Source organism: Achromobacter sp. FW305-C-13 (genome assembly GCF_058783475.1).
On the sequence record NZ_JBYSYN010000004.1, the window covers coordinates 1 to 54,529 of the forward strand.

The window sequence follows — 54,529 nt, forward strand, 5'->3', positions numbered from 1 at the left end:
CGCTGGCGCTCATTTCTGAACTCTTCGCGGCAGGCTTGGCTGGGTTACCCCGGTTTCGCCTGTTGTGCTTGCTTGGCCTCGCGGTTCAAAAAACGTCTGAACTGCGAAGGAGCGAGACTATAGCACAGAATTTTCAGGGTACTGGCCAACATGACGCCTGATTTGCAGAAAGATGAATTTTTTGGGGACGCACTCACTCCAGCCTGGTTGCTGCCCTCTATATATAGACGCCGATGCCCCGCATACGGACGGGATCCTGCGGTAGACGCCCTCTCGTTGGCGCCCTCTATATAGAGGATCCCTCCCCGTTCACCCAACCAATCGGACGACACCCCTCCTCCCTCCCTCTATATATAGAGAGAGGCGGACCGCATCAGATCCGAAGCTCGGTGGTTTCCTTGATCTGCTGCAGGGCGAAGAAGGAGCGCATGTCGATCACGGCCGGGTGGCGCATCAGCGTGTCCATCGCAAAGCGGGAGAAGTGGGCCAGGTCTGCCACCTGGATCCGCAGCAGATAGTCCATGTCACCGGACATGGCATAGCACTCGACCACTTCCGGCCAAAGCTGCACGTCGCGCGCGAAGTCGCTCATTGGGGCATGACTGGACCCGCTGTGCTTGTTCAACCGAATGTTCACGTACGCCAGCAGCCCTAGCCCGACCTTTTCGGCGTCGATCAGCGCGACGTACTTTTTGATGAAGCCCTTTTCTTCCAGGCGACGGACGCGGCGCAGGCAGGGGCTGGGCGACAGGGACACGCGGTCGGCCAATTCCTGATTGCTCAGGCGCCCGTCCCGCTGCAATTCAGCCAGAATCCTTAGATCTGTCCTATCAAGCTCGATCTCAGACATTTTTTGCCCTTATATTTTTCAGTACGGCAATATTATTGCTCAGAAGGTCGGCTTTCGCGCCATGTTTGCAATTGTCTGCCCGGCGTTCCTTCCTACAATCTCCGTCTAGACTTGAACAACAAGTCGTCCTGAAAAATGATGCAAGGGAGCAGACACATGAGCAGCGCTTTCCAACCCTGGGACAACCCGATGGGCACCGCCGGGTTCGAATTCATCGAGTACGCCGCGCCGGACCCCGCTGCGCTGCGCAAGGTTTTCGAGCTGCTGGGCTTCAAAGCCATTGCGAAGCACCGTCACAAGGATGTGACCCTGTACCGCCAAGGCGGCGTCAACTTCCTGATCAACGCCGAACCCGATTCCTTCGCCCAACGCTTCGCGCGCCTGCATGGTCCGTCGATCTGTGCGATCGGCTTCCGCGTGCAAGACGCCAATGCCGCCTACAAGCGCGCGCTGGAGCTGGGCGCCTGGGGTTTCGACTCGCATAGCGGCCCGATGGAATTGAACATCCCGGCCATCAAGGGCATCGGCGATTCGCTGATCTACCTGGTTGACCGCTGGACGGGCAAGGAAGGCCACGGCGGCATCGGCGACATCAGCATCTATGACGTGGATTTCGTGCCGGTCGATCCGGACAACGCGCAAGCCGACCTGAATCACCGCGGCGCCGGCCTGACGCTGGTGGATCACCTGACGCACAACGTGCACAAGGGCCGCATGGCGGAGTGGTCGGAATTCTACGAGCGCCTCTTCAACTTCCGCGAAGTGCGCTACTTCGACATTGAAGGCAAGGTGACGGGCGTGAAGTCCAAGGCGATGACCTCGCCTTGCGGCAACATCCGCATTCCGATCAATGAGGAAGGCACGGAAGAAAAAGGCCAGATCCAGGAATACCTGGACCTGTACCGCGGCGAAGGTATCCAGCACATCGCCATGGCCACGGAAGACATCTACGGCACCATCGAAGCGCTGCGCGAGTCGGGCGTGGTGTTCCTGGATACGCCGGAAACGTATTACGAACTGCTGGACCGCCGTTTACCCAACCACGGCGAAGACGTCGCCCGCCTGCAGAAGAACCGCATCTTGCTTGACGGTGCCCCCGGCGGCGGCTTGCTCTTGCAGATCTTCACCGAAAACCAGATCGGTCCGATCTTCTTCGAGATCATCCAGCGCAAGGGCAACGACGGTTTCGGCGAGGGCAATTTCAAGGCCTTGTTCGAATCGATCGAACTGGACCAGATGCGCCGCGGCGTGGTGAAGAACGTCGACTAACTGCTTCCCCCGCCGGCGTGCGGTGCCCAGGCACTCGCGCCGGCTTTGAAACCTCACCTGGTGGTGAGGTTTTTTTTCGCCCAGATAAAAGGGAGTCAGCGCTGCAGGCGGTCCTGGAACTGCTTGCGGAACTTGGCGACCTTGGGTGCGATCACGAACTGGCAATAACCTTGTTCGGGATGCAGGGCGAAATAGTTGCTGTGGTAGTCCTCGGCTTGCCAGAACTTGACGGGCGCGAGCAGCTTGGTGACGATCGGCGCGTCGTAGACCTGCTGAGCCTCGACCTCGGCGATTACCGCTTCGGCCTGTTCGCGCTGCGCTTCGTTCTGCCAGAAAATCGCCGACTCGTACTGCGGGCCGATGTCATTGCCCTGGCGCCCCGGCGTGGTGGGGTCGTGCGTGGCGAAGAAGACGCGGAGCAGATCGCTGTAGGAGAGTTCAGCGGGATCGAATTCCACGCGGGCGACCTCGATGTGGCCGGTGTCCTTGCCGCAGACCTGCTCGTAGCTGGGATTGTCCACGTGCCCGCCGCTATAGCCGGGCAGCACGCTTTTGACGCCCTTCAATTCGGTGAAGACCGCTTCGACGCACCAGAAGCAGCCGCCGCCAAGAACGGCGACTTCATTGCCCGGGGATGCTTGTTCTGCCATGACGATTCCTTTCCTATAGACGGCCGCTGCCTGCGGCCGGCGCCCCCGGCTTCATGCGCGGGGCATAGAGAATAAGACTACTGCTTGGGCGGCGCCAGCGACAAGATCCATTCGGCCAGCAGGCGGGCATCTTCCTGGCTGACATGGGTTTGCGCGGGCATGGGCACGGCGCCCCAGGCGCCGCGGCCGCCGCCGCGGATCTTGCCCGCCAGGTAGTCCACCATGGCGTCACCCTGACCTGCATAACGTTCGGCCACGCTTTTCAGCGGTGGTCCGACGCGCTTGGCTTCCACTTGGTGGCAGGCCATACAGGCTTTGCTCTTGGCCAGGTCCAACCCGGTGGTTTGGGCCTGGACCGCGCCGGCGCCCAAGACGCCGGCCACGGCCATCCACAGACTAATCTTCAAATGCATCGGTTACTGCCCCACGGCTCGCGGTGCTGGCGAGCTTGCCGAACTTGGCGAGCACACCGCGTGTATAACGCGGCTTGGGCAGAACCCAGGCCTGTCGACGAGCCGCCAGGTCTTCGTCGCTGATATTGAGCTGCAACAGCAGCTTGTGGGCATCGATGGTAACCGAATCGCCTTCCTGGATCAGGGCGATCGGGCCGCCCACGAAAGCCTCGGGCGCGACATGGCCGACGACCATGCCCCAGGTGCCCCCGGAAAAGCGGCCGTCGGTGATCAAGCCCACGGTTTCGCCCAGGCCCTGCCCGACCAGCGCCGAAGTGGGCGCCAGCATTTCACGCATGCCGGGACCGCCCTTCGGGCCTTCGTAGCGGATGACGACAACATCGCCGTCCTTGATCTGGCGCGCCATGATCGCCGTCATGGCGTCGTCTTCGGAATCGAACACGCGTGCGGGACCGGTAATGACTGGGTTCTTCAGGCCCGTGATCTTCGCCACGCAGCCTTCGGGCGACAGGTTGCCCTTCAGGATGGCCAAATGCCCTTGCGGGTACAAGGCGCGGTCCATCGGCATGATGACGTCCTGGTCCGCGCGCGGTGCATCCGGCACATCGGCCAAGGTTTCCGCGATGGTCTTGCCGCTGATGGTGATGCAGTCGCCATGCAGGAGCCCGGCGTTGAGCAGCAGCTTCATGACCTGCGGAATGCCGCCTGCGCGATGCAGGTCGGTCGCGACATATTTGCCAGACGGCTTCAAGTCGCACAGCACGGGGACGCGCTTGCGGATGCGTTCGAAATCGTCAATGGTCCACGGCACTTCGGCGGCATGCGCGATGGCGAGGAAATGCAGCACGGCGTTGGTGGAACCGCCGGTGGCCATGATGACCGAAACGGCGTTTTCGATGGATTCGCGCGTGATGATGTCGCGCGGCCGCAGGTTGCGCCGGACCGCATCGACGAGCACCCGCGCCGACTCGGCGGCCGAGACCACCTTTTCATCGTCTTCATTGGCCATCGTGCTGGAATACGGCAGGCTCATGCCCATGGCTTCGAACGCGGAGCTCATCGTGTTGGCCGTGTACATGCCGCCACAGGAGCCTGAGCCGGGGATGGCGCATTTCTCGATCTGCTTGAAGTCCGCCTCGGGCATGCGGCCCATCGTGTATTCGCCCACGGCTTCGAACACCGACACGATCGTGAGGTCGTTGCCCTTGTAATGGCCCGGCTTGATCGTGCCGCCATAGACGTATATGCCGGGCACATTGGTCCGCGCCAAGGCGATCATGCCGCCTGGCATGTTCTTGTCGCAGCCCCCGATCACCACCACGCCATCCATCCACTGGCCTTGCGCGGCGGTTTCAATACAGTCCGCGATGACTTCGCGCGACACCAGTGAATACTTCATGCCTTCGGTGCCCATGGACATGCCGTCCGAGATGGTGGGCGTGCCGAACACCTGAGGGTTGGCGCGCGAGGCGCGGATGGCGTCGATGGCCGCATCCGCCAGGCGCTGCAGGCCGCTGTTGCATGGCGTGATGGTGGAATGGCCGTTGGCCACCCCGATCATGGGATTTTCGAAATCGGCTTCCTGATAACCCAGCGCGTAGTACATGGCGCGGTTGGGCGCGCGCGCGACGCCGTGGGTGATGTGGCGGGAACGTTCGTTGTTCGGCATGGTCTGTCTCTCCTGTCGGCCGTCGGGGCGCGGACATGGCGAACGCACCCTGGGAAGCTGGCTCGCTTGCATGCATGCGAATCTTCAGTGCTCGCCGGTTATTATCATTCAACTTTATTGTGTCGGGCAGAACATGCTGCAATATCCAAAATTCGACCCCATCGCCTTGCAGATCGGGCCGCTAGCCATCCACTGGTACGGCCTGATGTATCTGGCGGGCTTCGCCCTGGTGTACCTGCTTGGCCGCCGGCGCATCACCAGCGGCCAGACCACGTCGCTGAATGTGCGCGACCTGGAAGACCTGATCTTCTATAGCGTGCTGGGCGTGGTGCTGGGCGGCCGGCTGGGGTATGTGCTGTTCTATAAGCCGGGCTATTACCTGGCCCACCCGCTGGAAGTGGCGTACCTGTGGCAAGGCGGCATGTCGTTTCACGGCGGCCTGATCGGCGTGATCCTGGTGATGCTGCTGTTCGCGCGCAAGAAGAAGCTGCCCTTTTTCGCGGTCAGCGACTTCATCGCCCCGCTGATCCCGCTGGGCCTGGGTTTCGGCCGCTTGGGCAACTTCATCAATGGCGAGCTGTGGGGCCGGCCGACCGACGTGCCGTGGGCCATGGTGTTTCCCGACAGCGGCGACGGGCTGGCGCGCCACCCCTCCCAACTCTATGAGCTGGGCCTGGAAGGCATCGTGCTGTTTGCACTGCTGTGGTGGTTTTCGAGCAAGCCGCGTCCACTCGGACAGGTGAGCGGGCTTTTCCTGATGGGTTACGGAACGTTCCGCTTCCTGGTGGAATTCACCCGCGAGCCGGACAACTTCCTGGGCCTGCTCGCGGGTGGTTTGAGCATGGGACAGTGGCTGTCCCTGCCGATGGTCGCCCTGGGCGCCATCATGTTCAGCCTTACTGCAAAACGATCGTCCCGTTGACGGCGATGCTGACTGTGACGTCTCCCGCTTCCAGCGGGACGTCCGGGCTGTAGCCGCCAGAGGCGTCCTTGGCCATGGCTGCGGCGCCCAACATGCGGGGCATCGGCACCGGGCCGCCCGAGCCGCCCAATTCCAGCTTGGACAGGCGATAGCCCGAGAAACCGAACGCGTTGGCCGCAGCCAGCGCGCGGTCCTTGAAGGCCTGGGCCGCTTCTTTCAGCAGCTTGCGCTCTTCGGCCTCGCGCGCTTCGCGCGACAACGAGAAGCTGATGTTTGAAATGGCGGTCTTGTCCGAGAGCTTGGACGCCAACGCGGCGGCAGCTTCGAAGTCTTTCGATTCAAGCACCACTTCGCCCTGGCCGCGCCACGTGCCGATCTTGCCTTTGCTGTTGGTATTGGGCCAGACGTTATAGCCGCCCGTGCGCACTTCGACGCCCTTCGTGTCGCGTGCGCGCTTGATGACGTCGTCCAGTGCGGCCGTCAGTTTCTTGCCGGCAGCGGGCTGATCCGGCGCTTCAACTTCGGCAGACAGCGAAATACGGACGGTGTCCTGCTTGACCTCGGAAGACGCGGTGGCCTGCAACGTCATTTCCGGCGAACGATTCGTGGACGATTCCGTGGCGGCGGGCGCGGCGGGCGTCTGCGCTTGCGCATAAACGGGTTGGACGGCGGCGATGGCGGCCACGGCTGCGCACGCTGCGCCGAGTTTCGTCAGCGAAAAAACAGGGTGTTTAAACATGGACTGGTCCTAGGAGGGAGGACAAAGGGAGGGGCAAGGGGGGATGGTGAGGCGCCCGACGCGGACCTGCGCTTATGGCAGGCCCGCTGGGATAAATGCCCCGCCTGTGCCGTCAAGGCCGGCATCTCGAACCCTGAGGTAAGAGGTGGTCGCGTTCCGCAGAGCGTCGGGTTCGTCTACGAGAGACGATCACTCCAGCTCTACACTCCCGCAACCATATGCCGAAAGCATAGGTTCAGAGAATGTATGGCCTAGTCACGGACACGGCAGGGACAAACTGAAAATTCTTGAATACTGCTTATGAACGGTTAGAGCAGTTTTTCCTGACCCGACAAGGCGTCATCGAGTACTGCGTTCATGTCCTCAATTCTACGCTTGAAGTCGCCGACTGCCAAACCGCCCAGCGGACCATCCGGCGCCTTCATGGCAAGGAGCTCGCCCGCGACCTGCAAGGCCGCCATCACGGCGATGCGTTCGTTGCTGGAAATCTTGCCCGTTCCCTGGATGCGCAGCATCAGCTGGTCGACATGGCGCACGGCGGCCATGAGCGTAGGCTTCTCTTCAGCGGAGCAGGCCAGGGAGTAATCGCGTCCCAATATGGTGACATCTACGCGTTCCATCAGTGTTGCTCTCCAGACGGTGCACCCGGCAGGCGGGCCAGCACGGCGTCGATGCGCTCGCGGGCCGCGGCGGCGGCCACGCGCAAGCGCTGTAGTTCAGTGTCGCGAGATTGCAGGTTGCCCTGCAATTCGGTTTCCCGGGCAGAGAAACGCGATTCGAGCGACTGGCGTTCGGTGGATTCACGGGCGAGCTGTTCGCGCAAGGCGGCTTCGGCCTGCTGGGCCTGCTCGAGCATGGCGGTGACGGCGCCGTCGTGATCCTGAAGCTTGCTTTGCAGCGTGACGATGTCGGCTTCGCGCTCGGCGGCGCGCTGCTTCAGCACACGCTGGTCAGCTTCGAGTTCGTTCAGGCGGAGGCGCAACGCGTCACGCTCTGCGTGGAGTTGGCGGGTGCGTTGCACCAGTTGCCCGATTCGGGCGGCGAGTTGGTCTAGATCTTGCAGCATGGGCGCTATCGTAAACCATCCTGGGTTCAATCGGGCCTCTTCACGCAAGGTGAGAAACCCGGCAATATTCGGTAGGAAATAGGCGGGTGATTCCGGTGGTGCAACGCCAACCGGTAGCCTCCACAGAAAAAAGCCTCCCCCTCCTCCAAATTCCCCGCATCCGGCCGATCCGGCTTTCGCATTTCTTTCTATAAACTTTCACTTAGCTTTCAAAAAGCCCTCAATCTTCCTGCGCGGTTACATCTGGGGATCGGGAGTACCCGAATTCTAGGGAAAACCCCAGGCTTTCACCGAGCTTACAGGGTTTGCAGCGTGGCAGGCGTCCATTACCATTCGCCCTTTCAAGAAACCACGCCGTCGCTTTCAGAAGAACTAATGGCACCCCGAAGTGCCTTTTTTGTGCCTGTCACTCGCCTTTCGGCGAGTCCCCATCCGGCTACAAACTTTTTTATCTACATGCTGTAAACAGGAGCCAACCAATCATGCAGCTACGCAATCGACAGGACTTCTGGTCTGGGGTGATGTTCATCGCCCTTGGACTGGGATTCGCCTGGCAGGCCAGCAGCTACCAAATGGGTACTGCTGCCCGAATGGGCCCAGGGTACTTTCCTTTCTGGCTAGGCATTGTTCTGGCTTTGCTGGGCGCCATCGTGCTGCTTGGCTCGATGTCCAAGAAAGCCCATGAAACGCACGTCGACAAGTTCGACTGGCGCATCGTCTTCCTGGTGGTCGGATCCGTCGTCCTGTACGGCCTGGTCCTCAAGCTGTTGGGCATCTACATCTCGGTGTTCATCCTGGTTGTCGTCAGCAGCCTGGCCAGCCACGAGTTCAGCCTGAAGGTCGCCGTCGCCAACGCGATCTTCCTGGTGATCTTCTCGTATCTGGCATTCGTCAAGGGGCTGGGGCTGATCTTCCCGCTGTGGCCGTCCTTTCTGGGCATGAACTAAGGAGCAACCGGTCATGGAATTGTTTGACAACCTGATGTTGGGCTTCTCGGTGGCGTTTACGCCCGAGAACCTGCTTTACGCACTGCTGGGCTGCATCCTGGGTACGCTGATTGGCGTGCTGCCGGGCATCGGCCCCGTCCCGACCATCGCGATGCTGCTCCCGATCACGTACGTGCTGCCCCCGGTGGCCGGCCTGATCATGTTGGCGGGTATCTATTACGGCGCCCAATACGGCGGCTCCACGACGGCGATTCTTGTGGCTTTGCCAGGGGAAACGTCCGCGGTGGTGACCGTGCTGGACGGTCACCAGATGGCCCGCAACGGCCGTGCTGGCGCCGCGCTGGCAATCGCCGCGCTGGGTTCGTTCTTCGCCGGTTGCGTGGCCACGCTGCTGCTGGCCGCCTTTGCGCCCCCGCTGGCTGAAGTCGCCTTCAAGTTCGGTCCTGCCGAATACTTCTCGCTGATGTGCCTGGGCCTGGTCGGCGCCGTGGTGCTGGCCTCGGGCTCGCTGCCCAAGGCGATCGCGATGATCATCCTGGGCCTGTTGCTGGGCATGGTCGGTACCGACGTCAACTCGGGTGTCGCCCGCTTCGACTTCGGCGTGCCGGAACTGCAAGACGGTATCGACTTCGCCATCGTGGCCATGGGCGTGTTCGGCTTTGCCGAAATCATGACCAACCTGGAGCAGAAGGAAAACCGCGTCGACATCACCGACAAGATCGGCTCGCTGTACCCGAACAAGCAGGAATTCAAGGAATCGTACCCGGCAGTGCTGCGTGGTACGGCCCTGGGTTCCGCCCTGGGTATCTTGCCGGGCGGTGGCGCCGTGTTGTCGTCGTTCGCTTCCTACACGCTGGAAAAGAAGATCTCGAAGAATCCGGAACGCTTCGGCAAGGGCCACCCGGCCGGCCTGGCTGGCCCGGAATCGGCGAACAACGCTGCGGCCCAGACCTCGTTCATCCCGCTGCTGACGCTCGGTATCCCGGGTAACGCCGTGATGGCGCTGATGGTCGGCGCAATGACGATCCACAACATCCAGCCCGGCCCGCAAGTCATGACGAGCCACCCGGAGCTGTTCTGGGGCCTGATCGCCTCGATGTGGATCGGCAACCTGATGCTGGTGGTGCTGAACCTGCCGCTGATCGGCTTGTGGGTCAAGCTGCTGAAGGTGCCTTACCGCATCCTCTTCCCGGCGATTCTGGTGTTCTGCACGATCGGTGTGTATTCGCTGAACTACAACGCGTTCGACATCTTCACCACCGCCATGTTCGGTATCGTGGGCTACGTGTGGTCGAAGCTCAAGTGCGAAGGCGCGCCGCTGCTGCTGGGCCTGGTCCTGGGCCCCATGATGGAAGAAAACTTCCGCCGTGCCCTGCTGCTGTCGCGTGGCGACTTCACCACCTTTGTGACCCGTCCGCTGTCGGCTTCCCTGCTGGCCGTCGCCGTGTTCCTGGTGATCCTGGTGGCCCTGCCGGCCATCCGCAAGAAGCGCGAAGAGACCTTCGTCGAAGAAGACTAAAGCGCGGTACACCGCCTTCGGGCGGCGGTCTCGCCTTTGATCAAACCCCCGGGCCTGTCCCGGGGGTTTTTCTTTATGCGCACGGAATACCTGTCCGGCAAAAGCTACTAATAGATACGACACACTACGAGGCGTAGGGCGCAGCCGGGCATCTACGTTAAGCTACGGGTTTACCCCACGCGATGATTCGGCATGAATTTCGACTGGAAAAACCCCTACCCCACCACCCGGATTCCGGTGTTCGCCCGCAACGTGGTCGCCACCTCGCAACCACTGGCTGCCCAGGCAGGCTTGCGGATCCTGGCCCGCGGCGGCAATGCCGTGGATGCGGCCATCGCTGCAGCCGCCACACTGGCGTTGACCGAACCCGTCAGCAACGGCCTGGGCTCGGACTGCTTCGCCATCATCTGGGACGGTTCGAAGCTGCATGGCCTGAATGCCTCGGGCACGGCCCCCGGCGCCTGGAATGTGGATTACTTCCGCCGCAAGCATCAAGGCGTGATCCCGATGCGGGGCTGGGACAGCGTGACGGTGCCAGGCTGTGTGGCTGGCTGGGCCGCCCTGCACGAAAAGCTGGGCAGCCTGGCGTTTGCCGACGTGCTGGCGCCCGCCATCGAATATGCCGAACGCGGCTATGCCGTGTCGCCCGTCGTGCAGGAAAAATGGGCGGCGCAAGCCGACGTCCTGCAACCGCAACCGGGGTTTGCCGAACACTTCCTGCCGCGCGGCCGCGCACCCCACATCGGCGAACACTTCGTCCTGCCGGGCGCGGCGGCGACGCTCAAGCGCATCGCCGCCAGCGGCGGACGCGACTTCTATGAAGGCGAAACGGCCCACAAGCTGGTCGCGCACGCCCAGGCCCACGACGCCGCCCTGACCCTGGCCGATCTGCGCGACTACGCGCCGGAATGGGTGACGCCGATCAGCCAGCCTTACCGCGGCCACACCCTGCATCAGATCCCGCCCAACGGCCAAGGCATCGCAGCGTTGATCGCGCTGGGCATCTTGCAGAACTTCGACCTGCCTGCCCGCCCGGTCGACCATCCCGATACCCAGCACCTGCTGATCGAGGCCATGAAACTGGCGTTCGCCGACGTCTATGCGCACGTGGCCGACGCGCGCCACATGCGGATGACGCCCGAGCAGATGCTGCGGCCGGACTACCTGGCCGAACGCGCGCGGATGATCGACCCCAACGTGGCCCAGGCCTTCGCCTCGGGCCATGCGCCGCAAGGCGGCACCGTCTACCTGACCGCTGCCGATAAGAGCGGCATGATGGTCAGCTTCATCCAGTCGAACTACATGGGTTTCGGTTCGGGCGTGGTGGTGCCGGGCACGGGCGTCAGCCTGCAGAACCGCGGGCATTGCTTCAGCACCCAACCCGACCATCCCAATGTGGTCGCGGGCGGCAAGCGCCCCTTCCACACCATCATCCCTGGTTTCCTGATGCGCGACGGCGCACCCGTCATGAGCTTTGGCGTCATGGGCGGCAATATGCAGCCCCAGGGGCAAGTGCAGACGCTGGTGCGCATGCTGGACTACGGCCAACAGCCACAAGCCGCCTGCGACGCGCCTCGCTGGAAATGGAACCACGGCCTGGCGGTGGACGTGGAAACGGGATTGAACCCGGCCGTGGCCCAGGGTCTGCGCACGCGCGGCCATGTGCTGGAAGGCATCGACGACCCCTATATGGACTTCGGTTCTGGCCAGTTCATCTGGCGGCTGGGCGACCCGGCGGTGGACGGCTATGTCAGCGCCAGCGACAGTCGACGGGATGGACTCGCCGCCGGCTTTTGATTGCGTTAAGGTTACTGTCCTGAGACTGACCTTACCTACATAGAGCGGAGTTCCCTGCATGGCAACGATCGGTACCAAGAGCTACGACGCGGTCGTAGCCCAGAAAGTCGCTTTCCTCGGATTGGGCGTGATGGGCTTGCCCATGGCCGGTCACCTGGCCCGTGCGGGGCACGACGTCACCGTCTACAACCGCACCCCCGCCAAGGCGCAAGCCTGGGCCGCCGAGTTCCACGGCCACCATGCCCCCACGCCGCGCGAAGCGGTAGCGGGCGCGCAGATCGTATTCGCCTGCGTGGGCAATGACGACGACCTGCGCAGCATCGTGCTGGGCCCGGACGGCGCGTTCTCGGGCATGGCGCCGGGCGCGGTATTCGTCGACCACACGACCGCCTCGGCCGATGTGGCGCGCGAGCTGTATGCGCAAGCCAAGGAACTGGGCCTGAACTTCGTGGATGCCCCTGTCTCGGGCGGACAGGCCGGCGCGGTCAATGGCGTGCTGACCATCATGTGCGGCGGCGAACCCGCCGTCTTCGACGCCATCAAGCCGGTGGCGCAAAGCTTCGGCCGCGCCGTGACGCTGGTGGGCGCGCCGGGCGCCGGCCAGTTGGCCAAGATGGTCAACCAGATCTGCATCGCCGGCATCGTGCAAGGCCTGTCGGAAGCCGTGGCCTTCGGCCAGGCGGCCGACCTGGACATGAAGCTGGTGCTGGACGTGATCAGCAAGGGCGCGGCGCAAAGCTGGCAGATGGAGAACCGCGGCGGCACCATGGTCGACGACAAGTTCGAATTCGGCTTCGCCGTGGACTGGATGCGCAAGGACCTGGGCCTTGTGCTGGCCGAAGCGCGCCACAACGGCGCGCGCGTGCCGGTCACCGCCCTGGTGGACCAGTTCTATGGCGACGTCCAGAAGATGGGCGGCGGCCGTTGGGACACGTCGAGCCTGGTGAAGCGACTGCGCGACTGAACTTGCTGCATCGCCTTGCCCCTCAGCACGGCGATGGCGCTGACAAAAAAAGGCGAGCCTCGGGCTCGCCTTTTTCGTGGCGCCTGCGCGGTTACGCAGCCAGGCTCGCTTGCGCCGTTTCCAGCACCAAGGCGTCGATGCGTTGCTTGGCCAGCGTCACGCCTTCCAGCGCAGCCACTTCGCCCATCGCCATGCCTTCGGCGGCGATGAACGTGACGTCGTTCATGCCAAGGAAGCCCAGCATCTGGCGCAGGTACGGCGTCATGGTGTCGGACGGTGTGCCTTCGGCCTTGCCGCCGCGCGCCGTCAGCACGAACACCTGCTTACCCTTGACGAGGCCCTCCGGCACGCCTTCCGGCGTATAACGGAACGTGACGCCGGCACGGGCCAGGTAGTCCAGATAGCTCTTGAACTGCGCCGGCAGATTGAAGTTGTAGACGGGCACCGCAAAAACGATGCGGTCTGCTTCCATCACTTCAGCAACGAGCGTATCGCTCAGTTCGACGATGCGTTGCTGCTCGACGCTGCGGGCATCCGCCGGGGTGAACAGCGCACCGGCCGTGTTGCCGTCGAAATAGGGAATGGGCTGCGCGCCGATGTCGCGAACCTTGACGGCCGCGGCGGGGTTGGCTTCTTTGACGCGCGCAATCAGGTGATCGGCCAATTGCTTGCTGTTGGAACGGTCGCCGAGAATCGAGGAAAGGATAACCAGGGTCTTCATTGCAAATATCTCCAGGGGTGGCCCGCCATACGCGGGCGGCCAGGATCTGTCAGCGCCACGCCCGACTCTTCAAGGAGTTCGGACTGGAGCTTGGCGCCGGGTGGCGTTGGCAGATCCCGAATGCATGGGCTCACTGTAGACCGGTTCATTGTTCACATAAACCGGGGTATGATGAACTGTTCGTTCCAGACATAGAACAATCATGCAAGATCTCAATGACCTCTACTATTTTTCCCAAGTCGTCGAGCAAGGCGGCTTCAGCGCGGCAGCCAGGGCACTGGACATCCCGAAATCCCGCCTGTCGCGCAGGATCTCTCACCTTGAGGAAAGTCTGGGTGTCAGGCTGCTGCAACGCACGACGCGCCGCCTGCGGCTGACTTCGGCCGGCGAACGCTACCTGCACTATTGCCGTGAAATGGCCGCATCCGCCCGCGCTGCGGACGACGCCATGCGGCAATTGCAGTCAGAGCCTGCCGGGCCGGTAATCGTGAGCTGCCCCGTCTCCATTGCCCAGGATGTGCTGGCGCCGATCCTGCCCGAATTCCTGGATGCGTGGCCGGCGATTTCCGTGCAGCTGCTGGTGACCAACCGGCGCGTGGACCTGATCCGCGAAGGGGTCGATCTGGCGCTGCGCGTGCGCACCAAGCTGGATACGGATGCTGAACTGGTGGTCCGCCATCTGGGATCGGCACGCGGCACCCTGGTGGCCAGCCCGGGTTATCTGCAGCGCCACGGCACGCCGGACACACCGCAGGACCTGGCCTCCCACACGACGCTGAGCTTTTCGGACCCGCAGCATGACGTGCGGTGGCCGCTGCGCAACGACAAGGGCGAAGAGGTGCAGATTGAGTTGAAGCCGCAGCTGTCCTGCAACGACTTCATCGTGCTGACCGAAGCCGCGGTGCGCGGCCGGGGCATTGCGCTGCTGCCGTCGATCGCGACGCAGGAAGAACTGCGACGCGGCCAACTGGTGCCGGTGCTGCCGCAATGGCAATCGCCGGAAGGCATCGTGCATTGCATCTATCCGTCGCGGCGGGGCATGATGCCCGCCGTCCGGACCTTGCTGGACTTCCTGTCGCAGCGCCTGCCGACGATGTATCAGCGGCTTGAAAAGGCGGTTACGCCCGCGCCTCAATAGCCGCGGGTACGCTCGACCACACCCGTGATGGGTTCGCCGCGCATCAGCTGGGCGACCTTGCCCGCGATCTGCTCGATGCTCTCGTCGCGCAGCGTGCGCGCGGCGATGTGAGGCGTGACGTGGACGCGCGGGTCGCGCCAGAACGGATGGTCGGTGGGCAAGGGCTCGGTGTGGAACACATCCAGCGTGGCGCCGGCGATCTCGCCTTCTTCCAGCATCTGCACCAGGTCTTCTTCCACCAGATGCTCGCCGCGGCCCACGTTGACCAGATGCGCGTCCGGCAACAGTTTCGATAGCGTTTCGCGGTTCAGGATGCCGCGCGTGTCCGGCGTCAGCGGCAGCACGTTCACCAAAAAGCGCGTACGGGCCAGGAACGCCGGCAAGGCGGCCTCTCCGGCAAAGGACTCCACGCCGGGAATCTCGCGCGGCGAGCGCGACCAGCCGGCCACGGGATAGCCGAAACCGGCCAACGTCTGCGCCACGCGCGCCCCGACCTGCCCCAACCCCAGCACGCCGACCGGCCAATCAGCCTGGCGCGTGCCTTCGCGGGTATCCCAATGCTGGCGCGCCTGTGCCTGATCGAAGGCCTCGAAATCGCGCGAGACACGCAGCAGCGCGTACAAGGCGTACTCGGCCATCTGCACCGACATGCCTGCATCTTCCAGGCGCACGATGCGCACGTGCGCAGGGATCTCGGGCATCTTCAGCAGGGCATCCACGCCCGCACCCAGATTGAACAGCGTGGTGATGCCGGTCTCGTGCTTGAACAGCTCCGCCGGCGGGCGCCACACCAGCGCCACGTCCGCGCCTGACGGCGGGCCATCGGGATTCCATACGGAAATGCGGCAACCGGGCATGGAGGCTTCCAGGCGCGGCACCCAGACGTCGGGATCATGGAGGGGGCAGGCAAAGAGAATGTGCATGATGGCGGCTCTGCGAGGCTTTCGGAAAGCATGAAGCATGCAGGATGACGCCCCACAAATCAAACGGCCCGGCAGATCGCCGGGCCGTTCGTTCATGCCGGGAACACGTGTTCAGACGGTCTGCGGGACTTCAGGCTTGCCCTTGCCCTTACCCTTGCCGCGGCGCAGGAAGGCCCAGACCTGCAGCAGGATCAGCAAGGCGCTTGCACCGATGAACCAGGCGCTGATCGGGCGTTGCACGAACACCGCCAGGTCGCCGCGCGACAACAGCAACGCGCGGCGGAAGTTCTCTTCGACCATCGGCCCCAGCACGAAGCCGAGCAGGATGGGCGCCACGGAGAATTCCAGCGTCATCAGGATGGCGCCGATCACGCCGAACGCCAGCACTTCCCAGATCTGGAAGAGGCTGTTCTGCGTGCTGTACACGCCCACCGCGATGAAGAACAGCGCGGACGGGAACAGGTAGCGGTACGGCACCTGCAGCAGCTTGACCCACACGCCGATCAGCGGCACGTTCAGCACCATCAGCAGCACGTTGCCCACCCAGAAGCTGGCGATCAGGCCCCAGAAGATGTCCGGATGCTCGGTGATCAGCTGCGGGCCGGGCTGGATGCCCTGGATCAGCAGCGCGCCCAGGATCAGCGCCATCACCGCATCGCCGGGGATGCCCAGGCTCATCGTCGGGATGAAGTCGACCTGCGTCTTCGAGTGCGACGACGCCTCCGGCGACGCCACGCCGGCGATCATGCCGGTGCCGAACTTCTCGGGCGTGCGGGAAATCTTGCGCTCCAGCGCGTAGGCGACGAACGTGGTGATGGTCGGGCCCGTGCCCGGCATGGCGCCGAACAGCGTGCCGACCGCCGTGCCCCGCACCATCGGCCAGAACGCGGTCTTCAGTTCCTGCTTGGTGGGGCGCATGTCGCGGATGCGCAGCTTGGCGCCGCTGCCGATGATGGTCATGCGGTTGACGCTCATCAGGAAGTCGGCCACGCCGAACAGGCCCATCGAGATCGCCACCAGCTCCAGGCCATCGGACAGGTCAAGCAGGCCGAACGAGAAGCGGATGGTGCCCGTGTTCACGTCGGTGCCGACCACGCCGCACATCAGGCCGAACAGCGTCATCGCCACGCCCTTGAGCGGCGAGCCCCGCGACATCGTCGCGCCGGCCAGCAAGCCCAGCAGCATGATCGAGAAGATCTCGGTCGGGCCGAACTTGAACGCTACTTCGACCAGCAGCGGCGATGCGAAGATCATGACGATGATGCCGACCGATGCCGCGAAGAACGAGCAGATCATCGTGATGCCCAGCGCGGTTCCCCCCTTGCCCTGTTTGGTCAGTGGATAACCGTCCAGGCAGGTGACCGCGTGCGGCGGATGCGAAGGCAGGTTGAGCAGGATTGCGCCGATGGCGCCGCCATACTGCGAACCGTAGAAGATGCCGGCCAGCATCAGGATCGCGGGCACGGGCTGCATCACGTAGGTCAGCGGCAGCAGGATGGAGATCGCCGACAGGGCGCCCATGCCGGGCAACACGCCGATGAGGTTGCCCACCAGCACGCCGAAGAACGACCACATCAGGTTGTGCCACTGGAACGCGACGCCGAAGCCGTACCAAAGGTCCATCAAAGATTGAGAGATCATGGCGCTTCAACCCCAACGAAACAGCGGCAGCTGCAGTTGCAGCGCCCACCAGAACACGACGACTGCGATCGCGGACATCGCGAGCGACAGCAGGATGGCTTGCTTGATGGTGTTCTTGCGATCACCGAGTGCCGAGATGAATACGATGGCGAACGTCGCCGGCAGCAGGCCGCCGTAATGGCCCAGCAGCAGGAACGCCAGCGTGCCCAGCAGAATGCAGGCGCTGCCGCGGAAATCGGGCAACCCATGCGCGTGGCCGTCGCCCGGCGCAGGCGGCGTCGCCTCGCCCGAACGCGCGGAAATGGCGATCAGCACGCCGGTCAGCGCCAACAGGCCGCCAAGCGCGGCGGGGAAGAACCCCGGCCCCATGTGGCTCAACGTGCCGATGTGGTAATCGGTGCCCCCGTATATCGCCCCCAACCCGATCAGGACCATCAGCGCACCGCCGTAGTAGTCCTTTCTGTTGATATTTTTTTGCACTTCCATCCTCCTTCCTGGTGCAGGACCGTGCCGGCCCTGGATGCGCTGCTCGAAACGAGCTTCGCCCGGCCCTTAACAGCGAGCCGGAGCGCAGATTACGGAGGGAAGCTGCTAATTCGCTTTCTATGCGCTGTCGCATTCCTGAATTCAGGGGTTATCCCTGAGTGCAGGCCCCGCGGGCAGGAAGGAAAGTGGAAAAAATTTTGAAAGCCAGGGGGCTTTACTGGTCGCCCTTGAGCTCGACATCGAGCGGACGCGGGTATTGCGAGACCGTCGGCGCCAGCGGCAGCCACAGGACGGAAGCCAGGCCCACGCCCCCCTGCGCGTTGGGTTCGCCGTCGCGCAGTTCGATGTCGCCGTCGTTGCGGCGGGCGTAGGCGCGAGCGATCGCCAGGCCCAGGCCGGAGCCCGACGATGCAACGGGCTTGTCCGTGCCGACCCGTTCGAAACGCGCGAAGGCGCGGCTGCGCAGGACGGGCTCCAGGCCCGGTCCGTTGTCCGACACGGAAACCTCGGCCCGGTTTTCCAGCCGGAAGACCGACACGGTGATCTGCGCCCCGACGGGTGCGTAGTGGATGGCGTTGTGCACGAGGTTGGACAGCGCTTCGTGCAGTTCGGCCTCGCTGCCCAGGACCGGCACGGGGATTTCCAGCCCGTCTTGCGACGCCGCCTGCACCCAGCCCAGGTCTTGCTGCTTTTCATGCGCCAGCGGCAGGTACTGCAAGACGACCTCACGCGACACCGCATTCATGTCCAGCAATTGGCGCGGCAGTTGATCAGCCTGGTTGGCGTGCGCCAGGGACAGCAGCTGCTCGGTCAGGCGGCGCGTGCGGCCCAGTTGATCGACGATGGCGCGCAAGCCCTCACGCGTGCGGGCCGGATCGCGCTCGCGCAGCGCGTATTGCGCCTGCGTCAGCATGATGGCCAACGGCGTGCGCAGCTGGTGCGAGGCGTCGGCCAGGAAGTGCGATTGCTCGTCCAGCACCCGGCGATAGCGGGCGATATGGTGGTTGACGGCGTCGACCAGCGGCGACACCTCGCTGGGCACGCGGGACGCGTCCAGCGGCGTCAGGTCGTCGGGGCGGCGGTTGCGGATATCGGCGCGCAGGCGGCGCAAGGGCTTCAATGCCCACGACACGCCCCACCACACCAGCAGCACGACCAGGGCCAACATGCGCGCGTCGCGCAGAATTTCCTGGCGTCGCGCATTGTTTTCGGCTTCGATCCGCTTGCCTGTGCTTTCCGCCACCACGACCAGCACCTGGCGATGCTGCCCCTGGTAGTAGAGATCGCGCACGACCGAGACCACGCGCACCGGGTCATTGCGGTAGACGCCGTCGTAGAAGATGGGTTGGCCGTTCGACCGCGGCCAGGTGGGCGGGCGTGGCATCTCGGGCATGCCCAGCAACGTCTTGCCCTGCTCGGTAGGCACCGGCGCCCCGTCCGGCAGCGGCGGATCAATCTGCTCGATGCGGAAATACTTACGCAGGCCCGCGCGGGATTCCAGCATCACCTGCGCGTAAAGCGGCGTGGCCACCTGGAGGTTGCCGTCCGGCGTGAATTCCAGGCTGCTTTCCAGCACGCGGGCGGGTTCCACCAGCGCGCTGTCATAAGCCTCGTTGGTGATCTCGGACAGGGTGCGGTAGTCGTTCAGGCTGTCGATGACCAGCAGCACCACGACGCCCGGCAGCAGCAGGATGATAAGCAGCGCGCGGATGCCGACGCGTGGCATCCCGGGTATCCGCAAGCTCACTCAGGATTCCGATGCGGCGGACTCGCTGGTGACGCTTTCCAGCATGTAGCCCAGCCCGCGCACGGTCACGATGCGCACGTCGCTGCCGGCCAGCTTCTTGCGCAGACGGTGCAGCACGACCTCGATGGCGTCGGGGTTGGCTTCGCTGTCGTGCGTGAAGACCTTGCCGAACAACTGCGACTTGTCCACGGGGTAGCCGCTGCGGGTCAGCAGCGCCGCCAGGGCGGCATGTTCGCGCGGGGTCAGGAACAGCAGCGAGCCGTCCAGCGTGAAGGCACGGCTTTCGCTGTCGTAGGACAGCGAGCCGCACTGCAGGCGCGGATGCTGACGGCCGCGGCTGCGGCGCACCAGCGCGGTCAGCCGCGCTTCCAGTTCTTCCAGGGCGAAGGGCTTGGTCAGGAAGTCGTCCGCCCCCAGGTTCAGGCCGCGCACCCGGTCCTGCAGCGCGCCTTGGGCGGTCAGCAGCAGAACGGGCGTGCGGTCGTCCCGGTTGCGCATTTCGCGCAGGACGACCAGGCCGTGCTTGTCGGGCAGGCGCAGGTCCATGACGATGGCGTCATATTCCGTGCCCGCCATGAATGCTTCGGCCGTGCGGGCATCTGCCGCGTGATCCGGCACGAACCCGCTCTGAGCGAGCGCGCGCATCAACCAGGACGCCATGTCCCGTTCGTCTTCAACCAACAATATGCGCATGACCGTCCGTTCCTTCGGGCAAATTCTCTGCTGCCCGCTGCCCGTGCACGCGCTGGCGCAGGTAGCGGGTTTCATGATGACGCCGAAAGAGGATCGCCGACAACTCGTTCAACGCCTGGGTATAGACATCGCGCTTGAACTCGATCACGGCGTCCAGGGGTACCCAATACTGGCTCCAGCGCCAGGCATCGAATTCCGGATGCTGCGTCGCGCGCAAGCACACATCGCTGTCACGTCCCACCAGGCGCAACAAGAACCAAATCTGTTTTTGTCCTTTATAGTGGCCACGCCACTCACGCCGGACGAAGTGATCGGGCACGTTATAACGTAACCAATCGCGTGTACGCCCCAAAATACGGACATGCTCGGGCTTCAAGCCCACCTCTTCATGGAGTTCGCGATACATGGCCTGCACCGGGCTTTCGCCATATTTGATGCCGCCCTGGGGGAACTGCCATGCATGTTCCCTGATACGCTTGCCCCAAAAGACCTCGTTTCGACTGTTGACGAGAATGATGCCGACATTGGGGCGGTAGCCTTCGCGGTCAAGCATGGGCCACCCCCACCGAATTCAATACAATTACAGTCGATTATACGTATCTGCTGCCACCTTTAAACATGCGCGCATCCAACTACCACATCAACACCCTCAAAGAAGCCCCTTCCGAAGCCGAAGTCGCCAGCCACCAGCTGATGACCCGGGCCGGGATGATCCGCAAACTCGCGGGCGGCATCTACACCTACATGCCCCTGGGCCTGAAGATCATCCGCAAGGTCGAGGCGATCGTCCGGGAGGAAATGAACGCCTCCGGCGCCATCGAGCTGCTGATGCCGGTCGTCCAGCCCGCCGAGCTCTGGCAGGAATCGGGCCGTTGGGAGCAGTACGGCGCTGAACTGCTGCGCATCAAGGACCGCCACCAGCGCGACTTCGTGCTGCAGCCGACGTCCGAGGAAGTCATCACCGACATCGCGCGCAATGAAATCCACAGCTACCGCCAACTGCCGCTGAATTTCTATCACATTCAGACCAAGTTCCGGGACGAACGCCGCCCCCGCTTCGGCCTGATGCGCGGCCGCGAATTCACGATGAAGGACGCCTACTCCTTCGACCGCGACGAAGCCGGCGCCCTGAAAAGCTACGACACCATGTACGCTGCTTACATGCGCATTTTCGGCCGCCTGGGCCTGGAATTCCGCGCGGTGGCCGCAGACACGGGCTCAATCGGCGGCACCCGCAGCCATGAATTCCAGGTGATCGCCGACACCGGCGAAGACCTGCTGGTCTACAACGCCGAGACCGACTACGCCGCCAACATCGAACTGGCCGAAGCCGTTTCGCTGTACCCCGTGCGCGGTGAAGCCACCCAGGCCATGGCCGACGTGCCCACCCCGGGCGCGGCCAAGTGCGAAGACGTGGCCAAGCTGCTGGGCCTGCCGCTGGAAAAGACGATCAAGTCGATCGTCCTGGCCACCGACGGCGACAAGGGCAAAGTCGACATCTGGCTGCTGCTCCTGCGCGGCGACCACGAACTGAACGAAATCAAGGCGGGCAAGCTGCCGGGCCTGGCGGGCTTCCGCTTCGCCACGGAAAGCGAGATCGTCGAGTATTTCGGCTGCAAGCCCGGCTATCTGGGCCCGGTCAAGACGGCCAAGCCGGTGCACGTGATCGCCGACCGCACGGTCGCCAACATGGCCGATTTCATCTGCGGCGCGAACAAGGAAGATTTCCACATCCAGGGAGTAAACTGGGGCCGCGACCTGCCCGAGCCCGAGCTCGTGGCCGATCTGCGCAACGTGGTCGCGGGCGACCCGTCGCCGGATGGCAAGGGCACGCTCTCCATCCAGCGCGGTATTGAAGTGGGACACGTTTTCTACCTGGGCAAGAAGTACTCCGAAGCCCTCAAGGCCACCTTCCTGGACGAAACTGGTAAACCGGCCGTCTTGGAAATGGGTTGCTACGGCATTGGCGTGACGCGCATCGTGGGCGCCGCGATCGAGCAGAACCACGACGCCCGCGGCATCATCTGGCCCCGTGCGATCGCCCCGTTCGAAGTGGTGATCTGCCCGGTGGGCTGGGGCAAAAGTGAAACCGTGCGTGACACCGCCCAGAAGCTGTATGAATCGCTGCTGGCACGCGGCGTGGACGTCATCCTGGACGACCGCGATGCACGCCCGGGCGTCATGTTTGCTGAATGGGAGTTGATCGGCGCTCCGCTGCGTGTAACAGTTGGAGAACGCGGCCTGAACGATGGTGTGGTGGAATTGCAGGCCCGCCGGGAATCCGAAGCGGCCAAGATTCCGGTAGAGTCCGCGCTGGAAACGGTGCTGGCAAAACTCGACACCCTCTAACCTTATAGCTAGTACGGACTTTTCGCGTCCCGACCCGCATCACTCCCTATCCGTATCGTGACCGATCTGAAGTCCGCCGAATCCCTCCTGCAAGTCCGTGTCTACTACGAAGACACGGATGCGGGCGGGGTGGTTTTCTACGCTAACTACTTGAAATTCCTGGAACGCGCACGCACCGAATGGCTGCGCAACCTGGGAGTCAACCAGTCCGGGCTGGCCGCGAGCGAGCAGCGTTTATTCGTTGTCCGCTCCTTGGACATGTCTTACCGCAAGCCGGCCAGACTGGACGATTTGCTTACCATACGCAGCCGAGTCACCAAACTGGGCCGCGCTTCGATACACTTCGCGCAGCGCGCGGAACGCGACGGGGAACTGCTTGCCGAAGGCAACATCCAAGTCTGTTGCGTCGATGCCGTGAACATGCGGCCGGCGGAACTGCCGGCCGACATCCGCGCCAAACTGGAATCCATTCAGGAATAACCATGCAAGCCACCAGCGACATGTCGTTGCTTTCGTTGATTTCGCACGCCAGCGTGCCGGTCCAGCTGATCATGCTGATGCTGTTGGGCATCTCGATCATGTCCTGGACCTACATTTTCGCCAAGCGCCTTGCCATCAAGCGCGCCCATACCCAGACCCGCCGCTTTGAAGACGACTTCTGGTCGGGCGGCGACCTGTCCATGCTGCAACAGGCCGTGGCCTCGCGCCGCGACGAACAAGGCGCCCTGGCCCGCATCTTCGATGCCGGCATGACCGAATTCCTGAAGGCCCGCCGCGGCAACTCGGCCGGCGACGCCACCGCCCTGCTGGACGGCCCGCGCCGCGCCATGCGCGCCGCCTACCAGCGCGAAATGGATTCGCTGGAATCGCACCTGAACTTCCTGGCATCGGCCGGTTCGGTATCGCCCTACATCGGCCTGCTGGGCACGGTCTGGGGGATCATGCACGCCTTCATCGGCCTGTCGAACATGCAGCAGGCCACGCTGGCCTCGGTGGCCCCCGGTATCGCGGAAGCACTGATCGCCACCGCGATCGGCCTGTTCGCCGCCATCCCGGCCGTGGTCGCCTACAACCGCTTCACGAATGACATCGATCGCATCTCGATCCGTTTCGACAGCTTCGTCGACGAATTCCTGAACATTCTGCAACGGCAGGTGCGCTAATGCCCTCGGTAAGCTCACGCGGCAGGTCCGGCCGCCGCATGAAGGCCGACATCAACGTGGTGCCGTACATCGACGTGATGCTGGTGCTGCTGGTCATCTTCATGGTGACCGCGCCCCTGATCACGCCCGGGCTGATCCAGCTGCCTTCGGTCGGCGCGGCATCGGACGTGCCCGTGAAACCGCTGGAAGTCCAAATTTCGGAAGACGGCAAGATCGCCCTGCGCATGCGCGAACCCGGCGCCACGATGCAGGACATCGCCCGCCCCGAGCTGGTGGCGCAAGTGCGCTCGCGCATTACCGCGGAAACGCCGGTGGTCATCGCCGCCGACGGCAAGGTGCCCTACGAGACGGTCGTGAAGGTGATGGACGAACTGCGCACGAACGGCATCACCCGCCTGGGCCTGCTGGTGGACCAGTCCGCCGCCGGCGCTTCCCAGCCCGCATCCGCGAAAAAACGCTAACGCGACGCCTTCCGCCGGCTTGCCCGGCATGCAACGCCCATGACGCCACCCATAATTCGACACCGCAGCGGCCCGCCGGCCACCCCGCCCAACAACGACAACCGGAATGCGCTCATTCTGGCCGTGGCGGTGCATTTGCTGCTGCTGGTCGCCTTGATCTTTGGCGTGAGCTGGCGCACGGAGGCCCCCGGCCCCGTCGAGGTCCAGCTCTGGGCCGACGGCAATTCGCCCGTCTCCCCGCCGCCCACGCCCCAGCCCGAACAGCCCAAGCCGGCCCCCAAGCCCGAGCCCAAGCCGGAACCCGAAAAGGCCCCCGAGCCGCCGCCGCCTCCCCCTCCTCCGCCCAAGCCTGAACCCGAGGTTCAGCCCAAGACCGAGGAAGTGGATCCCGAGATCGCGATCCAGGAAGCCAAGAAGAAGCGCGAACAGGAAGAGAAGGCACGCCAGGCCGCTGAAGCGGCCAAGGAAAAGGCGCGCCTGGAAGAAGAGCGCAAGCAGGCCGAATTGAAGGAAAAGAAGCGCCTGGAGCAGGAACGCCAGGCTGCCGAGAAGGCGGCTGCCGAGAAAGCCGCGGCTGACAAGGCCGCCGCCGACAAGGCTGCTGCAGAGAAGGCCGCTGCCGACAAGGCCGCCGCCGAAAAGAAGGCTAAGGACGACGCTGCCAAGAAGGCCGCCGCGGAAAAGGCTGCTGCCGACAAGGCGGCCGCCGAGAAAGCGGCTGCCGATAAGGCCGCGGCTGAAAAGGCCGCCGCCGAGAAGGCTGCCGCCGCCAAGAAGGCGGCCGCGGACAAGGCCCTGAAGGATGCGTTCCGCAACGACGCGCTGGGCGCCGCAGGCATCCCCGGCGGCACGGCCGACCGCAACCAGGCAGGCGGTGGACGCGACAACGGCTATGCCGCCAAGGTGCGCGCCTGCATTCTTCCGGGCGTCGCTTATCAGCCGCCGCCCCGCAGCGGCTCCGGGAATCCGACCGCACAATACCGGGTACAGTTAGGTACTGACGGGAAGGTTAACGGCGTATCGCTGACGGAATCCTCTGGCAATGCGGCGTTCGACCGTGCGGTCGAGACCGGTATCCGCCGCTGCAACCCCTTCCCGAAGCCCTCCACGGGCAGCTACGAAAAGTTCATTGACGTAGTGCACAAAATGTATGATTGACAGGAGATTGATGAATATGACTCCCGCTTATAGCCGACGAGGCTCCCTCCTCGCTCTCTGGCGATCGTATGGACTCGGCTTGCTGATGCTTACGCTGGCCTGCCTGATGGCGATGAAACCGGTCCATGCCCAGTTGCGCGTTGATATTTCCGGTACTGGCGCAACCCAGTACCCCGTAGCCATCGCCGATTTCGCGGTGGACGACACCCACGGCCGCGCCCTGGCTGAAGTGATCCGCGCCGACCTGACCCGCACGGGCCAGTTCCGCCTGATCAACGCCGCCGGTTCCGGCCTGAACGTCGACTCGCCCATCGCCCATGACGACTGGCGTGGCAAAGGCGCGGACTTCCTGGCTTATGGCAGCATCACCCGTGGCGCCGATGGCCGCTACGACGTGCGCTACCGCCTGGCCGACACGGTCAAGAAGGGTCAATTGGACGGCGTGGCGTTCTCGGGCACCGAGCAGGAACTGCGCCGCGTGGCCCACCAGATTGCTGACCGCATCTACGAGAAGATCACCGGCGTTCGCGGCGTGTTCTCGACCCGTATCGCTTACGTGCTGAAGAAGGGCGCCACCTACGAACTGCAAGTGGCCGACGCTGACGGGCAGAACCCGCAAGTGGCCCTGCGTTCGCGCGAGCCCATCATCTCGCCGTCCTGGTCGCCTGATGGCGCCAAGCTGGCTTACGTGAGCTTCGAGTCCGGCAAGCCGGTCGTCTACGTGCACACTCTGGCCACCAGCGCCCGCGTGCCTGTCGCTAACTTCAAGGGCAACAACAGCGCTCCCGCCTGGTCGCCCGACGGATCCAAGCTGGCCGTGGCGTTGACGCGTGACGGTTTGTCGCAAATTTACATCGTTGGCGCGTCCGACGGGTCCAATCCCAGCCGAGTTACGCGTTCTCCCGGGATTGACACCGAACCGACCTTTACGCCAGACGGTGCTTCCATTATCTTTACGAGTGACCGCAGCGGCGGGCCGCAAATCTATCAGACCGGCTCGACAGGTGGCGAAGCACGCCGCCTCACGTTTAATGGTGGTTACAACATATCACCCCGAATTTCCCCCGATGGATCGACGCTGCTGTACGTTGCAAGACGCGACGGCGCGTTTCGAATCGCGTCGTTGAACCTGTCCTCAGGCTCCGAATCCTTGATCACTGATGGTCGTGACGATCAGTCGCCAAGTTTCGCGCCGAATGGCATGCAAGTCCTTTACGCCGCCATCCAAAATGGACGTAGCGTACTTGCGGGTGTTTCGAGCGATGGCCGCGTACGGCAGACGCTTTCGGTACTGAACGGGGAAATACGTGAACCGACTTGGGGCCCATTTACCCGATAACACGTGTGACTCTCTTTGCAAAGGAACTATCATGAAGTCGCGCATTGCCAAAAGCCTAACCATCGCCGCTCTGGCTGCCACCCTGGCAGCTTGCAGCTCCGTCCCTCTCGACGATAAAGCGGGTCAGGGCGGAGGCGCAGGCCAAGGATCAGCTGGTTCAGGCCAGATCCTTGATCCCTTTAACCCCCAAAGCATCCTGGCGCAACAGCGCTCGGTGTACTTTGATTTCGACAGCTACACCGTGTCGGACCAGTACCGCGGCTTGGTCGAAACCCACGCCCGCTACCTGGCTTCGCACCAGCAGCAGAAGGTCAAGATCGAAGGCAACACCGACGAACGCGGCGGTGCTGAGTACAACCTGGCCCTGGGCCAGCGTCGTGCAGACGCCGTGCGTCGCATGATGACCCTGCTGGGCGTCAGCGACAACCAGATCGAAACCATCAGCTTCGGCAAAGAAAAGCCGAAGTCGACGGGTACGTCGGAAGCCGACTTTGCTGAAAACCGCCGCGCCGATATCAACTATCTGCGTTAAGATTTTCGTATAGTCCAAGAGCCCTACCACGCGTCGGGACGGTCAGCCGGCCGTCCCGACGTTTGTTTTTATACCCGGGAATATTCATGCGCGATAACGTTCTGTCCCTGCGTCCTCTGATTGTGGCCACTGGCCTGGTGCTTGCGGCCCTGACGGCGCCCGCTCACGCTTTTTCCGATGATGAAGCCCGTAAGGCCATCCTGGATTTGCGCCAGCAGGTTCAGCAGCAGAACGAGCAAAGCCAACGCGCCAAGCTGCAATTGGCCGACCAGATTCAATCCCTGCAGCAAGAAGTAGCGCAGTTGCGCGACCAGCTGGAACTGGTGTCGCGCCAGCAGCCCAGCGCCAAGCCGGGCGCGCCCAGCGGCACGAATCCCCCGGGCACCGCCGCAGGCGACCCGCAAGAACAAGCCGCCTATGACGGCGCGATGGATCTGTTCCGCAAGGGCCAGTACAAGGACGCCGCCGAATCGCTGGCCGCCTTCACCTCGCTCTACCCGAACAGCCAGTTGGCTCCCAGCGCGCAGTTCTACCTGGGCAGCAGCCGCTACGGCATGAAGGACTTCAAGGGCGCCATCGAGCAACTGACCAGCATGGTCCAGAAGTCGCCCGAGAACGCCCGGGCGCCGGACGCCCTGCTAATCATCGCCGGCGGTCAGATCGAACTGAACAACCGCGCCGGCGCCAAAGCGTCGCTGCAGCGCATTGTTCGCGACTACCCGAACGCCCCGGCGGCGGCCACGGCCAAGAGCCGCCTGCAACTGCTGCAGTAATGCTCCCCGCCGCAAGCGCGGTCAGCGCCTACCGGCACATCCTGCGCCGCCGCGCAGGGCTACTCGCCCTGCTGCTGGCGGCGATTTTCATGGCGCTGCTGATCGACTTCACGGTAGGCCCGTCGGGCCTGCCCTGGGGCGACCTGTGGCGCACCTTGAGCGCCCCCACCTCCGCCGACCCCACCTACCGCGTGATCGTGTGGGACATCCGCCTGCCTTCCGCCCTGATGGCCGCCCTGGTGGGCATGGCCCTGGGCCTGGCCGGCGCCGAAATGCAGACCATCCTGAATAATCCGCTGGCTAGCCCGTTTACGCTGGGCGTGTCGTCCGCCGCCGCGTTTGGCGCGTCGCTGGCCATCGTCTTGCAGTTGGGGCTGCCGGGAGTGCCCAGCGGCTGGCTGATCGCCGGCAACGCGTTCCTGTTTGCCTTGGTGGCGGCCTTGCTGCTGGATGCGGTAGCCCGGTGGAGCGGCATGAATACGTCGGGCGTCGTGCTGTTCGGCATCGCGATGGTGTTCACTTTCAATGCCCTGGTGTCGCTGGTGCAGTTCCTGGCCAGCGCCGAAGCGCTGCAGAACCTGGTGTTCTGGACGATGGGCAGCCTGGCGCGGTCCAACTGGACGACGACGGGCGTCGTGGCGCTGGCCGTGGCGATCGCCTTGCCGCTGGCGATGCGCCAATCGTGGAAGCTGACGGCGCTGCGGCTGGGCGAAGACCGCGCCGCCAGCTTCGGCGTGGACGTGCGCCGGGTGCGCGTGGCGGCGCTGGCGCGCGTCAGCCTGCTGTCGGCGCTGGCCGTGGCGTTTGTCGGCACCATCGGATTCATCGGGCTGGTGGCGCCGCACATCGCACGCCGGCTGTTCGGCGAGGATCACCGCTTCTATCTGCCCGGCAGTGCTCTCGTCGGCGCACTGATCCTGTCACTGGCTTCCGTCGTTTCCAAGAACCTGCTGCCCGGCGTGGTGGTGCCCGTAGGCATCGTGACGGCGCTGGTCGGCATCCCCTTTTTCGTGGCGGTGGTGTTGCGCCGGCAATTGCCATGACGCGCGACGCCGCGTTGGACATCCACGGGCTGACCGCCGGCTATGGCCGCGACGACGTGCTGCACGCGCTGACGGTGCCGGCGCTTGCCCCGGGCCACGTGACCGCCCTGCTGGGCCCGAACGGCAGCGGAAAATCCACCTTGCTGAAAGCGCTGGCCGGACTGGTCCGCACGCGGCAAGGCAGCGTCTTGCTGAACGGCCAGGACATGACCCGCCTGGGCGTGGGCGAGCGCGCCCGGCATATGGTCTATCTGCCGCAGAGCCTGCCCGCCGCCGTACACCTGCGGGTGTTCGAATCGGTGCTGGTCGCGGCCAAGGCGACGCAGGACGCGCTGGCGCCGCCTGTTGCCATGGCGGACATCGAGCGCCTGCTGGACCGGCTGGGCATCGCGCACCTGGCGCTGCATTACCTGGACGCCCTGTCTGGCGGGCAAAAACAACTGGTGGGGCTGGCGCAAGCGCTGATCCGGCATCCGCGCGTGCTGCTGCTGGACGAGCCCCTGTCCGCCCTGGACTTGAACTACCAGTTCCATGTGATGCGGCTGCTGAAACAGGAAACGCAAGAGCACAGGCTGATCAGCATCATCGTGCTGCATGACTTGAACGTGGCGTTGCAGCACGCCGACCGCGCCGTGATGATCTCTAGCGGCCGGCTGCACGCCGAGGGTGCGCCCGCGGAGGTGATCACGCCGGCGTCGTTGGCCGCCGTGTACGGCGTGCAGGGCCGGGTGGAAGCCTGCTCGCGCGGCTTGCGGCAGGTACTGATCGACGGGTTGGACGAACACCCGCGCTGACCACGCCGATGCGTCGGATGCGGGTCGTTCGGGCGAGGGGATTCAGCCGCGCAGGGCGACGTCCACGACCGGCGCGCCGGTCATGTCCGCCAATTGCCGGGGCGTCAGGTTGAATACGGCGTGCGGATGGCCCGCGGCCGCCCACAGGCTGTCGTAATTGAACAGATCGGCATCCAGCAGCATGACCGGTTTGACGGCATGACCGATGGGGCAGACGCCGCCAATCGCATAACCCGTGTTGTCGCGCACGAACTTGGCATCGGCCTTGGCCAGCGCCCCCACCTGCTCGGCCACCTTGGCCTCGTCCACGCGGTTGGCGCCGCTGGCGATGACCAGCACCGGCGCGTCATCGGAGGCCCGCCGGAAGATGATCGACTTGGCGATCTGCGCCACCTCGCAGCCCAGGCCCGCCGCCGCTTCCGCCGAGGTCTTGCCCGACTGCGGCAGGACGACGACGGGCTTGTCGTGGCCGATCTCCAGCAGGAGGCGAGCAACGCGTTGGGCGGATTCGGGCAAAGCGGCGAGGGACTCGGGGGACATCGTGACGGACTCCGTGAAAGACTGCGGACGAGTTTATCAGCGGCCGCCGGCGATGGCGTGCCGCGGCGACGGGCTAGAATGCGGACCTGGCTTTCCCCTTCCTGCCCTCCATGCGTTCCGAACCCGTCCTCCCCCTGCAAACCGCGTTGATCGGCGGCTACGCCATGTCCTACACCGAGTACGGCAGCGGCACGCCGCTGGTGCTGGTGCATGGTTCGCTGTCGGACTGCCGCTACTGGAAGTCGCAGATGGCGCCGCTGGGCAAGTCGTTCCGGGTGCTGGCGGTTTGCCTGCGCCGCTACTGGCCGGAAACGTGGGACGGCGAAGGCGACGGCTTTTCGATCGAGCAGCATGCCAGCGACGTGCTGGAATTCATCGACACCGTCGCCGGCGGCCCCGCCCACTTGGTGGGCCATTCCCGCGGCGGGCGCGTGGCGCTGGAAGCCGCGCTGCGCCAGCCCGACGCGCTACGCAGCCTGACCTTGGCCGATCCCGGCCTGCCGCTGCCCGGCGGCGATGATTCGCGCGGCGGTTTTCGCCAGCGCGCCTTGGCGCTGATCCGCCAGGGCGACGTCGAGGAAGGCCTGGCGCTGTTCGTGGACACGGTGACGGGGCCGGACACCTGGCAACGCATGGTGCCGTGGTTCAAGGAGATGGTGCGCGACAACGTCGGCACCCTTTTCGGCCAGGCGGAAGAAAAGCCCGAAGCCCTGACGCCCCAGCAGATCGGCACCCTGAAACTGCCGACGCTCCTGATCGGCGGCGCGCTGAGCCCCGCTCCCTATCCCGCCGTGCTGGACGCCCTGTCGCAATGGGTACCGCACGCGCACCGCGTGACGGTCGTCGGGTCGTCGCACGGCATGAACCTGGGCAACCCGCGCGCGTTCAACGGCGCCATCGAAGCATTCATCGGCGGCTAAGCCCCGCCCCGATCACGGTTCCACCGACGGCGTGTGCTTTAAGCGCCGCAGGACGAACGTGGAGCGGCTGTGGCGCACGCCCCGCAGCTTGTACAGCCGCTTGCGCAGGAATTCCTCGTAGCCCTCGGTGCCCGCGACGGCCACCTTGATCAGATAGTCGTATTCGCCCGTGACCAGAAAGGCTTCGACCACTTCCGGCAGCCGGGTGATCTCTTCGCCGAAGCGGGCCAGCGACTCGTCGTCGTGGTGTTCCAGCGTTACCTCGATCATGACGGTATCCGGCAACCCCAGCGCCTTCTGGTTCAGCAAGGCCGCATAGCCCTCGATGACGCCGGCCTCTTCCAGCGCCTTGACCCGGTTCCAGCAAGGCGTGGGCGACAGGCCCACCTGCTCGGCAAGCTTCAGATTGGTCAGCCGGCCGTCGGCGCGCAGCGCGCGCAGGATCTTGCGGTCGGTTTCGTCGATTTTCGGGGTAGCGGACATGGTTGGCGGATCGATAAAGAGAATATCCCTGTAGAAGCGAATTCTACAAGATAGATATTCCTCAAAATCCCTGAAATCGGCGTGAATCAGGAAACCTATTTTGTTTCCTCGGCCGTAGACTTTCCAGCAAGACGGGCCCTACCCCGCCCGTCGGATTTCGGCGCATGCACCGCGGCACAACCCGGCGTGCGCGCCGGCAGTTCCAACGCAGCAACCCGTGCGCCGATCCGCGCGGCTGGAAACCATGTCTCACGCAGCAGCAGTACCCGCAAGAACCGGTCTGGGCCTGTCCGGCACCGCCATGCTCCTGACCGCCCCGGCGTTATTCGCATCGAATATGGTCGCCGCCCGCTGGGCGCACGACGCCAGCCTTCCCCCTGTTTTCCTTGCCTTCGGCCGCTGGCTGCTGGCCTTGCTGATCTTGCTGCCGCTCGCGGCACCTGCCCTGCGCGCGCACCGCCGCGCCTTGTGGCGTGGTTTGCCCGCCCTGCTGCCGCTGGCGGTGCTGGGCATGGGCGTGGCGGTGGCGCCGCAATACATCGGCGCGCAGACCACCAGCGCCACCAACATCGCGCTGATCTTTTCGTGCAGCCCCATCCTGGTGGCCTTGCTGGAAGCGCTGATCTGGCGCAAGCCGCTGTCCGCGCTGCGGGCGGCCGGTTTGGGTCTGGCGCTGGGCGGCGTGCTGGTGGTGCTGTCGCGCGGCGATCTCCAGGCGCTGACCCGGTTGGCGTTCGGCCAGGGCGACCTGTGGGTGCTGCTGGCCGCCACGGGGTGGGCGTTCTATACCGTCTTGCAGAAACGCCTGACCCTGCCCGCCGTACCGGACAGCGCCCGGCTGGCCATGATGATGCTGGGCGGCGTCTTGGCGTTGGCGCCGTTTGCCGGCATCGAAGCCGCGGCAGGCGCCACGCCGCCGTGGACGGACCCGCGCCTGGCGGCCGTGCTGCTGTTCCTGGCGGTGGTGCCCAGCCTGGGCGCCTATTACGTGTATGGCCGGCTGATCAGCCAGGCCGGTCCCGCCACGGCGGGGCTGTCCATGTTCCTGGTGCCGGTGTATGCCGCATTGCTGGCGTGGCCCTTGCTGGGCGAGACGCCGCAACTGTTTCACGCCTACGGCTTCGTGATGATTTTGATGGGCGTGAAGATGGCGTCTTCGCGGATGCGGGCGGGGGCAGCCACCGTGGCCGCCCCGGCCTGAACCCCTCGGCAGGGAGTCAGCGGCCCGCGCCTTGGGCCGCGATGACTTCCTGCGCCACCTGGCGCGGCGCTTCGGCGTAGTGCTTGAACTCCATCGTGTAGGTCGCGCGCCCCTGCGTCAGCGAGCGCAACGACGTCGAATAGCCGAACATTTCGGCCAGCGGCACTTCGGCGCGCACGACCTTGCCGCCGCCCCCCGCGATGTCTTCCATGCCCTGCACCATGCCGCGCCGTGACGACAGGTCGCCCATCACGTTGCCGGTGAAGTCTTCGGGTGTCTCGACTTCGACCTGCATCATCGGTTCAAGCAAGACGGGATCGGCGCGGCGCATGCCTTCCTTGAACGCCATCGAACCCGCCATCTTGAAGGCATTTTCGTTGGAGTCCACGTCGTGGTACGAGCCGAAAAACAGGGTCGCCTTCACATCCACCACCGGGTAACCTGCCAGCACGCCGGCATTCAGCGATTCGCGGATGCCCTTGTCGACCGCCGGGATGAATTCGCGCGGCACCACGCCCCCCTTGATGGCGTCGACGAACTCGTAGCCCTTGCCCGGCTCTTGCGGTTCCAGCTTCAGCACCACGTGGCCGTACTGGCCACGCCCGCCCGACTGTTTGACGAACTTGCCTTCGACCTCGTTGCAGGCCTTGCGGATGGTTTCGCGGTAGGCCACTTGCGGCTTGCCGACGGTGGCTTCGACGTTGAACTCGCGCTTCATGCGGTCGACCAGGATTTCCAGGTGCAGCTCGCCCATGCCCGAGATGATGGTCTGCCCCGATTCCTCGTCGGTGCGCACGCGGAAAGACGGATCTTCCTGCGCCAGGCGATTCAACGCGATGCCCATCTTTTCCTGGTCGGCCTTGGTCTTGGGTTCCACCGCCTGGGAAATGACGGGTTCGGGGAAGACCATCCGTTCAAGGATGATGACGTGTGCCGGGTCCGATAGCGTGTCGCCGGTGGTGACGTCCTTGATGCCGACCGCCGCGGCAATGTCGCCGGCGTAGACCTCGGTGATTTCGCGCCGCTCGTTGGCGTGCATCTGCAGGATGCGGCCCAGCCGTTCCTTCTTGCCCTTGATCGGGTTGAAGACCGAATCGCCCGACTTCACCACGCCGGAGTAGACGCGGAAGAACACCAGTTGCCCGACGAAGGGGTCCGTCATGATCTTGAAGGCCAGCGCCGAGAACGGCTCGTTGTCGGCCGGATGGCGTTCGATTTCGCGGTCGCGCTCGTCGTGCCCCTTGATGGCGGGCACGTCCAGCGGCGACGGCATGTAGTCGATGACGGCGTCCAGCATTGCCTGCACGCCCTTGTTCTTGAAGGCGCTGCCGCACAGCATGGGCACGATCTCGTTGGCGACGGTGCGGATGCGCAAGCCCAGCTTGATTTCGTCTTCCGTCAGGGTCTCGCCCGACAGGTACTTTTCAAGCAGGGTTTCGTTGGCCTCGGCGGCCTTTTCCACCATCTTGTCGTGCCACTTCTGCGCCTCGTCCTGCAGAGACGCGGGGATGTCTTCGTACTTGAATTTCACGCCCTGGCTGGCGTCGTCCCAGATGATGGCTTTCATCTTGACCAGGTCGATCACGCCTTCGAAATGGTCTTCAGCGCCGACGGGCAACTGGATGGGCACGGCGTCGCCCTTCAGGCGTTCAGCGATTTGGCGCTGCACGCGCAGGAAGTCCGCGCCCACGCGGTCCATCTTGTTGACGAACGCCAGGCGCGGCACCTTGTACTTGTTGGCTTGGCGCCAGACGGTTTCGGACTGCGGCTGCACGCCGCCGACCGCGTCATAGACCATGACGGCGCCGTCCAGCACGCGCATGGACCGTTCGACTTCAATGGTGAAGTCCACGTGCCCGGGCGTGTCGATGATGTTGATGCGGTGTTCGGGGTAGTTGCCCGCCATGCCTTTCCAGAAGGCGGTGGTGGCGGCCGACGTGATGGTGATGCCGCGTTCCTGCTCTTGCTCCATCCAGTCCATCACGGCGGCGCCGTCATGGACTTCGCCGATCTTGTGGGTGATGCCGGTATAGAAGAGGATGCGCTCGGTGGTCGTCGTTTTGCCCGCGTCGATATGGGCGCTGATGCCGATATTGCGGTAAAGCTCGATACGCGTCTTGCGAGTCATGGCCTCTTCCTTGCAGTGAACCACTTGTGCACATACGGCAAGCCCGACCGGGCGCTGCCGCGGCGGGCGCCATGCCGCGTGAGGTACTGGGAGGAATGCGTAACCGCGCCCGCGCTGATGCGTAAATATTACGCGCCGCGCGGCAAGATACAAGAACCAATCGGTGCCGGTTCCGGCCTGCCCGGCAGATTGGCCCCGTAAGGCCCTGTTTTCCTTGAAAAGAGGCGCCAGGAAAAAGATATTCATGGCTGCCATAGGAAAAATTAGTCCGCCGACACAAGACAAAAAAAGCCCCTCGCTACGGAGGGGCTTTGCGGCGCATGCACCGGCGTAGTGCCGGGCGGGACGGCGCTTACTTCTTTTCTTCCTTGACGCGATACACCAACACGGCGGTGCTGGCCAGCGACAGCACCTTGGCGGTGACGCTGCCCAGCAGCAGGCGCGACAGGCCGCTGCGGCCGTGGCTGCCGATGAAGATCAGGTCGCAACCGGCGTCCGTGGCGGCCTGAACGATGCCGTCAGCCACATTGAAGTTGGACACGGCGCGCGATTCGGACTTGACGCCGGCGGTGTCGGCGCGGTCGGTGATCTGTTTCAGGTACTTGTCGGCTTGCTCGGCCGAGGCCTTTTCGTAGTCTTCGTCGGTGATGGCATAGGCCGCAGCCATGCCGTCAAAACCAATCGTGGCAGCAAAGGGCTGCGTCACGTAAAGGGCGACGACTTCGGCGCCGACCGAACGTGCGAAGGAAATGCCCGCGTTGGCGGCTTGGGCCGACAGCGGCGAACCGTCGGTGGGAATCAGGATCTTCTTGAACATCTTGCCTGCTCCTGTTTGAGAGGAATCTTTATGCTACCGGAAAGCCGCCAGGTTCACATCAAGGGAACCTGGCGGGCTTGATGCGCGTCAAGCGCCGGGTCAGCCCAGTTGCTGGGCGGCGGCGAACAGATTGGTGCAGCGGGTACCGGTGCGGCAGTAGGCCAGCACGGGGCCCGGCAGGGTCTTGAGCAATTCGGCGAAGCGCACGACGTCGGACACGGTCATGGCGCTGCCCACGACGGGCTGGTATTCGACTGCCAAGCCGGCTGCGGCGGCGGCCTTGGACACATCGGCAGCGGTGGGCTGGTCAGGGCCGCCTTCGAAGTCGGGGCGGTTGATGATCACGCTCTTGTAGCCGGCGGCGGCGACATCGGCCATGTCGTCGGGACCCAATTGAGGCGCGACGGCAAAGTTTTCGGTCAGGGGTTTGATGGGTGCGGACATGGCGGTTCCTTCAGATAGACAGCTGCATATTATTGATTGTAGGAGCCGTTTTGCGCGAAGAGTTTTTCCAATTCTGTCCAGACGCCGCGGTCGTCCGCGATCGAGACCGAGAAGCGCAGCATGGTCGAGGGCGCCTGGGACGGTGAAAACAGCGTGCCCGGCGCCAGCAGCATGCCCCGGTCGGCGGCTTCGCGCGCCAGCACTTCCGTGTCGCGCCCGCAATCGGCCCACACGAACATGCCCGCGTTGGGTTCGTGCGGCACCGTCAGTCCCAGCTTCAACAGCCCTTTCAGGCACCGCTGGCGCGCGTCGTCCACCCTGGCGCGCACCCGCTCGATGTGGCGCCGGTACTGCCCTTCCATGAGCACGCGGTGGACCACGCGTTCGCCCAGTTCGGGCGACGTCAGCCCGGCCAGCATTTTCAGGTCTGCCAGCTTTTGCAGGATGTCGGGGTTGGCGGCCACATAACCCACGCGCAGGCTGGCGGCCAGCATCTTGGAGTAGCCGCTGACCAGGATCACGCGGTTCAGTCGGTCCAGCACCGCCAGCTTCATGGCGCCGCCGGGATGCAGTTCGCCGTAGGTGTCGTCTTCGACCACCATGAAATCGTGGCGCTCGGCGATCCGCAGGATGTCGTAGGCCACGCCGGCGGACAGCGTGTGGCCGGTCGGGTTGTGCACGGCGCTGTTGATGATGAAGAGCTTGGGCTTGTGCTCGGCCGCCATGCGTTCCAGCATGGCGATATCGGGGCCGTCGGGCCCGCGCGGCACGCCGATCAGCCGCGCGCCGAATGCGGCCAGGCGACCGAAGATGACGAACCAGGCCGGGTCTTCCACCAGCACGGTATCACCCGGTTTGACCAGGTGGCGCGCGATCAGGTCCAGGCCGTGCGTCACGCCGTTGGTGGTCAATAGATTTAGTTCCGGATGCGCCGGCACGCCGTCGTTCTGCAGCGACGCGGCGATCTGCTGGCGCAAGGGCGCAAAGCCCTGCGGATGGCCGTAGCTGACGAGGTTGGCGCGCACCGAACGGCCCACTGCGCGCACGGCGCTGGCCACCATGTCCGGATCGAGCCATTCGGCCGGCAGCAGGCCGGCTCCGCCGGGCATGCCCGGCGCGTTGGTTTCACGGAACATGCTGCGCAGCAGCCAGGCGATGTCCACGCGGGCGGGCGGCGCCAGCGTGGTGGCGGGCGCGGTGGCCACGGCCGCCAGCGGGCCGCTGCGCGCGCGGACGAAAAACCCCGCGCCGCGGCGCGACTGCACCAGGCCACGCGCCACCAGCCGGTCATACGCTTCGACGACCGTGAAGCGGCTGACGCCCGACTGTTCGGCCATCTTGCGGATGGAGGGCAGCCGGGTACCGGGCCGCAGGCCCTGTTCGTCGATGCGGCGGGCCAGGCCATCGGCCAGCTGGGTCACCAGGGAGGCGTCGGCCTGGCGCACGGGCTGCCAGGGCATGGAAGGCGCGGAGGCGGAAGGGGAAGCAACTGTCATGGGGATTCGACCAGGCCAGTGATTAAAGTGATATGCCTAAGTGTACCGGTACTGTACCGATAACTATGCGTAGAGTGACAGCAATACGTAAAGCCCGCAACTGCGGGCTTTACCCGCCCCCAAAACTTCATCACCGTCATACTTTCCCCGGCAGCTGTCATGACCCGATCCACGCTTTATCCGTCCCCCCAGGCGGCGTCCCTCGCTCCCCCCTCCGTCTGGGAGGGCTATGGCTACGGCTTCCTGGGTGTACTGGTCTTTTCCCTGACGCTGCCGATGACGCGGCTGGCCGTCTCGGAACTGGCCCCGCTGCTGGTCGGGCTGGGGCGGGCCCTGGTGGCGGCTGTGCCAGCGATCGCGCTGCTGTGGCTGACGCGCAGCCGGCGGCCGAACCGCCAGGAATGGCCCGGCGTCATCCTGGCCGCGCTTGGCATCGTGGTGGGCTGGCCGCTGGCCTCCACGCTGGCGATGCAAAGCGTGTCGTCTTCGCACGGCGCGGTGTTCAACGGCTTGCTGCCGCTGTCGACGGCGGCGTTTGCGGCGCTGCGCAGCGGTGAACGCCCATCGGCCTCGTTCTGGGGCTGGGCGGTGGTGGGCGCCGCGCTGGTCACGACCTTTGCCTTGCGCCAGGGCCACGGCACGCTGTCCACAGGCGACCTATGGCTGCTGGTGGCGGTGGTGCTGGGCGGCATGGGCTATGCGGAAGGCGCCCGCGCGGCGCGCACGCTGGGCGGCTCGCGCACCATCTGCTGGGCGCTGGCGATCAGTGCGCCAGTCGTGGTGGCGCCGGTCGGCTGGATGGCCGCACAGGCGCACTGGCCCAGCGCCACGGTCGTTTCCGCCTGCGCCTACCTGGCGTTCGGTTCGATGTTCCTGGGGTTCTTCGCCTGGTACCGCGGCCTGGCCGTGGGCGGCATCGCCCGCGTGGGACAAGTGCAATTGCTGCAGCCCTTCCTGACGGTCGTGGCGGCGGCAGCGTTTTTTGGCGAAGCCGTGGAGCCGTCGACCTTCGTGTTCGCCGCTGCCGTGATCGCCGTTATCGCCGGCGGACGCCGTGCCATTATCAGGACCAAAAAATGAATCTGCTCCCTACCAACTGGGCCGACGTGCCCTTGGCTTCCGCCTCGCTGCTGGGCCCCCTGGCGCTGTTCGCGCTGGTCAGCTCGATCACGCCGGGACCCAATAACGTCATGCTGGCGTCGTCCGGCCTGAACTTCGGCTTCCGCCGCAGCATGCCGCATCTGCTGGGCGTGAACCTGGGCTTCACGCTGATGATCTTCCTGGTGGGCATCGGGCTGGGTTCGGTGTTCCAGCAAGTGCCCGAGCTGTACACGGTGCTGAAGTACGCCGGCGCCGCATACCTGCTTTACCTGGCCTGGAAGATCGCCAATTCGGGCGGCATGGAAGACGGCGACGCGCGCGGCAAGCCCTTCACGTTCCTGCAGGCTGCGGCGTTCCAGTGGGTCAACCCCAAGGCCTGGGTGATGGCCGTAGGCGTGGTGGCGACCTACACGCCGCAGAACGGTTTCTTCGCCAACCTGGTGATTGCCACGCTGGTCTGCGGCATCGTCAACCTGCCCAGCATTGGGGTCTGGGTGACCTTCGGCACCGCGCTGCGCCGGGTGCTGCACAAGCCCTGGGCGGTGCGCGCTTTCAATGTGAGCATGGCGCTGCTGCTGGTGGCGTCCCTGTACCCGGTGGCGCTGGAATTGCTGCACTGACGCTTCCGTGTCAGGCCAGCAGGCCGACCACGACGGCGGGGGTGACCAGCACATTGAACAAGCCCGCCATCACCATCACCAGGCCCGCGACGGCGCCCTCTTCGGCCGCCAGTTCGCGGGCCTTTGCCGTTCCGGCGCCATGCGCGCCCATGCCGAACAGCGCACCACGCGCCAGCGCCGAACGCAACGGCAGCCAGCGCCGCATCAGTTGGCCGATAGCCGCGCCGAACACGCCGGTCACGATCACGAACACCGCGGTCAGGTCCGGCACGCCGCCCACATGGGAAGACACCGCCACCGCGAAGGGCGTGGCGACCGAACGCGGCAGCAGGCTCAGCCGCAGGTCCGGCGGCAGGTCGAGCAGGCTGCCCAGCATCCAGGCGCTGACGCCGGCGATCAGGCTGCCCACCGCCACCCCAGCCACCAGCACCGGCCAGTAGCGCCGGATCAGCACGCGCTGCTCGTACAGCGGCAAGGCGAAGGCCACGATGACCGGCCCCAGCATCGCCATCAGCCAATGCGAGCCGGACATGTAGTCCCGATACCCGGTGTGCAGGAGGATCGCCAAGGCCAGCAGCAGCGCGGGCGCCACGACCAGGGTCGATGTCCACCAGTACGCATGGCGTCGGTAGAACAGGCGCGCACAGACGTAGGCCGCGACCGTGGCCGCCGGCCAGAAGACCTGGTTGAATTCAAGCGGCATGACGATTCATCCAGCGATAGCAGAGATCGATGGTCAGCGCGGTGCCGGCCATGACCAGCGCTGTGCCCACCAAGATGACGACCAGCAGCTTCACGCCAAGCATCCCCAGGAACTCGCGGTGGTCCAGTAGCGACATGACCGCGGGCACGAAGAACAGCAGCATTTCGCCCAGCAGCCAGCTCGCGCCGCGATGGACGTTGCGCACACGCAGCCGCCGCGTCGCCAGCAACGCCAGCACCAGCGCCATGCCGATCACGCCGCCCGGCACAGGCAGGCCCAAGGCATTGGCCAGGACTTGGCCCAGCACGGAGAACAGGACGATCAGGGCGATTTGCAGCAAGCGGCTGCGGCGCAGCGCAAGGCGCAAGACGAGGGCGGTGCGAGGACTAGGGCGAGACATCAGACGGGTTCCAGCGACAAGCTGATGTTTTACGCCTGCGTGCCCCATAGATAAAATGAATTCGAAGAATCCAACTTATTCCATATAGGCATATCTATGGACCTGCGCCCCTTGCGCGCCTTGGTGGAAGTCGTCCGCCAAGGCGGCTTTTCCCAGGCCGCCAAGACCATCTACGCCACGCAGCCCACGGTCAGCAAGGCCGTGCGCCAGTTGGAAGACGAGCTTGGCCTGCCGTTGCTGGACCGCCATGCGCAGCCCGTCCGGCTGACGGAGGCGGGCGAGATCGTCTACCGGCGCGCCGTGGCAATGTTGGCCGAACGCGACGACCTGTACGCCGAACTGGATGACCTGAAGGGTCTGAAGCGCGGCATCCTGCGCCTGGGATTGCCGCCGCTGGGCAGCAGTTCGCTGTTTGCGCCGATGTTTGCCCGCTTTCGCAGCCGCTATCCCCAGATCGAGATCAGCCTGGTGGAGCACGGCAGCCGCCGGCTGGAGGAAATGGTGATGGCAGGCGAAATCGAGCTGGCGGCGTCGCTGCAACCCGTGCCCGACAACGTGGAATGGCAGCCTGTGGCGCGTGAACCGCTGATGGCGTTGTTGCCCGCCGACCACCCGTTCGCGCATGCCGAGTCGGTGGGACTGGCCGATCTGCGCGAGTCGCCGTTCATCCTGTTCGAGACCGGCTTCGCCCTGAACCGCATCCTCCATGACGCCTGCCAGCGCGCGGGCTTTACCCCGGCCATCGCGGCCCGAAGCGGCCAGATCGATTTCATCGTGGCGCTGGTAGCCGCCGGGCTGGGCGTGGCCTTCCTGCCGCGGCTCAAGGCGCGTGACGCCCTGCCCGCAGGCGTGTGCCGCGTACCCCTGCGCGACCCCGGCACCGATTGGGAAATGGTGCTGGTCTGGCGGCGCGGCGGCTACCTGTCGCATGCCGCGCAGGCGTGGCTGGCGCTCACGCGGGAGGAGCATCCCGGAGTATCCTGATGCCGGAACCCAATCGGCCCGACAGGGTCATAGTTTTCATGCCCGCCTTGCCCCGACTCTCCGCCCGCCGGCTTTTCGTCGCCGCCCTGCTTGCCGCCGCCAGCGTGGTGGGCTGCTCGCAGCTGGACTCCTGGCAACGCCAGACGATCTTCTCGCCCCAATCCGAACCGCAGACCTGGTGGCGCGAACCCGCCGCCGGCACCGAGGTCTACGACCTGGCGCTGGCCAACGGCGACAAGGTGCGCGCCTGGTACTGGCAAAGCCCCAAGGCGGGCGCGCCCACGGTGCTGTACCTGCATGGCGCGCGCTGGAACCTGAACGGCAGCGCCTTCCGCATCGACGGCTGGACGCGCATGGGTTATTCGGTGCTGGCCATCGACTACCGCGGTTTCGGCGCCTCGACCCCGCGCCTGCCGTCCGAAGAAAGCGCGCTGGAAGACGCGATGGCCGGGCTGAAGGAACTGGCCCGGCTGCAGCCCGACCCCGCGCGCCGCTTTGTCTACGGGCATAGCCTGGGCGGCGCCATCGCCATCGACCTGGCCGCGCGCCCCGAACAGCCGGAATTTGCAGGCCTGATCGTGGAATCCAGCTTCACCAGCATCGGCGCCATGCTGGGCACCCTGCGTTGGGGCAAGGTGCCGGGCGCCGGGCTGCTGGTCACGCAACCCTTCGATTCGGTGGACAAGCTGGCCCGCATGCACACGCCCATGCTGTTCATGCACGGCACGGCCGACCGCGTGGTGCCGCACACGATGAGCGACGAATTGTTCGCCGCCGCCCGCAATGTGGCGCCGGACCTGAAGCGGCTGGTGAAGATCGAAGGCGCCTCGCACTCGGGCGCCTTCCGCAGCGGTCCGCAGTACGACGCCGCGGTCAAGACCTTCATGCAGGACGCCACCCGGGCCTACACGCGCAAAGCCGGCTGACGCCCACCGCCCTACGCCGCCCCGCCCCTTGTGCGGGGCGTTTTCTTGCTCGCCCCTTTGACGCCGACCCGCCGGGAAAACCCGATCTCGGGAAATTCCCAACTAAAAATATCTATTAAATATATTTAACGAATATTAGACTTTGCTCCTGCTCGCCGCTCCGCCATTGAAGCGACGGCATCTTGAGGAGAAGCCAGTTGAACAACGTGCGTTGGCAGGGCGTATTTCCTGCCGTCACCAGTAAATTCCATGCCGACGAAACCCTCGACTTCGAAGCGATGCGCAAGCACTTCAGCTTCCTGATCGACAACGGGGTCCACGGCCTGGTCACCTGCGGCTCGCTGGGCGAAGCCAGCACCCTGACGCTGGAAGAAAAGCTCGAGGTCACGCGGTGCGCGGTGGAAGTCAGCGCCGGCCGCATCCCGGTGCTGGCCAACGTGTCGGAAACCAGCACCCGCGAAGCGCTGCGCTTCATCAAGGCCGCCGTCGACATCGGCGTGGACGGGTTCATGCTGATGCCGTCGCTGATCTACGTGGCGGACGCGCGCGAAGCGATGCAGAGCATCCGCACCATGGCGGAAGCGGCGCAAAAACCCTGCATGATCTACAACAATCCGGTCGCCTACCGCGTGGACCTGAAGACCGAACACATGGTCGAACTGGCCGACTGCCCGTGGCTGGTAGCCATCAAGGAAAGCAGCGACGACGTGCGCCGCCTGACCGACCTGCGCAATGCGCTCGGCACGCGCTACCAGTTGTTCATCGGCGTGGACGACCTGTCGTTCGAGGCGCTGGCGTTGGGCGCGGACGGGCTGCTGGCCGGCCTCGTTACCGCCTTCCCGCGCGAAACCGTCGCGTTGTATGACCTGATGAAGGCCGGCAAGTGGCAAGAGGCGCTGGCACTCTACCAATGGTTCACGCCGCTGTTGCACCTGGATGTTTCCACCAAGCTGGTGCAGAACATCAAGCTGGCCGAAACCCTGGCCGGCGTCGGCAACGAGCATGTGCGCCGCCCGCGCCTGCCGCTGGTCGGCGCCGAGCGCGAACGCTGCACCGCCATCATCCAGGCCTCGCTGGCCAAGCGCCCCAAGCAATACCAGTCGACGTAAGCGCCCCTTCCCGGACGCAGCACCCCGCAGCACGAACCCTCCGCCGCGCGGCAAGACCGCCGTGCGCGGAGGGGCCTGTCCCCAAGCACGCCTATCGGACAACATGCAAAGCGACATCATCCTTCAGACCCGGGGCCTGACCAAGGAATTCCGCGGTTTCGTGGCGGTCAACAACGTCGACCTGAGCGTGCGGCGCGGCGCCATCCACGCACTGATTGGCCCCAATGGCGCGGGCAAGACCACCTTCTTCAACCTGCTGACCAAGTTCCACATCCCGACGCGCGGCGAGATCCTGTATGACGGCGTGGACATCACGCAGGAACGCCCCGCGCAGACCGCGCGTCGCGGCATCGTGCGTTCCTTCCAGATATCCGCCGTGTTCCCGCAGCTGTCGGTGCGCGAGAACGTGCGCGTGGCCCTGCAGCGCAAGCTGGGCGTGGACTATTGCTTCTGGCGGTCGGAGCGCACGCTGGAAAGCCTGCACCACCGCGTCGAGGAACTGCTGGACCAGGTCGGCCTGCGCACCCATCTGGACGTGGCAGCGGGCGACCTGCCCTACGGCCGCAAGCGCACCCTGGAAATCGCGACCACGCTGGCGCTGGAGCCCGAACTGCTGCTGCTGGACGAACCCACGCAGGGCATGGGCCACGAAGACGTGGACCGGGTCAAGCACCTGATCAAACAGGTATCCGCCGGCCGCACGATCCTGATGGTCGAACACAACATGAAAGTGGTGGCGGACATCTCCGACACCATCACCGTTTTGCAGCGAGGCGAGATCCTGGCGGAAGGTCCCTACGCGACCGTGTCGGAAAACCCCGCGGTGCGCGAAGCCTACATGGGAGCCGAAGATGAGTGAAACCCAGGCCGGCGCGTCCGCGAACCTGCTGGAAATCCGCAATCTGCACGCGTGGTACGGCGAATCGCACATCCTGCATGGCATCGACCTGGACGTGAAGCCGGGCGAATGCGTGACGCTGCTGGGCCGCAACGGCGCGGGCCGCAGTTCAACACTGAAATCCATCCTTGGCCTGGTGGGCCGCCGCAGCGGCTCCATCAAGGTCCAGGGACAGGAAACGGTGGGCATGCCCACTCACAAGATCGCGCGCCGCGGCATCGGCTATTGCCCCGAAGAGCGCGGCATCTATGCGTCCTTGAGCGCCGAGGAAAACCTCATGCTGCTGCCCTCGGTCGGGCCGGGCGGCATGTCGGTGGAAGAGATCTACACGATGTTTCCCAACCTGAAAGAGCGCGCGCACAGCCCCGGCACGCGGCTGTCAGGCGGCGAGCAGCAGATGCTGGCGATGGCGCGCATCCTGCGCACCGGCGCCCGCCTGCTGCTGCTGGACGAAATCACCGAAGGCCTGGCCCCTGTCATCGTGCAGTCGCTGGGCCGCGTGATTCGGCAGTTGAAAGAGCGCGGCTATACCACCGTGCTGGTCGAGCAGAACTTCCGCTTCGCCCAGCACCTGGCCGACCGCCACTACGTCATCGAGCACGGCCAGGTGGTGGCCGTGATCGACCGCGCCGAGGTCCAGCAGTCGCAGGACAGGCTGAACGCGTTGCTCGGCATTTGATGTCCCCGCTGTATTCCTTCCGACCGCAGTCCCCCTTCCTACACGGAGCGTAGTCAGATGAAATTGAATCGAATCGCAGCAGCGCTGCTTACCCTGGGCGCGGCCGGCGCGGTCCATGCGCAGGCCAAGATCAGCGACGATGTCGTCAAGGTCGGCGTGCTGACCGACCTGTCAGGCGTGTATTCCGACCTGGCCGGCAATGGCTCCGTGATCGCGGCCCGCCTGGCGGCCGAAGAGATGGGCAACAAGGTGCTGGGCAAGCCCGTGGAGGTGGTGGCCGCCGACCACCAGAACAAGCCCGACGTGGCCGCCAACCTGGCGCGCGAATGGTTCGACCAGGGCAAGGTCGACATGATCACCGACTTCCCCACCGCGTCCACCGCGCTGGCCGTGATGGAGATCGCCAAGCAGAAGAACCGCGTGACGATGCCGTCGGCCGGGCTGTCCACCGCCATCCTGGGCGAGAAGTGCTCGCCGCTGAATGCGCAATGGACCACCAACACCTACGCGCTGGCGGCCGGCACGGCGCGCGCGCTGGTCCAGGAAGGCAAGAAGACCTGGTACTTCATCACCGCCGACTACACCTTCGGCCACTCGCTGGAAAAGGACGCGACCGAGGTCATCAAGGAAAACGGCGGCACCGTCGTGGGCGTGTCGCGCCACCCGTTCCCGGGCAATGACTTCTCGTCCTTCCTGCTGAAGGCGCAAGCCTCGAAGGCGGACGTGATCGCGCTGGCCAACGCCGGCAACGACACCGTCAACGCCGTCAAGCAGGCTAACGAATTCGGCATCAACAAGAAGCAGATCGTGGCGCCGCTGCTGACGTACATCTCGGACGTGCACAGCATGGGCCTGCCCAAGGCGCAGGGCATGTACCTGACCGAGGCGTTCTATTGGGACTACGACGACGCCTCGCGCGCCTGGGCCAAGAAGTTCTTCGAGAAAGCCAAGAAGATGCCGACGGCCTCCCAGGCCGGGGTGTATTCCGCCACCTTGTCCTACCTGAAGGCGATCGAAGCCGCGGGCACGGACGACGCGCCCGCCGTGATGGCCAAGCTGCGCGAGATGACCATCAACGACGCCGTGATCCGCAACGGGAAACTGCGCGCGGACGGCGCCCTGGTGCACGACATGTTGTTGTTGCAGGTGAAGACGCCGGCGCAATCCAAGGCCCCGTGGGACTACTACAACGTGAAATCGGTACTCAAGGGCGAAGACGTTTTCCCCAAGCCCCAGGCCTCCTGCCCGTTGAACAAGGCGTAACGCCACCCACGCCGCCCGCCGCCCATCATGTTCGACATCTCCCTTCCCGCCCTGCTCGCCCAACTGCTGGTGGGGCTGATCAACGGCTGCTTCTACGCCATCCTGAGCATGGGCCTGGCCATCATTTTCGGCCTGCTCAACATCGTCAACTTCACGCATGGCGCCCAGTTCATGATGGCGGCGTTCCTGGCGTGGATCGGCTTCACGCAGCTGCCACAGCTGCTCGGGCCCGGCGTGCAGATCAACTTCTGGGCCGCGCTGATCCTGGCGCCGCTACTGGTGGGTGCGGTCGGCGTCGTGATCGAGAAGACGCTGCTTAAACGGCTGTATCACCTGGACCACCTGTACGGGCTGCTGCTGACGTTCGGCATCGCGCTGATGATGGAGGGCGGATTCCGCTACTTCTACGGCATCTCGGGGGTGGGCTACGAGCCGCCCGAGATCCTGCAGGGCGGGTTCGACCTGGGCTTCATGTTCCTGCCGGCGTACCGGGGTTTCGTGGTGGTGGCGTCGCTGACGCTGTGCATCGCGACCTGGTACCTGTTCGAACGCACCCGGCTGGGCGCGATGCTGCGCGCCGGCACCGAAAACCCGAAGCTGCTGCAGGCCTTCGGCGTGAACGTGCCGGTGATGATCACGCTGACCTACGGCTTCGGCGTGGCGCTGGCGGGTGTGGCCGGCGTGCTGGCGGCGCCCGTCATGCAGATCAATCCGCTGATGGGCTCGAACCTGCTGAACATCGTGTTCGCCGTCGTGGTGATCGGCGGGCTGGGCTCCATCATGGGCGCCATCGTCACCGGCCTGGCGCTGGGCCTGCTGGAGGGCCTGACCAAAGTGTTCTATCCCGAAGCGTCCACCGTGGTCGTGTTCATCGTGATGGCCATCGTGTTGCTGATGCGCCCGGCCGGCTTGTTCGGCAAGGAGAAATAAGGTGCCGCGCATTCCCCTTTCGATCCGCATCCTGGCGTTGCTCCTTGTACCCGCGCTGCTGGTGCCCTTCTTCCCCCAGATCGTCTACCCCGTGTTCGTGATGAAGGTGCTGTGCTTTGCGCTGTTTGCGCTGGCCTTCAACCTGCTGACGGGTTTCACGGGCCTGGTGTCGTTCGGCCACGCGGCGTTCTTCGGCTGGGCCGGATACGCCGCCGGCGAAATGATGATCCTGTTCGGCGCGCGCGGCCTGCCGCCCGAAATCGCCATGCTTTGCGGCGTGGCCATGGCCGCCGCCATCGGCTATGCGATCGGCTGGCTGGCCATCCGGCGCACCGGCATCTATTTCGCGATGATCACGCTGGCGCTGTCGCAGGTGGCGTACTTCATGGCGGTGCAGGTAGGCTGGACGCGGGGCGAGGACGGCATGCAGGGTATCCCCCGCGGCAAGTTCCTGGGCCTGGTGGACCTGAGCGTGGACACGAACATGTATTACTTCGCGCTGGGGGTGTTCGTGCTGGGCTTCCTGTTCGTCTACCGGGTGATCCATTCGCCCTTTGGCCAGGTGCTCAAGACCATCCGGGACAACGCGCCGCGCGCCATTTCGCTAGGTTACGATACGGATCGGTGCAAGCTGCTGGCCTTCGTGCTGTCGGCATCGGTCGCCGGTCTGGCCGGTTCGCTCAAGGCGCTGGTGCTTCAACTGGTGGCGCTGAACGACGTGTCGCTGGCCACCTCCACCGAAGTGTTGCTGATGACGCTCCTGGGCGGCATCGGCACGGTGTGGGGCCCCGTGGTCGGTGCGACGCTGGTTGTGAGCTTGCAGAATTACCTTGCCACCCTGGGCGACGTGGTCACGATCGTCATCGGGCTGATTTTCGTGTTGTGCGTGTCGTTCTTCCGGCGCGGGTTCGTCGGCGAATGGCTGGCCTACACGCAGTGGCGCAAAACGAAGGAAAACAATAATTGATGGCAGGAGCAGAACCCAAGCGACGCGCCGCGGATGTCGCCTACGACCAGATCGAGAGCATGATCGCCACGCTGCAGTTGCAGCCTGGCAGCGCGGTCGTGGAAGCGGATCTGGTGGAAAAGACCGGCCTGGGGCGCACGCCGCTGCGCGAGGCGCTGCTGCGCATGGTGGCGGCCGGGCTGATCCGCCAGGAGCCCCGGCGGGGCTTGCGCGTGTCGATGATCCAGCTGGCGGACCACATGGACCTGATCCAGACCCGCCGCGCACTGGAGCAATTGATCGCCGCCAGCGCGGCGCGGCGCGCCACGCCCGCGCAACGCACCCAGATCGTGGACTGCGCGGCGCAGATGATCCGCGCCTCGGAAGGCGGCAACCTGGATGAATACATGCATGCCGACCAGTTGTTGGACTACGTCTGCCACGAGGCATGCCGCAATGCGTCTGCCGTGAATGCCGTGGAACCGCTGATCATCCAGTGCCGGCGCTTCTGGTACGCCTATCAGCACGAAGGCGATATCGCCGAAGGCGCCCGCCGCCACATGCTGATGGCGCAGGGCATTGCCACGGGCAACGAATCCGCCGCCATCAAGGGCGCGGATTCGCTGATGGACTACCTGGAGATGTTCACGCGCAAGGTCATTGACGCGTAGCGGCCGGGACCGCAACCGGGGGCACGGCGCCCGCCTTGCCCCGGTTCAGCCACTGCATGACGCGCGGGCGCGACCGGTCGTAGGCCAGGTTGTACAAGAACGCGTAGGGCAGATAGAACAGCACCAGGGCGATATCCAGCACGAAGGCTTCCCACAGGCTGATGCTGAGCCACCAGGCCGCCAGCGGGATCACGATCAGGATCAGGCCCAGTTCGAACCCGAAGGCGTGCACGATCCGCACGCGCAGGTTGCGGGTCCAGCCGAAGCGGTTCTCGACGCGGTCGAAACCGGCGTTGTAGATCATGTTCCAGACCAGCGCGATCCAAGCGATGACCGCGGTCAGCACCCCCATTTCAAACAGGGATTTGCCCATGGCCCAGGCGGCAGCGGGCGCGCACAGGCCGATGGCGAGGATTTCGAACAGAAAAGCGTGGAAGAAACGTTCTTTAAGGGTTTTAGTGGCTTGCGTCATGACCCACCTGAGGTCGGTTGCTACAGAATGGAGACGATTTTCGACGATATTTCCGGTACGATAAAGATCATATCCATCGGAAAAACCGATACCCCCATCCCACTGCCCATGCGCCACTCCCTAGAATCCCTGGCGGCGTTCGCCCAAGTCGCCTCGGAAGGCTCGTTTTCCGCGGCCGCCCGAAAATTGGGCAAAAGCCAGTCCACCATCAGCGAAACCATCGCCAACCTGGAAGTGGACCTGAACGTTGCGCTGTTCGACCGCAGCCAACGCCAGCCCGCACTGACCGAGGCGGGCCAGGTGCTGCTGGGTCAGGCCTTGCAGGTGCTGGCCGCGAACGACCGTTTCAACCGCAGCGCCAGCCAGCTGGCCGAGGGGCTGGAGCCCCGCCTGACGGTCGTGCTGTCGGACACGTTCCAGTCCGAGACCTTCGAAAACATGCTCAGCCAGATCGACCAGCGCTACCCGGCGCTGCGCTTCGAATGCCTGATCGCGGAATACGAGGACGTGGTGGCGCTGGTGCAGCAAGGCCGAGCGCATGTGGGGCTGATGGCGGCGCAGGACACCTACCCGCCCGACGTGGCGCACGCGACGCTGACCGAGCTTTCCGAAATCGTCCTATGCGTGGGGCGCAACCATCCGCTGGCGGCCCGTAAGCGGGTCACGGGCGACGAGCTCAAGGCCGAACGCGAATTGCGCCTGAGCACCTACGAGCTGGACGACAAGGACGCCGCGCCGCCGCACTCGACGTGGTCGGCGCCGGGTTATCTGATGCTGCTGGAAATGGCCAGCCTGGGATTCGGCTGGGCCGAGTTGCCGCGCTGGATGATCCAGCGCTTCGGACGCGATCAATTGGTGGAACTGAACGCGCCCGGCTGGCCGCGCCATATCCGGGTCGACGTCGTGTGGTCCACACGGCGCGCGCTGGGCCCCGCGGGCGCGTGGTTGCTGGAAAGCCTGACGCGCGAATAAGCCGCGCCCGGATGAGGCATCAGCGCGCCACTGCCGGCAAGCGCGCGATGCGCACGCCGTTGGCGCGCATCCAGTCGCCCAGCTTGGCGCTGGCCAACACATCGAATTCGGCGCGCCGCTGGCGCGACATCGGACTGCCTTCCTTGCAATCCATGGCGGGGTGACACATGAGCAGGTCGCCGTCATGCGCATTGAACAGCCAATTCTGCAACAGGTCCGCATAGCGCCGCTTGCCGCCGTCGAACCCGTACACGCCGAGCAGCCGGCGGTTGGTGCGCAGCCCATCGCGGCGGGCCTGGCGAGCCAGCGCCGCTGCGCCCAGGGCGCCGATGATGCGTGCCTTGATCGATTCCTTCAACGGAATGCCGCACAGCGCGCCGGGCGCCGTCTGACGCAGCCACGGCCGATGGTCGCCGTAGCGGCGTTTCAGTTGCGACAGCACCTGCTCACGGATGCCGGGCAGCTGATGCACATGCTGATGGCCATCCACATAATCGGGCGCGCGTCCGAACGCGGCTTCGAAGGCATCGAATTGGCGGGTCAGTTGCGCATCGATCCAGGCGCGGTCCAGCCGGCCAGCGTAGGCGCGCAAGATCAGCGCGCCAAGCGAAGGCATCGGTTCGGCGTCCGCGCCAAGCGATTCGGAAAAATTCACATGCAGGCCGACGTCCACGTCGTGCACGGCCAGGCGGCGGGCGTTCGACACAAACGTGGGCCCCAGCGACAGGCAGCTGACAGCGCTGACGCGGCCCATGGCGGCCAGCGCGATCATGCCTTCATCGATGTCGGCATTCATGCCAAAATCATCACCGCAGACGACGATACGTTTGCTCATTGCATCACCTCGAATTTCCATTTCACCACGACTTCCATGCGTGCCTTGCTCCAACAGATCAGCCTTTTCGTCGCCGTCGGCTGCGCTGCCGCCGCGACCCACTGGGCTGTTGCCGTGGGCTGCGTCGAGGGGTTCGGCCTGCCGCCACTGGCGGCCAACCTGGTCGGTTGGCTGATCGCCTTCGTGGTTTCGTTCTCCGGACACTACCGGCTTACTTTCCGACATTCCCGCACACCCTGGACCGTAGCAGCCCGTCGTTTCTTCTTGATTTCAGCCATTGGTTTCGTGATCAACGAATCCGCCTACGCGTTGCTGCTCCACATCACCACCCTTCCCTACGACGTGCTGCTTGCCTTGATCCTGATCGGGCTGGCGTTCGCCACCTTCGCCGCTAGCCGGCTTTGGGCGTTCCGCCACAAGCCCGCTGTCTGAAAGCCTCGTTCACGTCCACCCGCCACATCACGTACTTCACGCTGCTGGCCGCGGGCTCCAGGCCGCGCAACGGCGCGTACACCGGCCCGTCCGAATTCGTGCCCCACACCCAATAGCGGGAGCCGTCGGGCGCCGCGCAGAGCCGGGCGGTGAACTCGGCAGAGCTGACCAACAACTCCTTGCCGCGAGCGGGATCGAACGTTGCCGCGTCATAAAGCTCCTTGCGCCAGTTGTCGCGCACCGGCACGTCCTGATCCAGCCAGTCGTCCACGACCCACATGGGGTGCGGGGCGCGGGCGTACAGCGCCAGGTCGAACGGATAGGTATGCAGGGCGACGAACGTGTCGGCAGGCCCCGCCTGCGCCCGGACCACCTCGGCCATCGGCGCGGCGCTGCCCCGCACGTTGTTGGCCGCCACTCCCACCGCCAACACGCAGATGCCGGCGGCGACAGCGGCGCTCGTGCGCACCAGCCCCGGCGACACCGGATCGCCGGGTTCGCGCCACGCGCCAAGAATCACTTCGGCCAACAGGAACGCCAGCGGCGCCAGCGCGGGCAGCACATAGCCGACCAGCTTGGACTGCGGCAACGAAAAAAACACCAGCACCACGGCGAACCAGACCAGCGCCAGGCGGCGCAGATCACGCACGTGCCCTTCCTGCCAGAACGTGCGCCGCATGATGCCGCCGGCCCACAAGGACCAGGGCAGGCTCAGCCCGGCCACGACAGGCAGGTAGAACCAGAACGGCTGCGCGTTGTTGAAGCCGCTGGCCGCAAAGCGCTGGAAGTGCTGGTACACGAAGAAGTAATCGTAGAAGCCCGGGAACCGCAGCTGCATCAACACGAACCACGGCACGGCAACGACTGCGAAGACCAACAGCGCCGGCAGCCACAGCAACGCGGCCAGGCCGCGCCAGCGTCGGCGCCATGCAAACCAGATCAGCAAGATCGCGCCGGGCAGCACCAGGCCGATCAGTCCCTTGGCCAGCACCGCCAATCCGGCCAGCGCCGAGGCGGCCAAAGACATCCCGCGATAAGGCTGGCCGCGCTCGGCGCGCAGCACCGTGTCCACCGAGGCCAGCACGCACAGGGAGATCATGCCGGCCACCAGCATGTCCAGGTTCGCGAACTGCGCGCCGCCGTAGAAAAACGGGATGGTCGACAGGATCAGCACGGTCAACGCGGCCGCAGCGCCGTCGCGGTAGCGGCGCACAAAATAGTAGAGCCCCGCGGCCGAGCCCCATGCCGCCAGCCACGACGGCAAGCGCGCCGCCCAGGGATGCACGCCAAACGCCGAAAAGGACAGTTCCGCCAGCCAGTAGTAAAGCGGCGGCTTGTGGAAGTACGGCATGCCGTCCAGCAAGGGCACGGCGTGCGATCCGCTGCGCAGCATGTCCCACGCCACCCCCGCGTAGCGGCCTTCGTCAGGCAGGGTCAAGGGGCGGATCCACGCCAGCAACGCCAGCCACAGGCCAACGGCCAGCAACAGTCGCCCCGCCCGCGGATTCCATTCGGAACGCGCGGGGGACAGGGTGCCGCTGGCCATGGTCAGCCCGTCGCCTTACCTGCGCGCGCGGCCTTGCCCTGGCGCCGGCGCACGACGTATAGCGGCCGGCCCTTCACCTCGTCGAAGATGCGGGCGACATACTCGCCCACGACGCCCAGCGAAATCAGGTTGACGCCGGCAAAGAAGAGCACGGCGGTGACGATCGTCGTCCAGCCGGAGACGGCGTTGCCCGACATCAGATATTCACCGACCAGATAGGCGGCATATGACATGGCCAGCACGGCGAAGGCCGCACCGACCAGGCTGACCAGCCGCAAGGGCCAGGTCGTGAACGCGGTCAGGCCGTCCAGCGCCAGGCGGAACAGGCGCAGGCCGCTGAATCGGCTATCGCCGTGCAGGCGTTCGTCGGGGGTGTAGGGCAATGCCTCGCCCTTGAAGCCGACCCAGGCGTACAGGCCCTTCATGAAGCGGGTGCGTTCGGGCAAGGCGATCAGCGCGTCCACGACGCCGCGGTCCATCAAGCGGAAATCACCCGCGTGGGCAGGCACGTCCACGCCGCGCGCGCTGCTCAGCAACTTGTAGAACCAGCGCGCGCCAGCGCGCTTCACCCAGGATTCGTCGGCACGGGATTCACGCACGGCATAAACCATTTCAGCGCCCGCGGCCCACCGCGCCAGCATTTGCTCGATCAAGGCGGGAGGATGCTGCAGATCGGCATCCAGGCAGATCACCGCATTGCCCGTCGCGGCTTCCAAGCCTGCGCTCAGTGCGGCTTCCTTGCCGAAATTGCGCGACAGCTGCACGTAGCGGAATCCTTCGTGCTGCGTCCATTCGGCCATCAGCGCTTCGGTGCCGTCCGTGCTGCCGTCGTCGGCCACGATGATTTCCCAGCTGGTGCACAAGGCGGACAGCCGGCTACGCAGCAAGGGCAGCAGGATTCGCAGGTTCTCGGCCTCGTTCAGGCAGGGAATGACGCACGTCACGCAAGTGTCATACGGCACGGCCGCCACCTTGGAAGACCAGAGCGACTCCAAGGGATACGCTTTGGTCAACACTTGCTGCGGGATCGGATCGGACCGGAATTGGATGTGCATATGACGCTTTCGCTCGTAATACAGGACGTTATGGCAGGCAGTATGCGCAGGGCCTCGTCGAATTTTCATGAAATACGGCGCCGCCTTCTGCCGGCCAGAACACGAGCGAATTCTAGGGATCCAAGCCGCGAAAACTATGAAGTCACGTGCAAGCCTCGTTAACCTGTGTCCCCGATTTGTGAAACCTCGTAA

At 64.7% G+C, this 54,529-nt stretch carries 58 protein-coding genes and 1 other RNA gene; 32 read left to right on the forward strand and 27 right to left on the reverse strand.

Annotation, left to right across the window (positions count from 1 at the left end; all coding sequences use genetic code 11):
• Positions 1-373: 373 nt before the first annotated feature.
• On the reverse strand, positions 374-850 hold the full coding sequence (locus tag AC3WMU_RS23605) for an Lrp/AsnC family transcriptional regulator (protein WP_006226005.1): 477 nt from the start codon (positions 848-850) through the stop codon (positions 374-376).
• A 156-nt stretch (positions 851-1,006) separates the two neighbouring features.
• On the opposite strand from AC3WMU_RS23605, the gene hppD reads away from it, so the two are divergent.
• On the forward strand, positions 1,007-2,119 hold the full coding sequence (gene hppD / locus AC3WMU_RS23610; protein WP_006226004.1) for a 4-hydroxyphenylpyruvate dioxygenase: 1,113 nt from the start codon (positions 1,007-1,009) through the stop codon (positions 2,117-2,119).
• 95 nt (positions 2,120-2,214) lie between these two features.
• Here hppD and msrA read toward each other — a convergent pair whose 3' ends face one another.
• The 3 genes from msrA to ilvD all read right to left on the reverse strand — a co-directional run bounded on the left by msrA (position 2,215) and on the right by ilvD (position 4,851).
• Positions 2,215-2,769: a peptide-methionine (S)-S-oxide reductase MsrA gene (gene msrA / locus AC3WMU_RS23615; RefSeq protein ID WP_006226003.1), complete on the reverse strand. Its 555-nt coding sequence runs from the start codon at positions 2,767-2,769 to the stop codon at positions 2,215-2,217.
• A gap of 77 nt (positions 2,770-2,846) precedes the next feature.
• Positions 2,847-3,182 carry a c-type cytochrome gene (locus AC3WMU_RS23620; protein ID WP_035213666.1) on the reverse strand — a complete coding sequence of 112 codons (336 nt, stop codon included), beginning with the start codon at positions 3,180-3,182 and terminating at the stop codon, positions 2,847-2,849.
• A complete protein-coding gene (gene ilvD, locus AC3WMU_RS23625) occupies positions 3,166-4,851 on the reverse strand; it encodes a dihydroxy-acid dehydratase (RefSeq protein WP_492283052.1) in 1,686 nt (561 codons plus the stop codon). Before ilvD ends, AC3WMU_RS23620 begins: the two co-directional genes overlap by 17 nt.
• A gap of 133 nt (positions 4,852-4,984) precedes the next feature.
• Between ilvD and lgt the strand changes: the two genes are divergently transcribed.
• Positions 4,985-5,773 (forward strand): prolipoprotein diacylglyceryl transferase, encoded by a 789-nt coding sequence (lgt, locus tag AC3WMU_RS23630; RefSeq protein ID WP_492283053.1) that lies wholly within the window; start codon positions 4,985-4,987, stop codon positions 5,771-5,773.
• On the opposite strand, the gene AC3WMU_RS23635 is transcribed toward lgt, so the two are convergent.
• From AC3WMU_RS23635 to AC3WMU_RS23650, 4 genes are all read right to left on the reverse strand, one after another.
• On the reverse strand, positions 5,748-6,512 hold the full coding sequence (locus tag AC3WMU_RS23635; RefSeq protein ID WP_035213663.1) for an SIMPL domain-containing protein: 765 nt from the start codon (positions 6,510-6,512) through the stop codon (positions 5,748-5,750). The genes lgt and AC3WMU_RS23635 overlap by 26 nt on opposite strands.
• Positions 6,513-6,605: 93 nt before the next feature.
• A non-coding RNA gene (gene ssrS / locus AC3WMU_RS23640) (6S RNA) lies at positions 6,606-6,788 on the reverse strand.
• Positions 6,789-6,820: 32 nt separating this feature from the next.
• The gene (locus tag AC3WMU_RS23645; protein WP_006217444.1) at positions 6,821-7,132 is read right to left on the reverse strand and encodes a cell division protein ZapA; all 312 of its coding nucleotides are present in this window, start codon (positions 7,130-7,132) and stop codon (positions 6,821-6,823) included.
• Complete coding sequence (locus AC3WMU_RS23650; protein WP_006225998.1) at positions 7,132-7,578, reverse strand: hypothetical protein; 447 nt, start codon at positions 7,576-7,578, stop codon at positions 7,132-7,134. Before AC3WMU_RS23650 ends, AC3WMU_RS23645 begins: the two co-directional genes overlap by 1 nt.
• 482 nt (positions 7,579-8,060) lie before the next feature.
• Between AC3WMU_RS23650 and AC3WMU_RS23655 the strand changes: the two genes are divergently transcribed.
• From AC3WMU_RS23655 to AC3WMU_RS23670, 4 genes are all read left to right on the forward strand, one after another.
• Complete coding sequence (locus tag AC3WMU_RS23655; RefSeq protein WP_006225997.1) at positions 8,061-8,525, forward strand: tripartite tricarboxylate transporter TctB family protein; 465 nt, start codon at positions 8,061-8,063, stop codon at positions 8,523-8,525.
• Between the two features lie 13 nt (positions 8,526-8,538).
• Positions 8,539-10,044, forward strand: coding sequence for a tripartite tricarboxylate transporter permease (locus AC3WMU_RS23660; RefSeq protein WP_006225996.1), 1,506 nt, complete (start codon positions 8,539-8,541; stop codon positions 10,042-10,044).
• 192 nt (positions 10,045-10,236) lie between these two features.
• Positions 10,237-11,841 (forward strand): gamma-glutamyltransferase family protein, encoded by a 1,605-nt coding sequence (locus AC3WMU_RS23665; protein WP_006225995.1) that lies wholly within the window; start codon positions 10,237-10,239, stop codon positions 11,839-11,841.
• Positions 11,842-11,899: 58 nt separating this feature from the next.
• Complete coding sequence (locus tag AC3WMU_RS23670) at positions 11,900-12,805, forward strand: NAD(P)-dependent oxidoreductase (protein ID WP_006225994.1); 906 nt, start codon at positions 11,900-11,902, stop codon at positions 12,803-12,805.
• A gap of 91 nt (positions 12,806-12,896) precedes the next feature.
• Here the strand turns inward: AC3WMU_RS23670 and AC3WMU_RS23675 are convergent, their stop codons facing one another.
• Positions 12,897-13,526, reverse strand: a complete 630-nt coding sequence (locus AC3WMU_RS23675) for an FMN-dependent NADH-azoreductase (RefSeq protein WP_006225993.1) — start codon at positions 13,524-13,526, stop codon at positions 12,897-12,899.
• A 202-nt stretch (positions 13,527-13,728) separates the two neighbouring features.
• On the opposite strand from AC3WMU_RS23675, the gene AC3WMU_RS23680 reads away from it, so the two are divergent.
• Positions 13,729-14,664, forward strand: coding sequence for a LysR family transcriptional regulator (locus AC3WMU_RS23680; protein ID WP_006225992.1), 936 nt, complete (start codon positions 13,729-13,731; stop codon positions 14,662-14,664).
• Here the strand turns inward: AC3WMU_RS23680 and AC3WMU_RS23685 are convergent.
• From AC3WMU_RS23685 to AC3WMU_RS23710, 6 genes are all read right to left on the reverse strand, one after another.
• Entirely contained in the window at positions 14,658-15,587 is a 930-nt protein-coding gene (locus tag AC3WMU_RS23685) for a 2-hydroxyacid dehydrogenase (protein WP_006225991.1), read from the reverse strand. The genes AC3WMU_RS23680 and AC3WMU_RS23685 overlap by 7 nt on opposite strands.
• A gap of 111 nt (positions 15,588-15,698) precedes the next feature.
• Entirely contained in the window at positions 15,699-17,228 is a 1,530-nt protein-coding gene (locus AC3WMU_RS23690; RefSeq protein ID WP_035213662.1) for a tripartite tricarboxylate transporter permease, read from the reverse strand.
• 6 nt (positions 17,229-17,234) lie between these two features.
• Entirely contained in the window at positions 17,235-17,714 is a 480-nt protein-coding gene (locus tag AC3WMU_RS23695; RefSeq protein ID WP_211187804.1) for a tripartite tricarboxylate transporter TctB family protein, read from the reverse strand.
• A 214-nt stretch (positions 17,715-17,928) separates the two neighbouring features.
• Positions 17,929-19,440: a sensor histidine kinase gene (locus tag AC3WMU_RS23700; RefSeq protein WP_006225988.1), complete on the reverse strand. Its 1,512-nt coding sequence runs from the start codon at positions 19,438-19,440 to the stop codon at positions 17,929-17,931.
• A 21-nt stretch (positions 19,441-19,461) separates the two neighbouring features.
• Entirely contained in the window at positions 19,462-20,154 is a 693-nt protein-coding gene (locus AC3WMU_RS23705; RefSeq protein ID WP_006225987.1) for a response regulator, read from the reverse strand.
• Positions 20,135-20,707 (reverse strand): RNA pyrophosphohydrolase, encoded by a 573-nt coding sequence (locus tag AC3WMU_RS23710; RefSeq protein WP_006217428.1) that lies wholly within the window; start codon positions 20,705-20,707, stop codon positions 20,135-20,137. Before AC3WMU_RS23710 ends, AC3WMU_RS23705 begins: the two co-directional genes overlap by 20 nt.
• Before the next feature lie 65 nt (positions 20,708-20,772).
• On the opposite strand from AC3WMU_RS23710, the gene AC3WMU_RS23715 reads away from it, so the two are divergent.
• The 10 genes from AC3WMU_RS23715 to AC3WMU_RS23760 all read left to right on the forward strand — a co-directional run bounded on the left by AC3WMU_RS23715 (position 20,773) and on the right by AC3WMU_RS23760 (position 29,766).
• Positions 20,773-22,503, forward strand: a complete 1,731-nt coding sequence (locus AC3WMU_RS23715) for a proline--tRNA ligase (RefSeq protein WP_006225986.1) — start codon at positions 20,773-20,775, stop codon at positions 22,501-22,503.
• A 57-nt stretch (positions 22,504-22,560) separates the two neighbouring features.
• Positions 22,561-22,983, forward strand: coding sequence for a tol-pal system-associated acyl-CoA thioesterase (gene ybgC, locus AC3WMU_RS23720; RefSeq protein ID WP_492283054.1), 423 nt, complete (start codon positions 22,561-22,563; stop codon positions 22,981-22,983).
• A gap of 2 nt (positions 22,984-22,985) precedes the next feature.
• Positions 22,986-23,666: a protein TolQ gene (gene tolQ, locus AC3WMU_RS23725; RefSeq protein ID WP_006225984.1), complete on the forward strand. Its 681-nt coding sequence runs from the start codon at positions 22,986-22,988 to the stop codon at positions 23,664-23,666.
• Entirely contained in the window at positions 23,666-24,127 is a 462-nt protein-coding gene (locus tag AC3WMU_RS23730; RefSeq protein WP_006225983.1) for an ExbD/TolR family protein, read from the forward strand. The genes tolQ and AC3WMU_RS23730 overlap by 1 nt, the downstream gene beginning before the upstream one ends.
• A gap of 39 nt (positions 24,128-24,166) precedes the next feature.
• The gene (gene tolA / locus AC3WMU_RS23735; protein WP_006225982.1) at positions 24,167-25,285 is read left to right on the forward strand and encodes a cell envelope integrity protein TolA; all 1,119 of its coding nucleotides are present in this window, start codon (positions 24,167-24,169) and stop codon (positions 25,283-25,285) included.
• 16 nt (positions 25,286-25,301) lie between these two features.
• Positions 25,302-26,624 carry a Tol-Pal system beta propeller repeat protein TolB gene (gene tolB, locus AC3WMU_RS23740; protein WP_035213675.1) on the forward strand — a complete coding sequence of 441 codons (1,323 nt, stop codon included), beginning with the start codon at positions 25,302-25,304 and terminating at the stop codon, positions 26,622-26,624.
• A gap of 31 nt (positions 26,625-26,655) precedes the next feature.
• Complete coding sequence (gene pal / locus AC3WMU_RS23745) at positions 26,656-27,156, forward strand: peptidoglycan-associated lipoprotein Pal (protein WP_006225980.1); 501 nt, start codon at positions 26,656-26,658, stop codon at positions 27,154-27,156.
• A gap of 86 nt (positions 27,157-27,242) precedes the next feature.
• A complete protein-coding gene (gene ybgF, locus AC3WMU_RS23750; RefSeq protein ID WP_006225979.1) occupies positions 27,243-27,929 on the forward strand; it encodes a tol-pal system protein YbgF in 687 nt (228 codons plus the stop codon).
• A complete protein-coding gene (locus AC3WMU_RS23755; protein ID WP_006225978.1) occupies positions 27,929-28,972 on the forward strand; it encodes a FecCD family ABC transporter permease in 1,044 nt (347 codons plus the stop codon). Before ybgF ends, AC3WMU_RS23755 begins: the two co-directional genes overlap by 1 nt.
• Positions 28,969-29,766, forward strand: a complete 798-nt coding sequence (locus AC3WMU_RS23760; RefSeq protein ID WP_424624527.1) for an ABC transporter ATP-binding protein — start codon at positions 28,969-28,971, stop codon at positions 29,764-29,766. Before AC3WMU_RS23755 ends, AC3WMU_RS23760 begins: the two co-directional genes overlap by 4 nt.
• 42 nt (positions 29,767-29,808) lie before the next feature.
• On the opposite strand, the gene AC3WMU_RS23765 is transcribed toward AC3WMU_RS23760, so the two are convergent.
• Entirely contained in the window at positions 29,809-30,306 is a 498-nt protein-coding gene (locus AC3WMU_RS23765; protein WP_006225976.1) for a YbaK/EbsC family protein, read from the reverse strand.
• Between the two features lie 110 nt (positions 30,307-30,416).
• Between AC3WMU_RS23765 and AC3WMU_RS23770 the strand changes: the two genes are divergently transcribed.
• Positions 30,417-31,226 (forward strand): alpha/beta fold hydrolase, encoded by an 810-nt coding sequence (locus tag AC3WMU_RS23770; RefSeq protein ID WP_035213661.1) that lies wholly within the window; start codon positions 30,417-30,419, stop codon positions 31,224-31,226.
• A gap of 12 nt (positions 31,227-31,238) precedes the next feature.
• Here AC3WMU_RS23770 and AC3WMU_RS23775 read toward each other — a convergent pair whose 3' ends face one another.
• The gene (locus AC3WMU_RS23775) at positions 31,239-31,709 is read right to left on the reverse strand and encodes an Lrp/AsnC family transcriptional regulator (protein ID WP_006225974.1); all 471 of its coding nucleotides are present in this window, start codon (positions 31,707-31,709) and stop codon (positions 31,239-31,241) included.
• 244 nt (positions 31,710-31,953) lie between these two features.
• On the opposite strand from AC3WMU_RS23775, the gene AC3WMU_RS23780 reads away from it, so the two are divergent.
• Positions 31,954-32,910 (forward strand): DMT family transporter, encoded by a 957-nt coding sequence (locus tag AC3WMU_RS23780; RefSeq protein ID WP_234704816.1) that lies wholly within the window; start codon positions 31,954-31,956, stop codon positions 32,908-32,910.
• A gap of 16 nt (positions 32,911-32,926) precedes the next feature.
• On the opposite strand, the gene fusA is transcribed toward AC3WMU_RS23780, so the two are convergent.
• From fusA to AC3WMU_RS23800, 4 genes are all read right to left on the reverse strand, one after another.
• A complete protein-coding gene (gene fusA, locus AC3WMU_RS23785; RefSeq protein WP_006225972.1) occupies positions 32,927-35,038 on the reverse strand; it encodes an elongation factor G in 2,112 nt (703 codons plus the stop codon).
• Between the two features lie 352 nt (positions 35,039-35,390).
• Complete coding sequence (locus AC3WMU_RS23790) at positions 35,391-35,855, reverse strand: universal stress protein (RefSeq protein WP_006225971.1); 465 nt, start codon at positions 35,853-35,855, stop codon at positions 35,391-35,393.
• A gap of 99 nt (positions 35,856-35,954) precedes the next feature.
• Positions 35,955-36,299 carry a protein tyrosine phosphatase family protein gene (locus tag AC3WMU_RS23795; RefSeq protein ID WP_006225970.1) on the reverse strand — a complete coding sequence of 115 codons (345 nt, stop codon included), beginning with the start codon at positions 36,297-36,299 and terminating at the stop codon, positions 35,955-35,957.
• Positions 36,300-36,328: 29 nt separating this feature from the next.
• Positions 36,329-37,744 (reverse strand): aminotransferase-like domain-containing protein, encoded by a 1,416-nt coding sequence (locus AC3WMU_RS23800; protein ID WP_085946958.1) that lies wholly within the window; start codon positions 37,742-37,744, stop codon positions 36,329-36,331.
• A gap of 210 nt (positions 37,745-37,954) precedes the next feature.
• Between AC3WMU_RS23800 and AC3WMU_RS23805 the strand changes: the two genes are divergently transcribed.
• Positions 37,955-38,875, forward strand: a complete 921-nt coding sequence (locus AC3WMU_RS23805) for a DMT family transporter (protein ID WP_088590344.1) — start codon at positions 37,955-37,957, stop codon at positions 38,873-38,875.
• On the forward strand, positions 38,872-39,516 hold the full coding sequence (locus tag AC3WMU_RS23810) for a LysE family translocator (RefSeq protein ID WP_006225967.1): 645 nt from the start codon (positions 38,872-38,874) through the stop codon (positions 39,514-39,516). The genes AC3WMU_RS23805 and AC3WMU_RS23810 overlap by 4 nt, the downstream gene beginning before the upstream one ends.
• A gap of 10 nt (positions 39,517-39,526) precedes the next feature.
• Here AC3WMU_RS23810 and AC3WMU_RS23815 read toward each other — a convergent pair whose 3' ends face one another.
• Together AC3WMU_RS23815 and AC3WMU_RS23820 are read right to left on the reverse strand one after the other, a co-directional pair.
• The gene (locus AC3WMU_RS23815; RefSeq protein WP_088590342.1) at positions 39,527-40,219 is read right to left on the reverse strand and encodes an LrgB family protein; all 693 of its coding nucleotides are present in this window, start codon (positions 40,217-40,219) and stop codon (positions 39,527-39,529) included.
• Positions 40,209-40,619 (reverse strand): CidA/LrgA family protein, encoded by a 411-nt coding sequence (locus AC3WMU_RS23820; protein WP_280028836.1) that lies wholly within the window; start codon positions 40,617-40,619, stop codon positions 40,209-40,211. Before AC3WMU_RS23820 ends, AC3WMU_RS23815 begins: the two co-directional genes overlap by 11 nt.
• A gap of 96 nt (positions 40,620-40,715) precedes the next feature.
• On the opposite strand from AC3WMU_RS23820, the gene AC3WMU_RS23825 reads away from it, so the two are divergent.
• From AC3WMU_RS23825 to AC3WMU_RS23865, 9 genes are all read left to right on the forward strand, one after another.
• A complete protein-coding gene (locus AC3WMU_RS23825) occupies positions 40,716-41,603 on the forward strand; it encodes a LysR family transcriptional regulator (protein ID WP_492283055.1) in 888 nt (295 codons plus the stop codon).
• Between the two features lie 38 nt (positions 41,604-41,641).
• Complete coding sequence (locus AC3WMU_RS23830) at positions 41,642-42,529, forward strand: alpha/beta hydrolase (RefSeq protein WP_035213653.1); 888 nt, start codon at positions 41,642-41,644, stop codon at positions 42,527-42,529.
• Positions 42,530-42,726: 197 nt separating this feature from the next.
• A complete protein-coding gene (locus tag AC3WMU_RS23835) occupies positions 42,727-43,638 on the forward strand; it encodes a dihydrodipicolinate synthase family protein (RefSeq protein ID WP_088590339.1) in 912 nt (303 codons plus the stop codon).
• A 103-nt stretch (positions 43,639-43,741) separates the two neighbouring features.
• The gene (locus tag AC3WMU_RS23840) at positions 43,742-44,497 is read left to right on the forward strand and encodes an ABC transporter ATP-binding protein (protein WP_006225961.1); all 756 of its coding nucleotides are present in this window, start codon (positions 43,742-43,744) and stop codon (positions 44,495-44,497) included.
• Positions 44,490-45,215, forward strand: coding sequence for an ABC transporter ATP-binding protein (locus AC3WMU_RS23845; protein ID WP_280028840.1), 726 nt, complete (start codon positions 44,490-44,492; stop codon positions 45,213-45,215). Before AC3WMU_RS23840 ends, AC3WMU_RS23845 begins: the two co-directional genes overlap by 8 nt.
• Positions 45,216-45,272: 57 nt before the next feature.
• Complete coding sequence (locus AC3WMU_RS23850) at positions 45,273-46,478, forward strand: ABC transporter substrate-binding protein (RefSeq protein WP_006225959.1); 1,206 nt, start codon at positions 45,273-45,275, stop codon at positions 46,476-46,478.
• Between the two features lie 27 nt (positions 46,479-46,505).
• Entirely contained in the window at positions 46,506-47,408 is a 903-nt protein-coding gene (locus AC3WMU_RS23855; RefSeq protein WP_006225958.1) for a branched-chain amino acid ABC transporter permease, read from the forward strand.
• Between the two features lies 1 nt (position 47,409).
• Positions 47,410-48,375, forward strand: a complete 966-nt coding sequence (locus tag AC3WMU_RS23860; protein ID WP_006225957.1) for a branched-chain amino acid ABC transporter permease — start codon at positions 47,410-47,412, stop codon at positions 48,373-48,375.
• Entirely contained in the window at positions 48,375-49,025 is a 651-nt protein-coding gene (locus AC3WMU_RS23865) for a GntR family transcriptional regulator (RefSeq protein ID WP_006225956.1), read from the forward strand. Before AC3WMU_RS23860 ends, AC3WMU_RS23865 begins: the two co-directional genes overlap by 1 nt.
• On the opposite strand, the gene AC3WMU_RS23870 is transcribed toward AC3WMU_RS23865, so the two are convergent.
• Positions 49,012-49,497 carry a multidrug/biocide efflux PACE transporter gene (locus AC3WMU_RS23870; protein ID WP_006225955.1) on the reverse strand — a complete coding sequence of 162 codons (486 nt, stop codon included), beginning with the start codon at positions 49,495-49,497 and terminating at the stop codon, positions 49,012-49,014. The genes AC3WMU_RS23865 and AC3WMU_RS23870 overlap by 14 nt on opposite strands.
• Before the next feature lie 108 nt (positions 49,498-49,605).
• Here AC3WMU_RS23870 and AC3WMU_RS23875 point away from each other — a divergent pair, with 108 nt between their 5' ends.
• Positions 49,606-50,469 carry a LysR family transcriptional regulator gene (locus tag AC3WMU_RS23875; protein WP_035213650.1) on the forward strand — a complete coding sequence of 288 codons (864 nt, stop codon included), beginning with the start codon at positions 49,606-49,608 and terminating at the stop codon, positions 50,467-50,469.
• 19 nt (positions 50,470-50,488) lie between these two features.
• Here AC3WMU_RS23875 and AC3WMU_RS23880 read toward each other — a convergent pair whose 3' ends face one another.
• On the reverse strand, positions 50,489-51,304 hold the full coding sequence (locus AC3WMU_RS23880) for a ChbG/HpnK family deacetylase (RefSeq protein ID WP_006225953.1): 816 nt from the start codon (positions 51,302-51,304) through the stop codon (positions 50,489-50,491).
• Positions 51,305-51,340: 36 nt separating this feature from the next.
• Between AC3WMU_RS23880 and AC3WMU_RS23885 the strand changes: the two genes are divergently transcribed.
• On the forward strand, positions 51,341-51,736 hold the full coding sequence (locus AC3WMU_RS23885; protein WP_492283056.1) for a GtrA family protein: 396 nt from the start codon (positions 51,341-51,343) through the stop codon (positions 51,734-51,736).
• On the opposite strand, the gene AC3WMU_RS23890 is transcribed toward AC3WMU_RS23885, so the two are convergent.
• Positions 51,696-53,282 (reverse strand): ArnT family glycosyltransferase, encoded by a 1,587-nt coding sequence (locus AC3WMU_RS23890; RefSeq protein WP_492283057.1) that lies wholly within the window; start codon positions 53,280-53,282, stop codon positions 51,696-51,698. The two genes, AC3WMU_RS23885 and AC3WMU_RS23890, sit on opposite strands and share 41 nt — an antisense overlap.
• A 2-nt stretch (positions 53,283-53,284) precedes the next feature.
• The gene (locus AC3WMU_RS23895) at positions 53,285-54,337 is read right to left on the reverse strand and encodes a glycosyltransferase family 2 protein (RefSeq protein ID WP_006225950.1); all 1,053 of its coding nucleotides are present in this window, start codon (positions 54,335-54,337) and stop codon (positions 53,285-53,287) included.
• Between the last annotated feature and the right edge of the window lie 192 nt (positions 54,338-54,529).

Excerpts from the sequence above, each read along its gene's own strand:
- AC3WMU_RS23765 (WP_006225976.1), bottom strand. The coding sequence starts at position 30,306 with ATGTCCCCCGAGTCCCTCGCCGCTTTGCCCGAATCCGCCCAACGCGTT.
- AC3WMU_RS23710 (WP_006217428.1), bottom strand. The coding sequence starts at position 20,707 with ATGCTTGACCGCGAAGGCTACCGCCCCAATGTCGGCATCATTCTCGTC.
- AC3WMU_RS23695 (WP_211187804.1), bottom strand. The coding sequence starts at position 17,714 with ATGGAAGTGCAAAAAAATATCAACAGAAAGGACTACTACGGCGGTGCG.
- AC3WMU_RS23830 (WP_035213653.1), top strand. The coding sequence starts at position 41,642 with ATGCCCGCCTTGCCCCGACTCTCCGCCCGCCGGCTTTTCGTCGCCGCC.
- AC3WMU_RS23810 (WP_006225967.1), top strand. The coding sequence starts at position 38,872 with ATGAATCTGCTCCCTACCAACTGGGCCGACGTGCCCTTGGCTTCCGCC.
- AC3WMU_RS23840 (WP_006225961.1), top strand. The coding sequence starts at position 43,742 with ATGCAAAGCGACATCATCCTTCAGACCCGGGGCCTGACCAAGGAATTC.
- AC3WMU_RS23670 (WP_006225994.1), top strand. The coding sequence starts at position 11,900 with ATGGCAACGATCGGTACCAAGAGCTACGACGCGGTCGTAGCCCAGAAA.
- AC3WMU_RS23665 (WP_006225995.1), top strand. The coding sequence starts at position 10,237 with ATGAATTTCGACTGGAAAAACCCCTACCCCACCACCCGGATTCCGGTG.
- lgt (WP_492283053.1), top strand. The coding sequence starts at position 4,985 with ATGCTGCAATATCCAAAATTCGACCCCATCGCCTTGCAGATCGGGCCG.
- AC3WMU_RS23680 (WP_006225992.1), top strand. The coding sequence starts at position 13,729 with ATGCAAGATCTCAATGACCTCTACTATTTTTCCCAAGTCGTCGAGCAA.
- AC3WMU_RS23690 (WP_035213662.1), bottom strand. The coding sequence starts at position 17,228 with ATGATCTCTCAATCTTTGATGGACCTTTGGTACGGCTTCGGCGTCGCG.
- AC3WMU_RS23850 (WP_006225959.1), top strand. The coding sequence starts at position 45,273 with ATGAAATTGAATCGAATCGCAGCAGCGCTGCTTACCCTGGGCGCGGCC.
- AC3WMU_RS23895 (WP_006225950.1), bottom strand. The coding sequence starts at position 54,337 with ATGCACATCCAATTCCGGTCCGATCCGATCCCGCAGCAAGTGTTGACC.
- AC3WMU_RS23885 (WP_492283056.1), top strand. The coding sequence starts at position 51,341 with ATGCGTGCCTTGCTCCAACAGATCAGCCTTTTCGTCGCCGTCGGCTGC.
- AC3WMU_RS23845 (WP_280028840.1), top strand. The coding sequence starts at position 44,490 with ATGAGTGAAACCCAGGCCGGCGCGTCCGCGAACCTGCTGGAAATCCGC.
- AC3WMU_RS23655 (WP_006225997.1), top strand. The coding sequence starts at position 8,061 with ATGCAGCTACGCAATCGACAGGACTTCTGGTCTGGGGTGATGTTCATC.
- ilvD (WP_492283052.1), bottom strand. The coding sequence starts at position 4,851 with ATGCCGAACAACGAACGTTCCCGCCACATCACCCACGGCGTCGCGCGC.
- AC3WMU_RS23660 (WP_006225996.1), top strand. The coding sequence starts at position 8,539 with ATGGAATTGTTTGACAACCTGATGTTGGGCTTCTCGGTGGCGTTTACG.
- AC3WMU_RS23730 (WP_006225983.1), top strand. The coding sequence starts at position 23,666 with ATGCCCTCGGTAAGCTCACGCGGCAGGTCCGGCCGCCGCATGAAGGCC.
- AC3WMU_RS23760 (WP_424624527.1), top strand. The coding sequence starts at position 28,969 with ATGACGCGCGACGCCGCGTTGGACATCCACGGGCTGACCGCCGGCTAT.
- AC3WMU_RS23790 (WP_006225971.1), bottom strand. The coding sequence starts at position 35,855 with ATGTTCAAGAAGATCCTGATTCCCACCGACGGTTCGCCGCTGTCGGCC.
- AC3WMU_RS23890 (WP_492283057.1), bottom strand. The coding sequence starts at position 53,282 with ATGGCCAGCGGCACCCTGTCCCCCGCGCGTTCCGAATGGAATCCGCGG.
- AC3WMU_RS23820 (WP_280028836.1), bottom strand. The coding sequence starts at position 40,619 with ATGTCTCGCCCTAGTCCTCGCACCGCCCTCGTCTTGCGCCTTGCGCTG.
- AC3WMU_RS23705 (WP_006225987.1), bottom strand. The coding sequence starts at position 20,154 with ATGCGCATATTGTTGGTTGAAGACGAACGGGACATGGCGTCCTGGTTG.
- AC3WMU_RS23645 (WP_006217444.1), bottom strand. The coding sequence starts at position 7,132 with ATGGAACGCGTAGATGTCACCATATTGGGACGCGATTACTCCCTGGCC.
- tolA (WP_006225982.1), top strand. The coding sequence starts at position 24,167 with ATGACGCCACCCATAATTCGACACCGCAGCGGCCCGCCGGCCACCCCG.
- AC3WMU_RS23700 (WP_006225988.1), bottom strand. The coding sequence starts at position 19,440 with ATGCCACGCGTCGGCATCCGCGCGCTGCTTATCATCCTGCTGCTGCCG.
- AC3WMU_RS23605 (WP_006226005.1), bottom strand. The coding sequence starts at position 850 with ATGTCTGAGATCGAGCTTGATAGGACAGATCTAAGGATTCTGGCTGAA.
- AC3WMU_RS23855 (WP_006225958.1), top strand. The coding sequence starts at position 46,506 with ATGTTCGACATCTCCCTTCCCGCCCTGCTCGCCCAACTGCTGGTGGGG.
- AC3WMU_RS23880 (WP_006225953.1), bottom strand. The coding sequence starts at position 51,304 with ATGAGCAAACGTATCGTCGTCTGCGGTGATGATTTTGGCATGAATGCC.
- hppD (WP_006226004.1), top strand. The coding sequence starts at position 1,007 with ATGAGCAGCGCTTTCCAACCCTGGGACAACCCGATGGGCACCGCCGGG.
- AC3WMU_RS23815 (WP_088590342.1), bottom strand. The coding sequence starts at position 40,219 with ATGCCGCTTGAATTCAACCAGGTCTTCTGGCCGGCGGCCACGGTCGCG.
- AC3WMU_RS23770 (WP_035213661.1), top strand. The coding sequence starts at position 30,417 with ATGCGTTCCGAACCCGTCCTCCCCCTGCAAACCGCGTTGATCGGCGGC.
- AC3WMU_RS23805 (WP_088590344.1), top strand. The coding sequence starts at position 37,955 with ATGACCCGATCCACGCTTTATCCGTCCCCCCAGGCGGCGTCCCTCGCT.
- tolQ (WP_006225984.1), top strand. The coding sequence starts at position 22,986 with ATGCAAGCCACCAGCGACATGTCGTTGCTTTCGTTGATTTCGCACGCC.
- ybgF (WP_006225979.1), top strand. The coding sequence starts at position 27,243 with ATGCGCGATAACGTTCTGTCCCTGCGTCCTCTGATTGTGGCCACTGGC.
- AC3WMU_RS23675 (WP_006225993.1), bottom strand. The coding sequence starts at position 13,526 with ATGAAGACCCTGGTTATCCTTTCCTCGATTCTCGGCGACCGTTCCAAC.
- AC3WMU_RS23865 (WP_006225956.1), top strand. The coding sequence starts at position 48,375 with ATGGCAGGAGCAGAACCCAAGCGACGCGCCGCGGATGTCGCCTACGAC.
- AC3WMU_RS23620 (WP_035213666.1), bottom strand. The coding sequence starts at position 3,182 with ATGCATTTGAAGATTAGTCTGTGGATGGCCGTGGCCGGCGTCTTGGGC.
- msrA (WP_006226003.1), bottom strand. The coding sequence starts at position 2,769 with ATGGCAGAACAAGCATCCCCGGGCAATGAAGTCGCCGTTCTTGGCGGC.
- AC3WMU_RS23825 (WP_492283055.1), top strand. The coding sequence starts at position 40,716 with ATGGACCTGCGCCCCTTGCGCGCCTTGGTGGAAGTCGTCCGCCAAGGC.
- AC3WMU_RS23755 (WP_006225978.1), top strand. The coding sequence starts at position 27,929 with ATGCTCCCCGCCGCAAGCGCGGTCAGCGCCTACCGGCACATCCTGCGC.
- AC3WMU_RS23775 (WP_006225974.1), bottom strand. The coding sequence starts at position 31,709 with ATGTCCGCTACCCCGAAAATCGACGAAACCGACCGCAAGATCCTGCGC.
- tolB (WP_035213675.1), top strand. The coding sequence starts at position 25,302 with ATGACTCCCGCTTATAGCCGACGAGGCTCCCTCCTCGCTCTCTGGCGA.
- AC3WMU_RS23875 (WP_035213650.1), top strand. The coding sequence starts at position 49,606 with ATGCGCCACTCCCTAGAATCCCTGGCGGCGTTCGCCCAAGTCGCCTCG.
- pal (WP_006225980.1), top strand. The coding sequence starts at position 26,656 with ATGAAGTCGCGCATTGCCAAAAGCCTAACCATCGCCGCTCTGGCTGCC.
- AC3WMU_RS23650 (WP_006225998.1), bottom strand. The coding sequence starts at position 7,578 with ATGCTGCAAGATCTAGACCAACTCGCCGCCCGAATCGGGCAACTGGTG.
- AC3WMU_RS23635 (WP_035213663.1), bottom strand. The coding sequence starts at position 6,512 with ATGTTTAAACACCCTGTTTTTTCGCTGACGAAACTCGGCGCAGCGTGC.
- AC3WMU_RS23870 (WP_006225955.1), bottom strand. The coding sequence starts at position 49,497 with ATGACGCAAGCCACTAAAACCCTTAAAGAACGTTTCTTCCACGCTTTT.
- AC3WMU_RS23795 (WP_006225970.1), bottom strand. The coding sequence starts at position 36,299 with ATGTCCGCACCCATCAAACCCCTGACCGAAAACTTTGCCGTCGCGCCT.
- AC3WMU_RS23685 (WP_006225991.1), bottom strand. The coding sequence starts at position 15,587 with ATGCACATTCTCTTTGCCTGCCCCCTCCATGATCCCGACGTCTGGGTG.
- fusA (WP_006225972.1), bottom strand. The coding sequence starts at position 35,038 with ATGACTCGCAAGACGCGTATCGAGCTTTACCGCAATATCGGCATCAGC.
- AC3WMU_RS23780 (WP_234704816.1), top strand. The coding sequence starts at position 31,954 with ATGTCTCACGCAGCAGCAGTACCCGCAAGAACCGGTCTGGGCCTGTCC.
- AC3WMU_RS23715 (WP_006225986.1), top strand. The coding sequence starts at position 20,773 with ATGCGCGCATCCAACTACCACATCAACACCCTCAAAGAAGCCCCTTCC.